This window comes from Streptomyces umbrinus, from assembly GCF_030817415.1.
Classification (GTDB): domain Bacteria; phylum Actinomycetota; class Actinomycetes; order Streptomycetales; family Streptomycetaceae; genus Streptomyces; species Streptomyces umbrinus_A.
This window is the reverse complement of record NZ_JAUSZI010000002.1, coordinates 11,312,836-11,370,506: the sequence shown is the minus strand read 5'-3', so window position 1 is coordinate 11,370,506 and position 57,671 is coordinate 11,312,836. Positions and strand designations below refer to the sequence as shown.

Here is a 57,671-nt window from a genome sequence, read left to right as displayed (position 1 = left end):
GCATCACGACCCCGCTGCGCGACCAGGGCCGCCCCACCGACCTCACCCTCGGCACCCGCCGAACCCGAGCAGCGGCCCTGATGATGCCGGCGCTGGAGGTCCGTCACGAGAATGCTTTCCCCGTAGCGGACCATCGCCTCGTAGTACCTCGCGGCCACGACTCGCAGCCTCGTGATGCGACTCCTTGAGAGGTTCGGCCGTCTTCAGTACGGGCCGTTAGGCCGTCGCTCCGGCCGGCCTCGGCAGCGGCTCGGTGATCAGCGGAGCCGAGGCCCAACCTCGCGCCACCCCACCACTCGGATGCCCCTGCCCAGCCTTGGCGGGCATCGACGGCACGGCATCGGAACGGACACTTCCGTTTCCCTGTGTCCTGCCAGCGTCCCGAATTCGACGTCCAGCCGCTCACACCGGCCATATTCAGCAACGTCCCCGACCGCGACGGCAGCACATCTGTGCACCCATGAGGGCCGGGGTTTGTCAAGGCGCATGAGCTCCCGTCCCGGTGAGGTTGTGGCCCTGTTCGCCGGGCTGTTGTGACTGGTGGGCGGGGATGCCCAGGCCGTGGTCCCCCGGCATGCGGTCCTGCGGAGGGAAGCCTCCACGCACCCATTCGATCCCGGCCGACCGGGCGGGATCATGACCTTGCTTCGGGGGCCGGGCTGCTCATTCAGGTCATCGAGCGCGGCGTGGCCGGCTCATGCAGCGATGCGAGCTCGCCCGGGGCTTGGTGTCCCACTCCTTGGAGGTGGTCGTCACGCTGAGGTGCAGGGCTCCTTCGGCCGGCGTGCCGCCTCGACGTCGCGCAGCAGGTGGTAGGCGTGGGTGAGGAGTTTGCGGGCGATCGCGATGGTGGCGATCTTCTTGCCGCGGCGGTGCGCGATCTGCTCGTAGTGGGCCGCGAACTGCGGGGAGCGTTTGGCGGTCTGTGCCGCCTCGTTCATGATCCAGCGGAGCCAGGGGTCGCCCTGTTTGGAGATGTGCCCGTAGCGCACGGTGCGGTCCGAGCCGCGGACGGTGGGGGTGAGGCCGGCCCAGGAGGCGAGTTTGCGGGCGGAGGGGAAGCGTGAGATGTCGCCGACCTCGGCCACGATGATCTGGGCGGTGAGCCGGCCGACGCCGGGCAGCGCGGTGAGCGCCTTCACCCGCGGGTCCGTCCTGGCCGTCGCGGCCAAGCCCGCGTCGGTCCGGTCGATGACCTGCTGGAGTGCATCGATCATCTCCAGCAGGTCGGCCACCACGTGCCGGGAGGTTTCCGGCAGCGGCAGCTCGTCCAGCCAGGCCCGGCCCGGTGCGCTCCAGCAGCTGGACGCACGGTCGCAGCCGTGGTGGGCCAGGACCGCGTGGATCCGGTTGCGCAGCAGCGTGCGCAGCCGCACGAGTTGGGCGCGGTGGCGCAGCACGGCCCCCTGCTCACGCAGCAGCAGCGGGGCGATCCACGCCTCCGGCAGCAGGTCCGCGCGCAGCAGATGGGCCAGGGTCGCGGCGTCGACCTTGTCGTTCTTCAGCCGCGCCAAGGCGATCGCCTTGCACTGCAAGGGGTGCGCCATGTGTGCCTCGAAGCCGTAATCCTGGAGCAGCTCGATCAGCCGGCCCCAGCCGAACGCCGCCTCGAACGCCACCGGCGTGCCCACCGGCAGATCTCCGATCACCCCCAGCACCGTCTCCCGGCCGTTGGGCACGTTCCGGTTCACCGCGATCTTCCCGCCCTCATCCGTGACGGCGATCTGCGACCGGCGGCGGTGCACATCGATCCCGACGTAAGCCTGCATCCCGGGCCTCCTCCCCGAGTTCCGAACCCTCCACAACCGATGGTCCTCCGGGCCCGCCCGATTGGGGCCCCGGCCCTCATAGGGTCAGGTCAGACCAGTTCGAAGAGCCACCGCCAGCCACAACACCAAACCCGCGAGCAACGGATTCAGTCCGTTCAGGCAAAGTTGACGATCCGACACCCAAAAAAGAACGTATCCGCAGGTAAGAAGCCTACGCAGGTGGGGCGGGTGGGACTCGAACCCACAGCCGACGGATTATGAGTCCTTTGAGGATCTTGGCGACCCTTGCCGATCAATGCCCATCCATGACGTTTTTGCAGGTCAGAGCATGTATGCCATGCCGGCATCCCTTCACCTTTGCCGGTCTGTTCCTGTCCTTGCGCCCCGAACGCGTCCCGAATCCGCCTTTGGACAGCGGCAGTCCGGCGGCGCCGGACGGTCGCCCCAGCCCGGAGAGGGGTCTCGAACTCGCGCGCAGCGGATTGACCTTCCGACGCCCAGCGCCACGAAGGCAACGGCACCTCCCCGGGAGCCGAAGTGCCCCATGGTCGGTGTAGAGCGCCTCGGCGCCGGCCACCGCGAGACGATGGCGGCCAGGGGCGAAGAAGGCAGTGCCCCAGCGGCCCACCAGTAGGCCCAGGGCGTAGGGCGGCTGAAGGGTGGGGTCGCCTCTGCGTGAGCGGCTGGATGAAGGTGACGTGCCGCGTCAGGCCGCTTCGCCGACGAGGAGACCAGGCAGGATGATGTCGAGCGCCCCCGTGAGTCGCTCGTGGAGGTCGAAGGGGGCTGGCTCTTCTCGGATCCAGCGCAGGATTGTCGTGAAGTAGCAGGCGGCCAGCAGTTGTCCGGCCTGGTCGCAGCCGACGTCCGCCCTGATCTCCCTGCGCTGCTGACCCTGTTCGACGATCCTGGCGAGTTCGATCTCCAGAGACGGATCCTGAAGGAGACTGCCATACCGCGCGGAGGCGTCCATCAGGACGGTGGTCTCGGCGCGGGAGGCGACGTTGAGGTCGGCCATCTCCTTCAGGTAACGGCGCAGCCGGTCTCCGACCGGCAGGTCCTCGGCGCGCTGGGAGCCGAGGATCTCGTTGACGCGGGCGCGGCGGCGGGCTCCCCATTCCTCGAGGAACCCGACCTTCTGTGAGAAGTAGTTGAAGACGGTGGCCCGGGCGACGTCGGCGGTTTCGGCGATCTGGTCCATGGTCGTCGCCTCGTACCCCTGGGTGACGAACAAGTGCAGCGCCGCGGCGTAGAGCTGGTCGCGCGCCTGCTGTCGCTTGCGTTCCCGGCGTCCGACGGGCGGCGCTGCGGGCACGACTTCGACTCCTGCCTCCGGGATCTTCATGGCCTCCAGTACAGCACAGGGCTGCACGGGTATTGACGCCGCCATACCGCCTTCTTAGATTGTCTTCCATTGATGGACTCCAGTCCAAAAATACACTGAGGTCTCGCTATCTGATGCGGGACGAGACAGGAGGCAACGTGGCTTCCGTGGCATCCCGAACAGGCTGTGTCGAGCTCGGACGCGGCTGTTACGCCTGGATCGCGGGCGATGCCGGATGGGGCATGAGCAACGCCGGGCTGATCACCGGCCGGGGCGAGTCGCTGCTCGTCGACACCCTCTACGACCTGCAGCTGACCAAGACCATGCTCGACGCGCTGACGCCGCTGACCGCCACCGCGCCGATCGCCACCGTGGTCAACACCCATGGCAACGGCGACCACTGGTTCGGCAACCAGCTCGTGGCCCACGCCGAGATCATCGTGGCCCGCGGGTCCGTGGCGGACATGCGCCAGGTGGGTCCGGCCGAGATGCTGGCGCTGACCAGCATGGACAGTCCCGCCGGACACTTCGCGCGACGGATCTTCGGCCGCTTCGACTACGCGGGCATCGAACCCGCACTGCCGAACCGGATCTTCGACGGCGAGAGCGTCCTGGACATCGGCGGCACCGAGGTCCGCCTCATCGACGTGGGCCCCGCGCACAGCGCCGGGGACACGATCGTGCACGTGCCGCAGGCCCGGACGGTCTACACCGGCGACATCGTCTTCGCCGGGGCGGCGCCGGTCGTCTGGCACGGCCCCTTCACCCGCTGGCTCGCCGCCTGCGACCTGTTGCTCGGCCTCGACGCGGACATCGTCGTACCCGGCCACGGCCCTGTCACCACCAAACAGACGGTCCGTGAGATCCGCGACTATCTCGAATACGTCCATGAGCAGGCCACCGCCCGGTTCACCACCGGCATGCCGGTCATGGACGCGGCACGCGACATCCGCCTCGGCCGCTTCGCCGACCTGCACGAGAGCGAACGCCTCGCCGTCAACGTGCACACCGTCTACCGGGAGCTCGACCCCGCGCTGCCCCCACTCGACGGCCCCGGGCTGTTCGGCTGCATGGCCGAGCTCTGCCCCCGCGTCTGACGACGCTCCCCCCGCTCGCCCTGCCGAGGCCCCGCCCTCCGCGACCGGCGCACCGCCCCCTCCGGTGCACCCAACTCCCCGCATTCCCCCATCGGGCCGAACGTCCCGCCAACCCTGCCAAGGAGGAGACATGGTCTCCGTCCCCGCCTACGACCCATCCGCCGCCCCGTCGTCGTCCGACACCCCACCGGCCGCCACGGCACGCCACACCCGCACGATCATCGCCGGCTGTCTGGCCGTCTGCCTGGCCCAGATCGGACTGGTCCTGCCCGCCGCGATCAACGGCGTCATGCAGCGCACCCTCCATGCGTCCGGCGGAGAACTGACCTGGATCAGTGACGCCTTCCTGGTGCCCGCCGCCGTCCTCGCGCTGACCTTCGGCGTCGTGGGCGACCTGTACGGCCGTAAGAAACTGGTGGTGGGCGCGGCACTGGTGTCCGCCGTCGGCTACCTGGTGTCCACCACCTCGGACTCGGCAGCCCAGCTGATCACCGGGCAGGCGATCTCCGGCATCGGAGCCGCCGCGCTCTTCCCCGCCTCCTTGTCCATGATCACCGCGGTCACGACCACCCCGGCCGCACGGGCCAAGGGGCTGGCCTCCTGGACCACGGCCCTGTCGCTCGGCGCCTTCCTCGCCCCGCTGATGTCCGGCGGGATCGTCGAACACGCCTCCTTCCAGTGGGCGTTCGGCGTGACCGGCGTGCTCGCCGTGATCACCGCGTTGGGTGCCTGGCTGCTGGCCACCGAGTCCAGCGCCCCCGAGGGCCGCTCGCTCGACTGGCCGGGCCAGATCGCCATCGCCGTGGCCATGCTCGCCCTGCTGTACGGCATCATCCAGGGCCCCTCCGACGGCTGGAGCTCGACTCCCGTCGTCGCGTCCTTCGTCGCCTTCGCCGTGTTCATCGTCGCGTTCGTGCTGGTGGAGAGCCGCAGCACGGCCCCGATGCTGCGCCTGGAGCTGTTCCGTATCCCGGCCTTCGCCGCGTCGGCCGCGATGGCGGTGATCGGCATGTTCGGCTTCCTCGGCGGCGCGTACGACCTGAGCATCCGCCTCGGCGTCATCCAGCACCAGAGCCCCTTCCAGGCCGCAGTGCCCTTCCTGGTCATCCAGGGCGTCACCCCGCTCATCTGGCCGCTGCTGGTCCGGATGCTGCACCGGGTGGGCCCCGGCCCCATGCTCGTCACCGGGTTCGTCTCACTGGCCAGCGCCCAACTGTGGCTGCGGGCGGTGCCGATCCACGAAAGCGGCCTGATCCCCCTGCTCGGGCCGCTGGTGCTCAACGGTGTCGGCTTCGGTCTGGTCGTCGCCGCCCTCACCGCCGCCGCCGTGAACGTCGTACCGCCCAAGCTGACCGGCATGGCGGGTGCCACCACCAGCCTGGTCCGCGACCTCGGCCAGACCCTCGGCCCCGCCGTCGTCGGCGCCGTCGCCCTCGGCATGGCCGCACGTCAAATCACCGGCAGCCTCGCCGACGCGGGCCTGACCCCCAAGGAGCACGGCATCGCCTCCGCCGTCCTGCACGAGGGCGGCCCGCTCGCGCTGCACACCGCCGACCTCGGTCCGCTCAGCGCCAAGCTCGCCCCGTACACCACGGAGGCACTTGCCCGCGGCTACAACAACGGACTGATCCTCACCGCCGTCGCCTGTCTGGCCGCCGCTGTGATCGCCGCCGTCTTCGTCGGCTTCGGGCGCAGTGGCACGATGTCGGCCGAGACTGAGGGGATTGTGGCATGAGGTTCGCGACCTTCGTGCACGACGGGAAACGGCAGCCGGGAGTTGTCGCCGGCGACCAGGTCCACCCGTTCGAACACCCCGTCGAACTACTGGATCTGGTCATGGAGGGCGAGCAGTCCCTGCGCTGGGCGGGCGAACGCGCCCTGACCGGCTCCCTGCCGCTGCCCCTGGCCGACGTACGACTGCTGCCACCGCTGCGACCGCCGACCGTACGTGACTACATGACCTTCGAGGGCCATGTCGCGGGCATCGCCCAGGGATACGGCGACACCGTGCCCGACGAGTGGTACGAAGCCCCCGCGTTCTACTTCACCAACCCGTACTCGGTGATCGGCGCCCACGACGACGTGCCGGTGCCGCCGGGTTGCGCACGCTTCGACTTCGAACTCGAAGTGGCCGCCGTCATCGGCAAGCCCGGCCGGGACCTGACCCCCGACCAGGCGCGCGAGCACATCCTCGGCTACATGATCCTCAACGACTGGTCCGCTCGCGACCTGCAAGGCCGCGAGATGAGGGTCAAACTCGGCCCGGCCAAGGCCAAGGACACGGCAACCACCCTCGGCCCCTGGCTCGTCACCGCCGACGAACTCGAACCCCACCGCAACCCGGAGGGGTTCCTCGACCTCGCCCTGACCGTCCAGGTCAACGGCGAGACCGTCGGCCAGGACCGACTGGCCAACATGGCCTGGACGTTCGAGGAGATGGCGGCGTACGCCTCCCGAGGCACCTGGATCCGCCCCGGCGACGTCCTGGGCTCCGGCACCTGCGGCAACGGCGGCTGCCTGGCCGAACTCTGGGGCCGCAACGGCACCTTCGAACCCCTGCCGCTCGTCCCCGGCGACATCGTCACCATGACGGTCGAGGGCATCGGCACCATCAGCAACACCGTCATCGAGGGCGTCGCCCCGGTGCCCGTGCCATCCGCCCGCCGCAGGCAGTGACCCCGCACCGGCTGGAATCGACCCCGAGCGACGGCTCTCCCCAGCCCGAAGCCTCCGCCCCCTGAACAACCTGCCTCTGGCAGACCCCGGTGCCCGATACAGCGTCCGGCACCGGGAGACATGAAACAACGTGGACAAGGTCATGGCCTCGGCCGCCGATGCGGTCGCCGACATACCGGAAGGGGCCTCGCTGGCGGTGGGCGGCTTCGGGCTGTGCGGTATCCCCGTTATGTTCTTCGCGGTCCTGCAAGAGGACCGCTGGCCTCCGGGCCCGGCATGACTGTGTCCCCCTGTCGAACGGATGACCTGGGGGGTGGTGTCACCGGGCCCGGGAGGTGCCGTCGGAGACGCTGATGAGAGGTCCGGCCACCGCCCGGTCCGGCGCAATGCCGGACAATCCGCGGGCGGCAGGTCTGCATAACGTGGATGCGCGCGTACGACACCACTGCCGAGGCCGGCACCGTTCAACTCCTTTGGAAGGGTGCGATGTTCGATACCAGCAGTGTGGGCGTCTTCCTCGGCATGGACGTCGGCAAGAGCGCCCATCACGGGCACGGACTGACCCCAGCCGGCAAGAAGGTCTTCGACAAGGCCATGCCCAACAGCGAGCCGAAACTGCGGGCGGTGTTCGACAGGCTGATCGCGAAGTTCGGCACCGTGCTGGTGATCGTGGACCAGCCCGCCTCCATCGGTGCTCTCCCCCTGACCGTGGCCCGGGACTCGGGCTGCCAGGTCGCCTACCTGCCCGGCCTGGCCATGCGCCGGATCGCCGACCTCTACCCGGGTGAGGCCAAGACCGACGCCAAGGATGCCGCGGTGATCGCGGACGCGGCCCGCACCATGCCGCACACCCTGCGATCGCTGGAACTGACCGACGAGATCACCGCCGAGCTGACCGTGCTCGTCGGCTTCGACCAGGACCTCGCCGCCGAGGCCACCCGCACCAGCAACCGGATACGCGGCCTGCTCACCCAGTTCCACCCCAGCCTCGAACGCGTCCTCGGCCCCCGCCTCGACCACCAGGCCGTCACCTGGCTCCTGGAGCGTTACGGATCCCCGGCCGCCCTGCGAAAAGCCGGCCGCCGCAGACTCGTCGAGCTCATCCGGCCCAAGGCCCCACGCATGGCCCAGCGGCTGATCGACGACGTCTTCGACGCGCTCGACGAACAGACCGTCGTCGTGCCCGGCACCGGCACCCTCGACATCGTCGTGCCCTCCCTGGCCGCCTCGCTCGCCGCCGTCCACACCCAGCGCCGGGCTCTGGAAGCCCAGATCAACGCTCTGCTGGAGGCGCACCCTCTTTCCCCGGTCCTGACGTCGATGCCCGGCGTCGGCGTCAGGACCGCCGCCGTCCTGCTGGTCACCGTCGGCGACGGCACCAGCTTTCCCACCGCCGCCCACCTCGCCTCCTACGCCGGCCTGGCCCCGACCACGAAGTCGTCGGGCACCTCGATCCACGGCGACCACGCCCCACGGGGCGGAAACCGGCAGCTCAAACGCGCCATGTTCCTCTCCGCCTTCGCCTGCATGAACGCCGACCCCGCCTCCCGCACCTACTACGACCGCCAGCGAGGCCGCGGAAAGACCCACACCCAAGCCCTCCTCCGCCTCGCGCGCCAACGCATCAGCGTCCTGTTCGCCATGCTCCGCGACGGCACCTTCTACGAACCCCGCGAGCCCGACACCGCCACCCCCGCCGCCGCATGAACCCCATACCAACGAATCACCCCAAACCCGGCACGACAGGGTTGACGAAAGACATAGAGGCACCCCCCCCGTGCTCGTCGGCGCCCTGCTCGCGCAGGGCGCCGGCGGCCTGAGCGTGGTCTCCAACAACTGCGGCGTGGACGGCCAGGGGCTCGGCATCCTGCTGGCGGCCGGCCGCATCGCCCGGGTGACCGGCTCCTACGTGGGCGAGAACAAGGAGTTCGCCCGCCAGTACCTCGCCGGTGAACTGGAAGTGGAACTCACCCCGCAGGGCACCCTCGCCGAACGGCTGCGCGCGGGCGGCACCGGCATCCCCGCCTTCTACACTCCGGCCGGGGTCGGCACCCAGGTCGCCGACGGCGGACTGCCCTGGCGCTACGGCCCCGACGGCAGCGTCTCCGTGGCCTCCCCGCCGAAGGAGACGCGGGAGTTCCGCGGCCGGACGTACCTCCTGGAAGAAGCCGTCACCACCGACTTCTCCCTCGTACGGGCCGCCCGCGGCGACCGGCACGGCAACCTCGTCTTCCACCGCAGCGCCGCCAACTTCAACCCCCTGGCGGCCATGGCGGGCCGGATCACGATCGCCGAGGTCGAGGAGTTCGTCGAACCCGGCGCCATCGACCCCGACGCCGTCCATCTGCCCGGCATCTACGTCGACCGGGTCGTGGGCCCCGTCCCCGCCGACGACAAGGGCATCGAGAAGCGCACCGTCCGCAAGCGTGAGGAGCGACACTGATGGCCTGGACCCGCGACCAGATGGCCGCCCGCGCCGCACACGAACTGCCCGACGGCTCCTACGCCAACCTGGGCATCGGACTGCCCACCCTCATCCCGGGCCACCTCCCGCCCGGCGTGCACGTGGTGCTGCACTCGGAGAACGGCATCCTGGGCACCGGCCCCTACCCCTACGACGACGAGATCGACCCCGACCTGATCAACGCGGGCAAGGAGACCGTCACCGTGCTGCCCGGCGCCGCGTTCTTCGACTCCGCACAGTCCTTCGGGATGATCCGCGGCGGCCGTATCGACGTCGCCGTGCTGGGCGGCATGCAGGTCTCCGCAGTCGGTGACCTCGCCAACTGGACCGTACCCGGCAAGATGATCAAAGGTATGGGCGGTGCCATGGACCTGGTGCACGGCGCCCGCAAGGTCGTCGTCCTCATGGAGCACACCGCCAAGGACGGCTCGCCGAAGATCGTCGACAGGTGCACCCTCCCGCTGACCGGGCAGGCATGCGTCCACCGCATCATCACCGACCTGGCCGTCCTCGACATCATGGCCGACGGCCTGTCCCTGGTGGAACTCGCCCCCGGAGTGACCCTCTCGGACGTCCGCGAGCGTACGGGACCACCGATCCTGGTGCCCGCCTGGCCCTGACCTCCTCGACCGCGTAAGCGGAGGCCGATCCCCGCCCCGTCAGGGGTCGGCTCCCAGGCAGCTGCGGGCGCCTCCCCATACGGCACCGGAAACCACAGGTCGAAATGAAGGCTGCCGTGGGGATCGTTCCGCGCGTCCACAGCCGCGGGGGCAACCACGAGACCCGAGGTCAGGCGACGCCCTGGTCGCCTGCAGTCACACCGCGCCGCCTGCACCAGAAAGCACTTCCACAGCGCCGACAGGACGGCCCAACGCAGCCACTTCCAATTCCCTGCGTCCTGAGAGCGTCCCGAATTCGGGGCCCAGCCATGCACACACGCCACCCTTGGCTGCCTCACCACCTTCAACCGAGCGCATACCTGCAGATCAGCCACGTTCTAACTACCATCGAGGGCAACACCACAGAACTCACGAGCAACGGATTCAGTCCGTTCAGGCAAAGTTGACGATCCGACACCCAAAAGAGAACGTTTCCGCAGGTCAGAGGCCTACGCAGGTGGGGCGGGTGGGACTCGAACCCACGGCCGACGGATTAGGGTGTAGCTCTTCTGCAGGGACGGGCTGATCTGGGAGAACGACCATGGCATGATGCGGCCCATGGCAGGAAGAGACCGCGAGGCCGGGCGTCGCGCCGGCGACGGGCTGGTAGTACGCACCGGACGCAAAGATGATCTTCCTGAGCTGGTACGGATCTACAACCACTACGTCACCCACTCGATCATCACTTTCGATACCCAACCGGTCACGGTAGAGAGCCGCTTGCAGTGGTTCGAGAGATTCTCCGAAACGGGTCCGCACCAGCTGTTTGTGGCCACTACCGGTGATCGGGTACTCGGGTGCGCCTCAAGCAGTCCCTACCGGACGCATCCGGCCTTCGATCAAACGGTTGAACTGGGCGTCTACGTGGATCCCGATGCGCGGGCCGCTGGGATTGGTTCGGCGCTGTACCGCACCCTCATCGAAACGCTGCGCTCGCAGCCGGTCCATGTCGCGCTGGCTGGGATCGCACTTCCCAATGATGCTTCGGTGGCTCTGCACCGTAAGTTCGGCTTCACCGACGTGGGCACCTTCGACGAGTACGCCACGAAGAACGGCGGTTACATCAGCTCGGTCTGGATGCAACTGCGCCTGCCCCCTTCGGGCTGACCCTGGAGGGATACTCCAGATCGTGCGGCGGTGCGGCTTTTGGCCTCAGGGCCGGTCGCACCAGGAGACCGCAGCGATCCGCCAGCCATCCGAGGTGAGTACGAACTGCATCGTCTTCGTCCCGCCGCCCTCGAAGGGCTCGCCGTCGAGGATCCCGGATTTCCGGTACTCGCTGAACCGCGATGCGATGGCGCCGACGGTCTCGGTGCGCTCCGCAGTCTCCCACTCGTTGAAGTTCACCAGTCGGCCCTGGACCAGCAGTTGTTGGCGTGGCTCGATGAATTCCTCCACGGTGTACACCGTGAACTCCGGCCCTGCCTTGATGAGGACGCCCCCAGGCACTATCAGTCGGCGGACCCGATCCACATCTGCGGCCTTGCCGCCCCTGTTGTCGAACGCACTGAAGAACTCGGCGGCGACGCCGTCGATCTTGGTCTTGGACATACTGGGACCGTAGCACCGGCACCGGTTCGCCCTTGCGTGATGTGTGCGGCTTTCCTGAGTGACGGTCGTATTCAGGCGGTCAGGTCGTATTCGGCCTGGTCGGGGGCGGGGTATAGGCGTTCGCGTTCTCTGTGGGTGTGGAAGGTCCAGTACTGCGGGAAGTCACCGTTGCTGATGACGGCGCGGAGGGTAAGGACGGCTTCGGCTCCGCAGACGCTCCATCGGCTGCCAGTGATGTCGAGTCGGTCGGCGATCAGATGGCGGGCTGCTCCTTCGACGGTGCCGCTGGCGATCGGCCAGCCGGCCTCGAGGGCCTTGTCGTAGTGGAGATAGGCGGCGTTGTTCTCCAGGTAGCGGCAGGCCCTGTCCGCCGCGGCCCGCTGATCTGGGGACAGGCCCGTGCGGTCGGCTTCGGCGTGGATGTCGCCGACGGCTCCGGGGGCGTCACCGGCCAGGATCCGGGCGGCCTTGGCCCCGGCCCAGTCTTCGGCTGCGGGATCGGTGGCGGTGTGGAAACACCGCGCAGCCGCCCATAACTTCTCGAGCACATGCACGAAGTCGAGGACGATATGGATCTCGACCTTGCGGCGGGCGGCCTCGGCCCGGATCAACTCGAGCTGGTGGGCGGCGCCGTCGACCAGGACCACCCAGGACCTGCGGTGCTGGGGGTCGCGGGCCTCTGCCTGGTCGAAGGCAGCGGCGATGACCTTGTCGGCGTCGTTTCTGACCGAGGCGGTGAGCCATTTCGCCCGGGCTTTGGGGCCCTTGCGCGGGGTGCGCCGGCCGGTGCGGCCTCCGGGTGGAGCGATGATGTCGTGCGGGCGGCGCGGAGCCGGATCCGCGTCGTGGACGACGGCCAGCGTGGCCATTCGCTTGCGGCAGGTCTTCTCCCCGGCGGACAGCCGGGTGCGGAACGTGCGCGTCGCACGCTCGGCTGCCCTCCGCGTCGCTTCCCGCAGGTGCCCCGGGCGCATCACGATCCCCTTGCCGTCGACGCTGAGCACCAGCAGCGTCGTGCCGGCCGCCGGAGCCGGGGTGCGGGCGGCATCGAAGGCGGCGATGTCCACCGCGGCCGTCCGCACGAGCTGTTCGGCCTGGCGTTTGCCGACCGCCCGCGTCCCGCAGCGGCGTCCGATCGCCTCCACGGCGTGGTCGTAGGAGCCGCGGGCGGCTTCCAGCACCACCAGCCGGCGCAGCCCCAGGCTGTGTCGCTCGCGTGGCAGTCCCAGCACCTGGTCGGCCGGATAGCAGTTGGGCAGGCCCGGGGCGCGCAGTGCGCACCGGGTGATGGTCACCGGCCCGACCACGGTTGCCAGTTGGCGCCGGTGGCCCTTCTCCAGCCGGGTGCGACCCGCGGCGAGCGCGGCCCGGCCGTCCGTGTCCAGGGCCGACAGCTCGGCTTCCTCCTGGCGGGCGCGCAGGTCCAGGTGGCCTTGCAGGAGGAGGCGGGCCAGCTCCCTCGCCCCCTGTTCGGCGTTTCCTCCACCCGCTCGTGGGACAGGAGCAGTGCTTCGGGACGGGAGAGGGAATCAATGAGCGAAGTGAGGAAAGAAGCGGCTCGGTCAAAGGGGTCAGCCGCCGCGGCGGCCGCATACGCTCCAGGCATCGGGCTCTCGCTTTTCGAGCGTGGAATCGGTTGGCACCTTCGACGCTAGGGACGAGAGCCCGACCCCACACCGGCGCGACCACGCACGGCGGAGGACCCAGCCCGCTCCGGCGCATCCCCGTCCGCTGCCAGGGCCTCGCACGGCGTGAACAGTCCCGGCCCCTCCTCCGCCAGCCAGCCCCGCTCGACCAGCCGCTTCAGCTTCGCCCGAAAACCTTCCACCTTGCTTTTGTCCGTCGACAAGCCCAGCGCGGCACACAGGTGGTGCGCCCGCATCGGATGCACCGCGTCCTGGAGAACCTCGACAATGTCCCGGTACGAACCCGGCAGCACCTCCATCCCCAGCCCGGGCATCCACTGCGGCACCAGCCGCACCCCGACCGGCGAGCCCGCCGCGGACCGGTACTCCTCCAGCCCCGCCCCGCCGGCGTCCGCCTCCGCCCCGGCCACCGTGACCGTGTCCTCGCCGGACAGGATCTCGGTCATCGTCTCCCGCGTGATCTCCAGCCGGGACAACACCTCCTCCCGCTCAGCAAGACGCCTGCTCAACTCCTCGGTCCTGTCCCGGAGTTCAGCGATCTCCTCCCGCGCGACGGCCTCCCGCCGATCGAGCTCCTCCAGCCACGACACCATCGCCGCCTCCAAGACCGCGTCCTGGTACACGACGATCCGCCGTCCGACCACGAACGGCAACGGCGCACGGCATCACCAGCTCACTGCAGAAGAGCCACACCCGACGGATTATGAGTCCTTTGAGGATCTTGGCGACCCTCGTCAATCAATGCCCATCCATGACGTTTTTGCAGGTCAGAGCAGGTATGCCATATCGACATCCCTTCACCTTTGACGGTCTGTTCCTATCCTTGCGTCCCGAACGCGTCCCGAATCGGCCGTTGGACAACAACAACCCGGCTGTGCCGAGCAGTCGACTCAGCTCGGGTAGGGGTATCGAACTCGCGCGCAGCGGATTCCCCTACCACCGCGCAAAGGCTCTACCCCGCGGCGGAACCATCCATGTGGACAAATACGATCAGGCCCTGAAGGCCGCGCATCAGGCCGGCTTCCCCCCGTTCTGCAAACCGGCCTCACTGCCTGGACCTGGTCCGTACCGGACAGCGCCGCCCTCGACTCGCCCGCCGAGGGCGGCTTCCCGTTACTGGGGCAACGGTGCGACGGCCGGTGCCCCGCGCCGGGCGGCCAGGAAGAGGCCTGCCGCGACGACGGCCGAGGCCAGGCCGAGCAGGCCGACGGCGGCGGCCAGGGTGCCGAGGGCGGACTCGGCCGCGATCAGCATCAGCGGGCAGATGAACTGGCCGATGAAGAAGGACGCGGTCCACAGGCCGGTGCCACGGCCGCGGTCGGCGAAGTCCAGCTTGGACATGGCGATGGTGAGCAGGGAAGGCAGCAGGAGGCCGGTGCCGAGGCAGTTGAGTACGGCGCCGGCGATCAGCAGCGGGGCGCTGTTCGCGAGCCACATCACCGCGAACCCGGCCGCGCACAGGGCGAAGACGAGTGGCAGCCGGGGCGCCGGGGCCCCGCTCAGCTTGGCGAAGGTGATCGCGCCGGCCACGGTGGCGGCGCTGGCGATGGCTGTGGCCGGCCCGATCACACTGGTCGCCGTCACGCCGAGGTCGTCCAGCAGGTAGGCCATCTCCACCGGGACGGCGTAGAAGACGAGGGCCCCGAACACGGTGAGTCCGCAGATCCCGGCCAACTGCCGGAAGGGGAACGGGTGCTTCGAAGCGACCGCGGTGGCCGTGATGCCCGTGGCGTCCGTGCTCACCCCGTCCTCGGCAGCGGCGGCGGCGGACGTCGTCGGCTTCGGCAGCCCGATGGCCATCAGGGGGGCGATGAGCAGACTGACCGCGTAGATCCAGAACGGGGTCCGCCAGCCGGCCGACCCCGCGGCACCGCCGATGACGAAGAAGGCGGTCGCGGAGGCGGAGGCGCACATGGTCTGGAGGGCAAGATAGCGGTCCCGCATCCGGCCGCTGTAGTAGTCGCCGATCAGCGTGGTGCAGCAGGTCATGATGGCGGCCTCGGCGATACCGACCAGAGCGCGGCTGGCCACGATGGCGCCCAGCGACTCCAGCCACAGCGGGGCGGTGCCGAAGACCGCGTACAGAACGGTCGCGACGATCAGCAGACGCTTACGGCCGAGCCGGTCGACGATGACGCCCGCGAAGGGTGCCAGCAGGCCCAGCGCCAGGGCCGGGACGGTGAGGGCCATCGGGACCAGGGCGGCCGCGCCGGGCACGTCGGCGAAGTGGTCCTGCATCTTGGGCAGCACGGGCGCGATCAGGACGGCCCCGAGGATCGGCAGACAGCTGCCGGCCATGAGGAGAGCGACCCGCAGCCGGTGCGCGGCACCGGACGTCGGAAGGGTCGCGCCCGGCGGCGGCGCTGATTCGCCGGGAGCGGGCGGGGACAACGGCGATGGCACCGGCTCCGCGTGAGCGGGCGGGGACGATGGAGGTGGCACGGAAGGGGGCATGCGGGAACTCCATGTGGCGAGACGAGGGGAGGGCGGGCACGCCACCGGGGAACAGACACCCCGAGAAGGGGGGCGTGCGGAGGAACTGGGGTCGACTATGAGTGAGCGGCCCGGCCCTGCCTAGCCTCTGTCCGATCGATCTGCCGGATCGCGATCATTCTTGCCGTGGATGGTCTCCGCGACCCGCGCCGCCGTCTCCCGCAGCCAGATGTGCGCCGCGTCGTGCGTGTGGACCGGGTGCCACCACAGAGCTTCCCGGAGCGGCACGGCGTCGTAGGGCGGTTCCATGACCCGTACGGGGACGAGTCCGTCCAGCCGGTCGGCGAGATGCCCCTGGATGAGAGCCACCCGGCGCGTCCCGGCGACCAGGAGGGGGATCAACTGGAAGCTGTCGACCGAGACTTCGACGTGCGGCTCGATACCGAGCATGCCGATCTGGCGGGCGGCGGGCGCGTCGTACGTGCGCTGGTACGTCACCCACGGCAGCCGGGCCAGATCGTCGAGGGCGAGCCGCTCGCCGACCTCGGGGTTGTCGTCGGCGACGAGATAGACCCAGCGGTCCCGGTAGAGCTCCACGGCGGGAAAGTCGCCGATGATGCCGTGCGGCAGCAGCAGCCCGTCGGCGGTGCTCAGCAGCGCCCCCGTGTTCTCGGTGATGTCCGTCGGGGACTGTCTGAAGCGCAGCCGGATCCCCGGCGCCTCGGTGTGGACGACGCGGGCGAGGTCGGCGCCGAAGACGGCCACCGCGTAGTCGGAGGCGAGCAGGGTGAACTCGTGCTCCTCATGCGCGGGGTCGAACACCGCCTGGCTGGTGAAGACGCGTTCGAGCAGGTCGCAGGCGGTGACGGTGCGGTCTAGGAGCGCCAGGCCGAGGGCGGTCAGTTCGTAGCCTCCGCCGACCCGGGAAAGCAGGTCGTCGTCGAAGTGACGGCGCAGCCGGGCCAGCGCGGCACTCATGGCGGGCTGGCTGAGCCCGATGCGTCGGCCGGCTCTGGTGACGTTGCGCTCCTCAAGGAGAGCGCGCAGGGCGACGACGAGGTTGAGGTCCAGGCTGGCCAGGTTCACGCGGATCCCCGTACGGAGTAGGAGAGCAGGAGAGAGTCAGGGCCTGGGCCCGGGTATTCACCGCCTGGATGTCGATCATCCAGAGAATCGATTTCCTCAATCACAATTTACGGGTCAGATTGGTGTCACCGCAATCGGGAGGACATCTCCGTGAAATCCGCAGCCTCGTCGGCGCCCCTCTTCGCAGGCCCGTTCGCTATCGGCACTCTCTCCGCTCCGGGCGGCGCCCCGTTCCCCGGCCTCGTGGTGCCGGACGGCCGTGTGCTCGACCTGCGTACGGCGCTGGCCGAACCCGCGCTGACCGCCCTCGCGCTCCTGGAGCGCTGGGACGCGGAACTGCCGCGCCTGCACCGCCTCGCGGGCGATCCGGCCGGTGACTGGCTGCCGCTGGACGACCTGTCCGTGCACGCGCCCGTCGAGCCCCGGCAGATCTTCCAGTCCGGCGCCAACTACCGGCAGCACGTGATCGACCTGGAGGTCGCTCACCGCGCCCCGGACGACCCGCGCACCGTCGAGGAGGCCCGCGCCGAGATCGCGGCGATCATGGACAAACGGGCCGCCGAGGACCTCCCGTACGTCTTCATCGGCCTGCCGACCACGATCGCAGGCCCCTACGACGACGTAGTACTGCCCTCCTGGGCCAAGAAGCCCGACTGGGAGCTGGAGCTGGCCGCGGTGATCTCCCGCCCCGCCTACCGGGTCACGGTGGAAGACGCCCTCGACCACGTCGCGGGCTACACCATCGCCAACGACCTCACCGACCGTGCCACCGTCTTCCGCCGGGACATGCCCGTCATCGGCACCGACTGGCTGCGCTGCAAGAACGCGCCCGGCTTCACCCCGCTCGGCCCCTGGATCGTCCCGGCCGGGTCCATCGCCGACCCGTCCGACCTGCGGGTCACCCTGAAGCTCAACGGCGAGACCATGCAGGACGAGTCCACCAAGGACATGATCTTCGGCGTGGCGCGGTTGGTCTCGTACATTTCCCAGACCGCCCGACTCCTGCCCGGCGACCTGGTGTTGACCGGCAGCCCGGCCGGGAACGGCATGCACTGGGGTCGGCTGCTGCGCGACGGCGACGTGATGGACGGCTCCGTCACGGGGCTCGGCGCCCAGCGCACCCACTGCGTCGCGGAGGAGGCCCCGTGATCGGCCGCCCCACTGTGCCTGATGCGAAAGACGCCGAGGGTGCGATCGCCGAGGCCGCCAAGGCGTACTCCAACTGGGGCCGTTGGGGCGAGGACGACGTCCTCGGCACGCTCAACTTCCTGGACGCCGAAAAGCGCCGCGAGGGCGCGGCCCTCGTCCGCGACGGCGTCAGCTTCTCGCTCTCCCAGCGCTTCGACATGAACGGCCCGCAGAAGGGCTGGCGGCGGCGTACGAATCCGGTGCACACCATGCTCGACACCGGCACCGACGCCGCCCTGGGCAACCAGGGCTTCCCGCACGGCATCGGCGGTGCCGACGACGTGATCGCGATGCCGCTGCAGTGCTCCACCCAGTGGGACGGCCTCGGCCACATCTTCGACCACGGCAAGGCATGGAACGGGCGGGCCGCCGAGAAGGTCGTCACCTCCAGCGGCGACCTCGTCACCGGCATCGAGCACATGGCCCCGTACGTGGCCGGGCGAGGCGTCCTCCTCGACGTGGGCCTGGTCGTCGGCCAGAACGGCGAACTGCCCGACGGCTTCGCCATCACCGAGGAGCACCTGACCGCCAGCGCCGAGGCGCACGGCGTCACCGTCGGCCGCGGCGACCTCGTCCTCGTCCGCACCGGACGGCTGGCCCGCGCCAGGCGCGACGGCTGGGGCGAGTACGCGGGCGGTCCCTCGCCCGGGCTGAGTTTCACCACCGCCGGCTGGCTGCACCGCAGCGAGATCGCCGGGATCGCCACCGACACCTGGGGTTTCGAGGTCCGGCCCAACGAGTTCGACCACGCCTTCCAGCCGCTGCACCAGGTGGCCATCCCCAACATCGGTCTGCTCATAGGCGAGATGTGGGACCTCGACGCCCTGGCCGAGCACTGCGCGGCCGACGGGCGGTACGAGTTCTGGCTAACCGCCGCCCCGCTGCCCATCACCGGAGCCGTCGGCTCCCCGGTGAACCCGATCGCCGTCAAGTAACGCTCCGTACGGGCGGGGTGCACCGCGCCCCGGCAACCCCGACAGCCCGGCCCATCCGGCCCGCACCACCACCCCTGCGGCTCGATGTCGCGCGGCCCACCACAGGGAGACCCCATGACCGACCCCCGCCCCCACACCGTCCTCGTCATCGGCGGCGGCGCCTCCGGCAACGCCGTGACCGTGCTGCTGCGGCGAGCGGGCATCACCGTGGACCTGATCGAGGCCAAGCCCGACTGGAACGTCCTCGGCTCCGGCATCACCCTCCAGGGCAACGCGCTGCGCGTGCTGCGCGAGCTGGGCGTGTGGGACAAGGTCCGGGAGAGCGGCTACGCCTTCGACTCGGTGGGCCTGGCCACGCCCGACGGTCACGTGTTCCACGTCCAGCAGGACATCCGTTCCGGCGGCGTGGACCTGCCCGCGACCATCGGCATGCAGCGGCCCCGGCTCCAGGAGATCCTGTGCGAGGCGGTCCTGGCCAGTGGTGCGACGGTCCGCCTCGGCACCACCGCCGACGAACTGGTCCAGGACGAGACGGGCGTCACCGTCCGCTTCAGCGACGGCACCGAGGGCCGCTACGACCTCGTCATCGCGGCAGACGGTCTCAATTCCCTGACCCGCGCGGTGATCGGCATCAGTGAGAAGCCCGAGCCGACCGGCATGGCCATCTGGCGCGTCGCCGCACCCCGCCCGGCGAGCGTGGAGCGCACGGACCTGGCCTACGGCGGGCCCTGTTACATCGCCGGCTACTGCCCCACCAGTGAGAACACCATCTACGCCTATCTCGTCGAGGCCAACCGCGACCGCGCCTCCATCGACCCGGCCTCGTACGCGGACGAGATGCGGCGCCTGGCAGCCCCGTACGGCGGCGCCTGGCCCGAGATCGCCGCGAGCATCACCGACCCCGCCAAGGTCAACTACACCTGGTTCGACCGGCTGCTCGTCGAGGGTTCCTGGCACCGCGGCCGGGTCGTGCTGATCGGCGACGCCGCCCACGCCTGCCCGCCCACCCTCGCGCAGGGCGCGGCCATGTCGCTTGAGGACGCCTCCGTACTGGCCGAGCTGCTGAGCGCCCCGGAGTCGTGGGACTCCGCCGGCTCCCTCGACGAGCTCCTGACCCGCTATTACGAGCGCCGCATCGACCGTGTCCGCATGGTCGTCGAGGCCTCGGTGCAGCTCGGCCAGTGGCAGCTGGACGGCGTCCGCGACGCCGATGTCCCCGGCCTGATCGGCCGCACGATGTCCGTCCTGAAGGAGACCCCGTGACGACCCCGGACACCCCGGACACCCCGGACGCCCTGGCCACCTCGGCCCTCCCCACCATCGACGTCCACGCGCACGTCCTGCTTCCGCAGGTCGAGCAGGCCGTCGCCGGACACCCCGGGCTGGACGCCGCCCGCGCTCTCGACGCCCGCCGCAACGGCCCCGAGGCGCTCGCCGTCAGCGGCCCGATGGTCCGCGACCGCATCCCCCGGCTGACCGACGTCAAGGCCCGGCTCACCGCGATGGACGCCTCCGGCGTCGACATCCAACTGGTCTCGCCGTCCCCGTCGCACTACCACTACTGGGCCGACGAGGACCTCGCCCGCACGGTGTGGGAACTGGCCAACGCCGGCACCGCGGCCCATGTCGCCCAGGCCCCCGACCGGCTGCACGGACTGGGCCTCGTCCCGCTCCAGCACCCGGACCTCGCCGTCAAGGCCCTCGACCACGCCCTCGGCCTGGGCCTGCGCGGAGTGGAGATCTCCAGCCACGCGCCCGGGCGCGAGCTTTCGGACCCGGCGTACGACCCGTTCTGGGCGCTCGCAGAGACGACCGGGGCGGTGCTCTTCCTGCACCCCTTCGGCTGCACGCTCGACGAGCGCCTGGACCGCTGGTACCTGTCCAACACGGTCGGCCAGCCCACCGAGAACGCCGTCGCGCTCTCCCACCTCATCTTCTCCGGGGTGCTGGACCGCCACCCCGGCCTGAAGGTGATCGCCGCGCACGGTGGCGGCTACCTGCCCACCCACATCGGCCGCTCCGACCACGCCTGGCGGGCCAGACCGGACACGCGGGGCTGCGCGTCCGAGCCGAGCAGCTACCTCAAGCGGCTGTCCTTCGACTCGCTCGTCCACGACCCGCACGTCCTGCGCGAACTGATCCGGGTGGCCGGCCCCGACCGGGTCCTGCTCGGCTCGGACTTCCCCTTCGACATGGGCACCGAGGACCCGGTCGGCGCGCTGCGCGCCGCCACCGACCTGCCCGACCACCACTTCCACGCCGTACGCGGCGGCAACGCGGCAGCGCTGCTGCGCCTCTCCTGAGGAGCCCCGACATGACCAACGACCTGCCCAACCGTCTGCTCACCCATCTGCGGCACGTCGACCTCGCCGTGCCCGACTACGACAAGCAGCTGGACTTCTACGCCGGAGTCTGGGGCCTGACCAAGGTCGCCGAGGACGAGGGCATCTCCTTCCTGGCCGCCGAGGGCAGCCCCGAGCAGTACGTCATACGGCTCCGCAAGGCCGACGAGAAGCGGCTCGACCTCGTGTCCTACGGCGCCGCGTCGGACGCCGACGTGGACACGCTCGCCGAGCAACTCCTCGCGGACGGCGTGCGGTTGATCTCGCAGCCGGGCAAGGTCGACACCCCCGGCGGCGGCTACGGCTTCCGCTTCTTCGACGGCGACGGCCGCACCATCGAGGTCTCGGCGGAGGTCGAGGCCCGGCAGCACCGGCGTATCGAGGAGAAGGAGGCCATCCCGGTCCGCCTCTCGCACGTCGTCCTCAACTCCCCCGACCTGGACGCCACCCGTGCCTGGTACGAGCGCCACCTCGGCTTCCGGCTGTCCGACACGCTCAGCTCCCCGCACATGGGCGAGGTCATGCACTTCATGCGGATCAGCAACCAGCACCACTCGATGGCCCTCGCCAAGGGCCCGCACACCTCCCTGCACCACGTCTCGTTCGAGATGCGCGGTCTGGACGAGTACATGCGCGGCTCGGGACGCGTGATGCGCTCCGGCGCCCGCAAGCTCTGGGGCCCGGGCCGCCACATGGCCGGCGACAACACCTTCACGTACTTCCTCGACCCGCACGGCAACACCGTCGAGTACACGACGGAGTTGGAGGAGCTCGACGAGGACACCTGGCATCCGCACGTCTACGACTTCTCCCAGCCCGAGGTCACCGATCAGTGGGGCACGGCGAACGCGATGAACGAGCTGATCGTCAAGGAATCCTTCAACGACGTCGACCGCGGCGTCTTCGTCGCCCCGCCGGTCTGATCCCCCTCGGCTCCGGGGGCGCGGAACGGTCCATGCCCTGACTCCCCCCGCGTCCCTGGTCCACTCCTACGCCACACCCCAGGATTGCCATGCGCTTCGCCACGTACGAACACCACGGCCGCCGCAGCGTCGCCACCGTGGATGACGACGGCACCCTTTACCCCTTTCCCGGCCGCGCCTCGCTGCTCGACCTGCTCCGGGCGGGCCCCGCGGCCCTGCGTGAGGCGAGCAACGCCACGCCGGCCGTGCCGGGCGGCCCGCATGTCTCGCAGGTGCGGCTGCTGCCGCCTCTCCAGCCGCCGTCCGTGCGGGACTTCGTCACCTTCGAGGAGCACGTCGAGGGCGTACGGCGCAGCATCGACAACGCGGCCGGGGTCCCGGACGCCTGGTACGACGCGCCGACCTTCTACTTCACCAATCCGTACGCCGTCATCGGCGCCCACGACGACATTCCCGTGCCACCCGGCTCCTCGGTCCTGGACTTCGAACTCGAAGTCGCCGCCGTCATCGGCGTCGAGGGCCGCGACCTCACACCAGAGCAGGCCCGCGACCACATCATCGGCTACACGATCTTCAACGACTGGTCCGCCCGCGACCTGCAGTCCGCCGAGATGAAGGTCGGGCTCGGCCCCTGCAAGGGCAAGGACACCGCCACCACCCTCGGCCCGTACCTGGTCACCGCCGACGAGCTGGAGCCGTACCGGGACACCGACGGTTTCCTGCGGCTGGCGCTGACCGCCTCGGTGAACGGCGAGGTGGTCGGCGAGGACCTGCTGTCCAACATGAGCTGGACCTTCGAGGAGATGGTCGCCTACGCCTCCCGCGGCACATACGTCCGTCCCGGCGATGTGCTCGGCTCCGGCACCTGTGGCAACGGCGGCTGCCTGGCCGAGCTGTGGGGCATACGCGGCCGCCAGGACCCGCCACCGCTGAAGCCCGGCGACACCGTCACCCTCACCGTCGAGGGCATCGGCACCGTCTCCAACACCGTCGTGCCCGGCGCCGGACCGCTACCGATCCCCCGGGCCCGCAAGCGCCTGCGGCTGCGCCCGTGAACCGCGGGGCCGCGAACAGGCTGGACGGCAAGGTCGTCGTCGTCACCGGAGCCGCGCGCGGGCAGGGCGCGGCCGAGGCCGAGGCGCTGACCCGGGCGGGGGCGGTGGTCGTCGCCACCGATGTGACCGAGGCTCCGGGTTGTCTGCGCCTGGACGTCACCGAGCCGAAGGAATGGGCGGCGCTCGCCGAAGGGCTGCGTCGCCAGTACGGAGAGGTCCACGGCCTGGTCAACAACGCCGGCATCACCTGGCGCGCGCGGTTGCACGAGGTCACGCCCGAGGACTTCGCCCGCGTCCACGCGGTCAACGTCACAGGCCCGCTCCTTGCCATCCAGCACCTGGCTCCGCTGATGCCGCCGGGCTCTTCGATCGTCAACGTCGGCTCGGCCGCCGGGCTCACCGGGCACTACCCGGTCGCGTACACGGCCAGTAAATGGGCGCTGCGCGGCCTGTCGAAGACGACCTGTGTCGAGCTGGGCCCGCGGGGCATCCGTGTGAACACCGTCCATCCCGGCTTCATCGAGACCGAGATGACCGCCTCCGCCGCGCCCGCCTTCCGCGAGGCGAACATCCGCGAGACACCGCTGGCCCGCACCGGCACCGTCGACGAGATCACCCCGCTGGTGGTCTTCCTCCTCTCCGACGACGCGTCCTTCATCACCGGCGCCGAGATCCCCGTCGACGGCGGCTTCACCGCACACGGCGGCGCCAAGTCCATCTCCGACGCCCTGCGACGGCCTCCGACCGAACCTCCGACTGACCTCTGACTGAAAGGACCCATACGTGAACAAGGTCAGTGCGAGCGCCGCCGCGGCGGTCGCCGACATCCCCGACGGGGCCTCGCTGGCAGTCGGCGGCTTCGGCCTGTCCGGCATACCGGCCACCCTCATCGACGCCCTGCACGTCCAGGGCGCCACCGGTCTGGAGGTCGTCTCCAACAACTGCGGGGTCGACGGCCAGGGGCTGGGCGTTCTCCTCGCCGAGGGCCGCGTCAGCCGCGTGACGGGCAGCTACGTAGGGGAGAACAAGGAGTTCGCCCGCCAGTACCTCAGCGGTGAACTGGAGGTCGAACTAGTCCCGCAGGGCACCCTCGCCGAGCGGCTGCGAGCCGGCGGCGCCGGCATTCCGGCCTTCTACACCCCGGCGGGCGTGGGCACACAGGTTGCCGACGGAGGTCTGCCCTGGCGCTACGCGCCCGACGGCAGCATCGCCGTCGCCTCCCCGGCGAAGGAGTCCCGCACATTCGGCGGTCGCGACCACGTCCTCGAACATGGCATCACCACCGACTACGCCTTCGTCCGGGCCTGGCGCGGCGACACCCACGGCAACCTGGTCTTCAACAAGGCCGCCGCCAACTTCAACCCGCTCGCCGCCATGGCGGGCCGGATCACCATCGCCGAGGTCGAGGAACTCGTCGAGCCCGGAGCCCTCGGCCCCGACACGATCCATGTCCCCGGCATCTTTATCCAGCGGGTCGTGGCCCTCACCCCCGCCCAGGCCACCGACAAACGCATAGAACATCTCCGATTTTCCGCGTCTTCGACGCCTACGACACGAGGGACCGTACGCGCATGAGCTGGACCCGCGACCAGATGGCCGCCCGCGCCGCCGCCGAGCTGACCGACGGCAGTTACGTCAACCTCGGCATCGGCCTGCCCACCCTCATCCCCGGCCACCTCCCACCCGGGGTGCATGTCGTCCTGCACTCCGAGAACGGCATCCTGGGCACCGGTCCGTACCCCCGCGAGCACGAGGTCGACCCCGACCTCATCAACGCGGGCAAGGAGACCGTCACCGTCCAGCCCGGCGCGAGCTTCTTCGACTCCGCGCTCTCCTTCGGCATGATCCGCGGCGGCCACATCGACACCGCCGTCCTCGGCGCCATGCAGGTCTCCGCCACCGGCGACCTCGCCAACTGGATGATCCCCGGCAAGATGGTCAAGGGCATGGGCGGCGCCATGGACCTCGTCCACGGCGCCCGCCGCGTCATCGTCCTCATGGACCACACCGCCAAGGACGGCAGCCCGAAAATCCTCAAGAACTGCACGCTCCCACTCACGGGCGAAGGCTGCGTGCACCGGGTGATCACCGACCTGGGCGTTCTCGACATCACCGAGGACGGCCTCGCCCTGGTCGAGACCGCTCCAGGGGTCGGCGTCGAGACCATCACGGCACGCACCGACGCGCCCCTACAACACGACGGCACCACGACCGCCCGCTGACTCAAGTGGAACCCAACGTTTCCGACCTGCACGGCACCTACACCAACTCGATCACCCCAGCCCGGGCTTGACCGACCCAATCGCCTGACGGCTGCCATGGCCCATCATGTTCCGGCTGTCCGTCGCCATTGACGCACCTCGCGTGTCCGCCACGAACACATCGCTCGGTCCAGCACCACGAGCGGGTCAACGCGCAGGTTCGTCAGCAACTCGGTCCGAGAATCTTCGAACCCGCGCGCTTCCAACTTCGACGGATGCGGCTCTTGAGCCACACCCAACTTCGACTTCCTCAAGTGTGCCTGGGAGGCGGACAAGCTGAGGGAGGTCATCGCCCGCACGATCACCGATCTGGCGACGGTCGGCGCCCCCGCCACCTGGGTCCTCTCCAACCACGACGAGACCCGCCACGTCACCCGCTACGGCCGCGCCCACACCGGCATCACGACCCCGCTGCGCGACCAGGGCCACCCCACCGACCTCACCCTCGGCACCCGCCGAACCCGAGCAGCGGCCCTGATGATGCCGGCGCTGGAGGTCCGTCACGAGAATGCTTTCCCCGTAGCGGACCATCGCCTCGTAGTATCTCGCGGCCACGACTCGCAGCCTCGTGATGCGACTCCTTGAGAGGTTCGGCCGTCTTCAGTACGGGCCGTTAGGCCGTCGCTCCGGCCGGCCTCGGCAGCGGCTCGGTGATCAGCGGAGCCGAGGCCCAACCTCGCGCCACCCCACCACTCGGATGCCCCTGCCCAGCCTTGGCGGGCATCGACGGCACGGCATCGGAACGGACACTTCCGTTTCCCTGTGTCCTGCCAGCGTCCCGAATTCGACGTCCAGCCGCTCACACCGGCCATATTCAGCAACGTCCCCGACCGCGGCGGCAGCACATCTGTGCAGGTCAGACCAGTTCGAAGAGCCACCGACAGCCACAACACCAACCCGCGAGCAACGGATTCAGTCCGTTCAGGCAAAGTTGACGATCCGACACCCAAAAAAGAACGTATCCGCAGGTCAGAAGCCTACGCAGGTGGGGCGGGTGGGACTCGAACCCACGGCCGACGGATCATGAGTCCGTTCTGCGGTTCTGGTTCGAGCGCGGCGTGGACGGCTTCCGTATGGACGTGGCGCACGACCTCGTCAAGGATCCCGAACTGCCGGACCTGGCCGGCCACGACGGCAGCGTGCACCCTTTCTGGGACCGCGACGAGGTCCACGACATCTATCGGGCCTGGCGGAAGGTGGCCGACGAGCACCCCGGCGACCGCGCCTTCGTCGCCGAGGCATGGACGGACACCCCGGAGCGGCTCGCCGCCCACCTCCGTCCGGACGGTCTGCACATCGCCTTCAACTTCGGGTATCTCATGGCCAGTTGGGACGCGAAGGACCTGCGCGCCGTCATCGACGACACCTTCGCGATGCCCGGCACGGTCGGCGCCCCGGCCACCTGGGTCATGTCCAACCACGACGTCATGCGCCACGCCGGCCGCTGCGGCCGCAAAGCCGCGAGGAAGGGGGTGGCCAACGAGTCCTACGTCCCTGCCGGCCCCGCGGATCTCGAACTGGGTACCCGGCGTGCCCGTGCCGCCGCCCTGCTCACACTGGCCTTCCCCGGCGGCACCTACATCTACCAGGGCGAGGAACCTCGGCCTGGCCGAGGTCGAGGACCTGTCCGAGGGGGGTCCTCCAGGATCCCGTCTGGGAGCGTTCGGGCCATACCGAGCGGGGCCGCGACGGCTGCCGTGTCCCGATCCCCTGGTCCGGGCGGACGGCGCCGTACGGCTTCAGCCCCGAGGACGCCCTCGCCGCGCCCTGGCTGCCCCAGCCCGCCGGCTGGGTGCCGTGCACGGTGGAGGCCCTGACCGGCGACGGGACCTCGATGCTGGAGCTCTGCCGCGGCGCCCTTCTACTGCGCCGCGAGTACCCCGCCCTCGGTGACGGCAGCCTGACCTGGCTGGACGCCCCCGCCGGTGTCCTCGCCTTCCGTCGCGAACCCGGCTTCGTCTGCGTGGTCAACCTCTCGGCCGAGCCGTACCAGTTGCCCGACCACACCTCGGTCCTGCTGACCAGCGGCCCCGTCGCGAACAACCGCCTGGCCCCGGACCAGGCAGCCTGGCTCGCCGTGCAGTGAGCCGCCCCCCGAATCCCCAGTGCTTGTCCCGTCCCACTCCCCGCCGACCGGACAGGCCCTGCCACTGACACACGAGATGCGAACCTGTACGGGACCAGCGGCTCTCCGGGGTGCCCACGCCAGCGGGGAGGGGTCGGCGTCGGCCTCAGCACTGCCGCGGGCCCGCCAGTGGTCAGGATCAGGACGGTGGTCGGATCAGGACGGTGACGGAAGGCCGTAAGGCATCGGGGCGTGGTGGACATTGCTGGGCATGAACGCGGATGAGCGGAGTGAACGGCTGGAGCAGTTGTTCCGGCAGACCTTCCGCCGGGTGATGGCGTACTGCCTGCGCCGGGCGAGTGAGGCGGCGGCGCACGACGCGGTGGCCGAGGTGTACGCGGTGGCCTGGCGCAAGAGGCGGCAACTGCCCGCCGATGACGAGGAAGCCGTGCTGTGGCTGCTCGGCATCGCACGCCGGGTGCTGGCCAACCAGGCCCGCAGTCAACGGCGTTGGGCACGGCTGTTGATGCGGGTGGCCGAACGGGCGGAGCCTGATCCACCGCCCGCCGCCGACCCGTACGGCGCGGAGGATGCGGGCGACGGCCTCGCGGCGGCCCTCGCACAGGCCTCGGACGCCGACCGGGAGCTGTTGCGCCTCGCGTACTGGGACGACCTGTCCCGCAGCGACATCGCGACCGTGCTGGGCATCTCCGTCGGCGCCGTCGACACCCGCCTCCACCGGGCCAGACAGCGGCTGCGTCAACGCCTCGCCACGGCGAACCCGCACCAGGATCCGTCAAAGGAGAAGGACCATGCTGAGCGATGACGTGCTCGATCGAATGCTCCGTGACAGCGATCCGGATCCCGGCGACTCGGCCACGGACCCCAACTCGCCTGCCGCGGAACGGATCCTGGCCCAAGTGCGCCGACGCACCCGGCAGCGGCGCAGGCGCACCCTGATCATGGCTCCGGTGGTGGCGCTGGTCGTGGCGGGCGCGACCGCGGGGACGTACGCCTGGGTGGCCGGCGACGGCAAGGGACACACTCTGGACTCGACGGGGCTGGTCTGCGTAGGACCCGCCCAGGGGGATGCCGTCGTCGGCTTCGACCCCGGGGCGGACGATCCGGTGGCCGTATGCCGGCAGCGGTGGCCCGAGTTGTTCGGCCAACCGGTGCCCGACGCGCTCACCGCATGCGTCGACAGCTCTCTGCAGGGTTCCATCAAGGTCTACCCCGGTGGCAAGGACCAGTGCGCACGCCACCGTGCCGACCCCTACCTCGGACCGACCCGGGAACAGCTCGGCCTCTCCCGCCTCCGTGCCGACCTCAAGGAACGCTTCGCCGATCGCACCTGCATCCCCCACCCCGAGCTCAGGAAGGTGATGAGCGAGCTCTTCACCCGGTACGGCCTCGACGGCTGGGAGGCACGCCACTTCCAGACGGCCGACAAGGAACCGGAAGGCCCCTGCGCGGACATCGGCCTCATCGACGAGCCGGAACGCGTCATCTTGCTCGGGGATCACAAGGACGGCACCCCCGTCCACTGGCCGTAGACCGACCCATCCCCGTCAGCCGTCCGATACGGCGTCCGGCCCGGAGTCCTGGGCCGGACGCCGTACAGACGCTGAACGCCGTACGGACCAGCGGGCCGAATCCCGGGACTCCGTGATCAAGGAGCGGCACAATGACGGGCGACGCAACGGTCCGATGTCGCTGCGGCGGCCGCACACACCCAGGACGCCCGACGTGTTGTCCGGGGAAGGGAAAGACATGAGTGAAGCCAAGATCCAGTCCAGCGGTTCGGCGAGTCTGAACACCGCGGTGGCGCACAACGCCCGGGTCTGGAACTACTGGATCGGCGGGAAGGACAACTTCGAAGTCGACCAGGCAGTGGGTGACCAGGTCGCCGGTATGTTCCCCGTGATCCGGGACGTGGCCCGCGCGGACCGTGAGTTCCTGGGCCGCGCGGTCCGGCATCTGGCCGCCGACCTCGGGACGCGGCAGTTCCTGGACATCGGAACCGGACTGCCCACCCTGGACAACACCCACGAGATCGCCCAGCGGATCGCCCCCGAGTCGCGGATCGTCTACGTCGACAACGACCCCGTCGTGCTCGCCCACGCCCGGAAGCTCCTGACCAGCACGCCCGAGGGTGCCACGGACTACGTGGACGCCGATGCCCACCACCCGGAGACCATCATCGAGCGCGCCGGAGCGACGCTCGACCTCGACCGTCCCGTCGCGGTCATGATGCTGGGCGTCCTCAACTTCGTCCTCGACACCGACCGGGCGCAGGACATCGTGCGGCGGGTCATGGCGGCGGTTCCGTCCGGCAGTTGGCTGGTCCTGACCCATCCCACCACCGACGCCGACCTCGGCGGCGAGGGCAACATCCCGGCCATGAAGTTCTGGAACGAGAACGCCACCCCGCCGATCACCGCCCGCAGCCGCGCACAGGTCACGGCCTTCTTCGAGGGGCTGGACCTCCTCGACCCGGGTCTCGTCTCGTGCGCGGAGTGGCGTGCCGAGTCCGACAGCCCTGCCCTGGTCCCCCAGTTCGGCGCGGTGGCCGTGAAACCCTGACCGGTGCGCTGTGCCCCCGACGGCGTCAGTTCCTCAGGTTCGCCCCGACCGCCGCCGCGACGACACGGTCCCGCTCGGCGCGCGTGAACAACCCGTCGGACAGCCAGGTGTCGGCGAGGGCGCGCACCGCGCCGACGAAGCGGGCGGAGGTCTCGAAGGGGGCCTGTGCCCAGAGCACGTCGAGGAAGGTCAGACCGTCGGCGCGGGTTCGGTTGGGTACGCCCGAGTTCGCCGCCCCGAACACGACCACGGGCTCGGAACGCCTGAAGTAGGCGTGGTAACGGATGTCGTCCCCGACGAAGAACGGCGCCAGGGTCATGCCGTGCGTGGTGAAGTGCATCGGCCGGCCCTCGGGGCGGATCGCGTCGGCGAGGTCGCCCCGCAGCCTGAAGTCCTTGTAGAAGGAGAACATTCGGAACCCCTGTTCCTGGCTCTGGGCGACGAGCAGCACCGGCCCGTGGAACACCGACTGGACAGTTGGATCGTCCAGCGCCCTCTCGATGCGCAGACGGTACGGGGCAGAGATGCTGACCCGGTCACCGCGCTGCCAGTTTCTGCTCAGCGCGAGGTAACTGCCGGACTCGGCGACGACCCGTTGCCTCACCCCGTTGACCGTGACGGTGAAGCCTCCCGTGGCCCAGAACGGCACCCGCAGTTTCAGATCGAGCACGCCGCTGCCCTCACGGAACGTCAGGGTGCGTACGCCCTCTGCCGGGTAGTCACTCGTCTGCTCGATGACGAAGCCCCGTTCCGGCCACCGCAAGGTGGAGGCCAGATACAGGTTGACGTACAGCGTGCTGCCGTCCGCGGAGCGGAAGTACACCGAGTCCTGGTACTTGGTGTGGTTCTCCATGCCGGTGCCGCCGCAGCAGGTGCCGGTGTTGTCGTACTCGCGCACGACACCCGGCCCCATTCCCACGAAGTAGGTGACGAGAGGGCTGGTCGTGCTGCGGGTGTCCCGGCGGGAGGCGAGGATGTGGTTGGTCAGGCCCCGCTCGTAGTGGTCCATGTAGGCGGGGTCCGGCTCGTGGAAGAACAACTGCCGGCTCAGTTTCAGCGTGTTGTACGTCGCGCAGGTCTCGGCGTTCTTGTCGTCCAGGGTGGCCGCGATGGCGTTCCGGGCCCGGAACATCTCGCCCTGGCCGGTGCCGCCCAGGCTGTACGTCCGGGGGCCCGCGACCATGCCCCAGAAGTTGCGGGCAGCGGCGGCGTACTCCTCCTCCCCCGTGTGGTCGAAGAGCCGCAGATAGCCGGTGAACTGCGGGATGTGCTGGTTGGCGTGCCGGCCGTCGAGGATGTCGCGGTCCTCGGCGCAGGCGTCCAGAAGAGCGGTGTTGTCGAAGCAGCGGGCGGCTGCCAGGTGTTCCGCCCGGCCGGTGAGGGCGTACAGGTCCGTCATCACCTCGTTCATGCCGCCGTACTCGCCCGCGATGTAGATCGACCACATGCGCTCCAACTGGGCCTTCGGCAGTCGGCCGAGTCGGCTGTGCACCCAGTCGCCCATCTTCGAGACGATCTCCAGGGCCTCGCCATTGCCGGCCAGGGTGTGCGCGTCGAGGAGACCGCGCATGATCTTGTGACAGGTGTAGTACGGCGCCCAGATGGTGGGGTACGTCGTGTAGCTCTCCAACAGGATGAACTGCGTCTCCGGGTACGCCGCCAGATAGCCGGGGTGGCTCGGTCTCGGCGAGCCGCTCTGCGCCAGGGCCTTCTGGCATTCGCCGAGCGCGCCGACCAGGTGGTCGAGCTTGGTCTTGAGGGCGGACTCCCGTGTGTCGGCGTACGCCTGGGCGATGAGGGTGAGGAAGTGGCCTCCGTAGTGGCCGCGCAGGTTGCCGTCGGAGGTCTCCCAGCCGCCGGGCGGCCGGGCCCCGCGGGTGTCGAGTCCGGCGTTGGCCCGGAAGACGGCCAGGATGCGGTCGGCCGGGTAGGTCCTCGCGTATTCGAGCATCAGATCGCGCTTCTGGCGGAACACCCCGTTGCCGAGGGTGACTTGATCCAGCGCGAAGGGGACTACGAACCAGGTCGGCGGTGCGGACACCGAAGCAACGGTAGTGGCTCGGGCGGCGATCGCGGTCGGGGCCACGTCGGTGGCGGCATGCGCCGATGCGGCCCCGTGCGCGAGCGGGGCGGCGGCTGTCCCGGCTGCGAGTGTCAACAGACGGCGGCGGGTGGGGGGTTGGGAGGACATGCTCGGACTCCGATCGTCGGTCGTCGGTGCGTGTGGGGCCACGGCGGGGAACGGCGGCCGTTCTGTCACAGCGGGGCGGCCAGGGTTCTTCGCCGGTGGCGTCTTCGTGGTCCGGGCACGACTACCTCCCTGTGGCGTTGCTGTCCGGCTCTGCGGAATGGTCCCGCTCCTCGGGGTTCTCCGGCCCCGAGGCTCGGTCCGGTTCCGCGGTGGGCAGCCAGACGCGCATCGTCGAGGGGCCTCGGCCGGCCCAGGAGTGATAGGGAACCAGGACGATCCCCGTAGGGTCGGCGTTCGCCGCCAGGGGACGGTCGAGCGGCTGGTACGGCCAGGCCGCGTCGGTCGCTTCGGAGTGTGCGACGAGTTCCCCGGCGACGACGACGGTACCGCCCACGCCGTCCGGCCCGTCCGGTTCCTCGGGTCCGTCCGTCGGCTCGGCGGACGAGTCCACCCGTATCGCGTCGACTTCGAGGCCGCCCGGCAGGTCCACTGACTCGGCGCAGTACACCAGCGGCCCGCGCTCCACGGCCGCCGTGCCGCGTATCGCGTCCATGCGCGGGTCGGCGCGGGTCCAGCGCGGGACCACGGGCAGTTCGAGCCGGATCTCGTCACCCGCCCGGAAGACCCGGGTGACCTCGGCCGTGCCCGGGGCGACGACCCGGCGTGCCCCGTCCGGGTCGACCAGCCACGTGGTTGCGCCCGCCGCCCATGCGGGGACGCGCAGCGACACGGTCCAGGCCCGGTCCGGGGACCTGCCGATCCGTACGACCACGTGCCCGCCGGACGGGTAGTCGGTACGGACCCGCAGCGCGACGCAGTGGCCACCCGCGAGGGAGGTGGTGATCTCCGAGTCGGCGTACTGGTGCAGCTGCACGCCGTGGTCGTCCGCCGTGGCCAGATACCCGGGCAGTTGGGCCAGGGTCCGTGCCACATTGGTGGGGCAGCAGGACACCGCGAACCAGGGTGCGCGCAGGCTCGACTCGGCGCGCGGGCTGTCGGTATCCGTGGAGGGTGTGGTGCCGCGGCGGCGCCGGTGCAGGGTGTTGGCGTAGAAGAAGGCCCTGCCGTCGTCGGACGGGGAGGTCGCGATCACGTTGAACAGGGCCCGCTCGGCCAGGTCCGCGAAGCGCGGCTCGCCGGTGGCCAGCAGAAGCCGCCAGCTGAGCATCACGGAAGCGACACCGGCGCAGGTCTCCGAGTAGGCGCGGTCGGGCGGCAGTACGAAGTCGTCGCCGAAGGCCTCGTCCCGGTGGTGCGAGCCCATGCCGCCGGTCAGATAGGTCCGCCGGGCGACCGTGGCCTCCCACTGCCGTTGGACGGCGGCGAGCAGGGCTTCGTCCCCGGTCTCCACGGCCACGTCGACGGCGCCCGCCGCGAGGTAGAGGGCGCGGACGGCGTGTCCGCGGAGCACTGTGGCGTCCGTGACGGGCATGTCGTCCTGGTAGTAGGCGCGGCCGAACTCGGGATCGGCGAGGGTGCCGTGTCCGCGGCGGTCGACGAAGAGCGCGGCCTGGTCGAGGTAGCGCTGCTCCCCTGTCAGCCTGGCCAGCTCCACCAGGGCCATCTCGATCTCCGGGTGACCGCAGACGCGCTCGATGCCACCCCGGCCGAAGGTCGCGCACACGTGGTCGGCCGCCCGCCGGGCGATCTTCGCCAGCTCGCCCTCGCCCCGGGCGCGGGTCTGGGCCACGCCCGCCTGCACGAGATAGCCGTAGCAGTACAGCTCGTGGCCCCATTCGAGGTCGCTGTAGCGCGGCTCCTGACCCGGGCCGCCGAAGGCGGTGTTGAGGTAGCCGTCCGGTTGCTGAGCCGGTGCGATTGCTTCGGTGAGCGCGGCGACCTCGGCGTCCAGCGAGGCGCCCGCGCCCTGCCCGGCGGCCTCCCAGGCCATGGCTTCGAGCAGCTTGTAGACATCGGCGTCGGTGAACTCGCGGCCCCGCCGGTCCTGTTGGATCCGGCCCTCGGCGGCGGCCCGGAAGTTGCCGGTCCAGCCGACGCGTTCCATCCAGTCGCGGCAGTGTCCGAGTGTGGCGGTCGCGTTGATGTGGCGGCGTCGGGCCCAGAAACCTCCGGTGATCCTTACCTCGTCGAGACCGAGTGGCCGCAGCCTGCCCCGGGTCGGCGCCACCGGCAGGACGGATGACCGCGCCATGTTCTCCCTCACCAGTTCATGCCTTCGGTTCGTCCTTCCGGTTGTCCGCTCAGGTCAGGTCAGGTCTCTTCGGATCAGGTCTGTTCGGTTCAGGTCTGTTCGGTTCAGGGTTTTCGGTTCATGTCTCTGTGGATCCGGTCTCTTCGGGTCGGCCGTACGTCGCTTCGGGGCGCCCGACGGCACTCAGCCCTTGAGCGCGCCGGACATGAAGCCGCGTATGTAGTGCCGTTGCAGCAGCAGGAAGAGGAGCAGGCAGGGCACGGCAAGTACCACCACACCGGCCTCGGTGGCGCCGTAGTCGACGGCGCCCATGCTCTGCTGCCGCAGGTTCGCGACCGCCAGTGGCAGCGGCGCCTTCTCGCTGTCGGAGATGAGGATCAGCGGTGCGATGAAGTCGTTCCAGGCCGCGAGGAACGCGAAGAGCCCCACGGTGATCAGCCCCGGACGCACCGCCGGCAGGAGGACGCGGCGCAGCGCGCCCGCCGTGCCGCAGCCGTCGACGAGCGCTGACTCCTCCAGTTCGCGCGGCACCGCCTCGAACGAGATCCGCATCATGAAGGTGGCGAACGGCAGTTGGAACATGGCCAGTACGAGGCTCAGCCCGACCAGCGAGTTCTGCAGGTGGAGCCTGCCGAGCAGCACGTAGAGCGGGATGAGGAGGGTGGCGTACGGAACCATGAGGATCGCCAGGGTGAGCAGGAACAGCAGGTTCTTGCCCGGGAAGTCGAAGCGGGCGAAGGCGTAGCCGCCCAGCAGCGACACCCCGAGGGTCAGGGCGACGGTGAGCGCCGACACGACGGTGCTGTTGAGGAGATAGCGCCACAGGCCCGCGTCGTAGTCGAGGAGCGTCCGGTAGTTGCCGAGGCCGTGGCCGGACTCCTGCGCGGTGCCCGGCTGTCCGCTGACCGAGGCCCAGGCGTTCCACACCAGCGGGAACAGGAAGATGACGGCCAGACCACCTGCGACGACGTAGTAGGGCGTCCGGCCGAGGGCGCGGGTGAGCACGGTGGTGCCCCCTCTCATGAGGCTCATGAGGCGGTGGTCATGACTCGTCGGCGCGGCGCAGACCGCGGAACTGGAGGACGTTGAGCAGGAGCAGCACGACCAGCACGATGATCGAAAGAGCGGCGGCCGTACCGAGATTCAACCGCTGGAAGGCCTCGCGGTAGATCAACTGGACGACGGTGACAGTGCTGTTGTCCGGTCCACCCTTCGTGAGGATGAAGAACTGGTCGAAGGCGAGCAGCGATCCGGTCACGCAGAGCAGCAGACACAGGGCGAGGGACGGACGCAGCAGCGGCAGCGTGATGGAGCGGAAGATCTGCCCGCGGCTCGCGCCGTCCATCCGGGCCGCCTCGAACACCTCGTGGGGAATGCGCTGGAGTCCCACAAGGAGGATCAGCATGTAGAAGCCCGCGAACTTCCAGACGATGAGGAAGACCGTGGAGAGCAGGGCGGAGGTCGATGTCCCCAGGAAGGACACCGGGTCGTCGACCAGGCCGAGGCTCTCCAGGATGCCGCTGAGCGGGCCGGTGGTCGGGCTGTACAGGCCCCAGAACAGCAGGGACGCGGAGGCCAGTCCCAGGGCACTGGGCAGGAAGTAGACCGTGCGGAAGAAGCCCGCGCCTGGGCGGAACTCCTGCACCAGCAGGGCGAGAAGGAGTGCCAGGGCGAGGAGTACGGCCGTGACGAGCAGGGTGTAGAGAAGGGTGAAGCGGACCGCCGGCCAGAACAGCGTGCTGTCGGCGGCGTCGGCGTAGTTCTCGGGCGCGTTGACGCCCCGGTCTCCCGTGAGCAGCGGCCAGTCGCTGAGTGACATCTGTCCGACGAGCAGCAGCGGCAGTACGAAGAAGACCGTGACGAACACGGCCGTCGGGGCCGCGTAGGCGAGGCCCTGGGCCTTGCGGGACGTCCACGTCCACCGGCGCGCGGGCGTGCGTCGGGGGCGGATCCGGCGCTCCGGCGGGCTCCGGTGCGGGGGCGCCGTTCTGGCGGCCGCCTTCACCTGCATGGCTCTCCTCTGCCGTGCGATGTGGTTGGAGTGGGTGGGATCAGGCCTGTGGCCCGGAGCGATGACCGTGAGCTGCGGGTGGGTGGGGGCTTGTCGCGCAGTTCCCCGCGCCCCTGAGTGGCAGGGCTGCGCCCCTGCCCCTCAGGTTCAGTCGGCCAGTGAGGCTGTGACCGCCTCGTTGCCCTTCTCGATCTTCGACCCGTCGCCGAAGACCGCGTTGCGCATCAGGGTCAGCCAGGGGCCGTTGGGGTCGTTGAAGGTCTGGCCGAACCTCAGGGCGTACGGGGTGTGGCCGTCGGTCACGAGTTCGTTGATCGTCACGAGGCGCGGGTCCGCGTCGGAGTACTTGTTGGACGCGAGATCGGTGCGGGCCACCACGTCCTTGTTCGCGGCGACGACGTCGACCTGTGCCTTGTCGCCCAGGGACCAGGCGAGGAAGTTCCAGGCCTGGTCGGCCGACTTGCTGGTGGCGGAGATGCCGATGGCGTCACCGCCGACGAAGGTGGACTTGCCGCCGTCGGGCCCGGGGATGGGCGCGACACCGAGGTCGAGGTCCTTGGGCATCAGTCCGAGGGTGGTCGACGGCATCGGCATGACGCCGACCTTGCCCTTCGGGAAGACCCCGGTCCACGTCGTGCCCGTCTCGTCGCGTGCGCCGGGGGCGACGATGTCGTCGTCCACCCAGCCGCGGTAGGTGTCGTAGACCTTTTTCGCGGTGTCGGAGGACAGCTCGGCCTCGGTTCCTTCCTTGTTGAGCACCTCGTCGCCCGCGGCCCAGATGGACGGCCACCAGGTGAAGACGCCGCAGCCGCCGCAGTTGCCGCCGAAGAAGGTGCCGTTGACGCCCTTGCCCAGCGCGTCGACGGCCCGTGCCTGCTGGTCCCACTCGCTCAGGCTGATGGGCGGCTTCTCGGGGTCGAGCCTCGCCTGCTTGTAGAGCTCCTTGTTGTAGAAGAGCACCGACAGGTCGAGGGTGTGCGGCACGACGTACTTCTTGTCCTCGTACGTACCGGCCTTGATGTGCGACTGGGCCAGCTTGTCGGCGAAGGGCAGGGCGTCGACGCGTCCGGTGATGTCGGCGAAGAGGCCGCTTGACGTGTAGTTCGGGACGAACACCACGTCCGAGGCGAAGAGGTCGGGCAGGTCCTTGGACCCGGCGGCCGCGCCTACCTTGGCCTGGTAGTCGTCGGTGGGGACGACGGTCAGCTCGATCTCGTTGTTGTGGCTCGCGTTGTACGCCTTGACCAGGGCCTCGCTCTGCGGCCGGGTCGCGGCTCGCGTCCACATCGTCAGCTTGGCGCCGTCGTCGGTGCCCGTGGCGTTCGCTGCTCCGCCCCCTCCCTCGCCGCCGCCCGAGTCGTCCTCCCCCGATCCGCATGCGGTGACCAGGCTCGCGGCGGCGAGCAGTGCGACGGCACCGGTGACGAGGCGGCGTGTGTGTCCAAGCGGTCCGGCCGTGCTCCCCATGGTCGATCCCCCTCGTGTGCGGCGGGCCCAGGGCGGGCCGGCCGGTCAGGACGATGGATGTGGTGGCACTGAACGCTGCGAAGAACCCTGCGAAGGAAACAAAACCGAAAAGGTTTTCTGCGACGCTAGGACTCGACTCACCACCCGTCAATCCCCCTGCGCGTAACGGCTGATGAGGGTTCTTCAAGTCGAGGGAGACATCGGGACCGAAACGGTTTCGCGTACTGTTTTCCGGGCGGCGTGCATCCTCGACGGCGTCCGCACGTGACGCGAGACAGGAGTAACCCCCCATGGCACAGGCCACCGGCCCCTCTCGTTCGCAGCCCGCCACGCTCAGCGACGTCGCCCGGCTGGCGGGGGTGTCCATCGCCACTGCTTCCAAGGCCCTCAACGGCCGCAGCCAGGTGCGGGCGGAGACGAGACAGCGGGTGATCGAGGCCGCCGAGCGGTTGTCGTTCCGTCCCAATCAGGTGGCGCGTGGCCTGCTGGCCGGGCGGACGGGCACGGTCGGGCTGCTCACCAGCGACCTGGAGGGCCGGTTCAGTATCCCGATCCTCATGGGCGCGGAGGACGCGTTCGGCGCGGGTGAGGTCGCCGTGTTCCTCTGCGACGCCCGGGGGGACGCGATCCGCGAGCAGCACCATGTCCGCGCGCTGCTCAGCCGCCGGGTCGACGGTCTCATCGTGGTGGGCAGCCGGACCGACCCACGTCCGTCACTGGGCCGCGAACTGCCCGTCCCCGTCGTCTACGCGTACGCGCCGTCCGAGGATTCCGCGGATCTGTCGATCGTCCCGGACAGTGTGGGCGCCGGACGGCTCGCGGTGGAGCATCTGATCGCCTGCGGTCGTACGCGGATCGCGCACATCACCGGTGACCCCGGGTACCTCGCCTCGCAGGAGCGGTCCGAGGGTGCCCTGGCCGCACTCGCCGACGCCGGCCTCACCCTCGTCGGCGAGCCTCGGTTCGGGGTGTGGTCGGAGGGCTGGGGCCGGGCGGCCACCGCGATGCTGCTCGACCAGCACCCTGACGTGGACGCCGTCCTGTGCGGAAGCGATCAGATCGCGCGCGGTGTCATGGACGTACTGCGCGAGCGCGGCCACCGTGTGCCGGAGGACGTGGCGGTCATGGGCTTCGACAACTGGCAGGTCCTGACCTCCGCCTCCCGGCCGCCCCTGACGAGCGTCGACATGAACCTGGAACAGGTGGGCCGCGCCGCCGCGCACGCGCTGTTCACCGCGATCGCCGGGGCACGGCGCTCGGGGGTCGAGACCCTGCCCTGCCGGGTGGTGATCAGGGGGTCGACGGCGCCCCTGTCCTGAGCGGGAAGTGTCCGCCCGCGGCGAGCGCGGGCGGACGCGTCGGCGCATCGGCGGGTCAGCGGTCAGCCCTGCACCGGCAGGAAGTAGCGGAGTTTCTCCTTGGCGCGTGCACCGAGGCGGTCGTAGAAGCGGATCGCGCCCTCGTTCCACGCGGGGGTCTGCCACTGGACCTCGGCCAGACCCAGGTCCCGCGCCTCGGCCACCACGGCCTCCATCAGCGCCGCGCCGAGGCCCAGGCCCCGGTTGCCGTCGCGAAGGAAGAGACAGTCCATGATGAGGTACTCGCGGCCCTCCCAGGTGGAGAGTTCGGGCGCGCAGGTGGCGTATCCGACGACCTCTCCGTCGGGCAACTCCGCCACGAGGCAGCGCAACCGAGGTGCCGGCGTGTCGAAGAGAAGGGCCCCGAGCCGTTCGGCGAGGTCGGGGACGGGCGGTGCGGACTTCTCGTACGAGGCGTGCTCCGCGGCCAGTTCGGCGACGCGCGGCAGGTCGGCGGGGCGTGCGTGCCTCACACGTGGAGCGCCCGTCATCGGACGTCCCCCGCCGTGGTGTCCCCACCCCACGCAGCCAGCCGGTCGGCGACCGGGCCGCTGCCGTCGAGGACATGCCGGGTGAACGCGTCGCGCTCATGGGCCAGAACTGCGGCTTCCCAGACGCAGGGTGCGAGCCCCACCCGTCCGGGCCGCAGCAGTTCGGGCCGCCCGGCCGGACCGGAGAAGACCGCCAGGTTGGACATGTATCCCTCGATCCAGTTGCAGAGGAGGACATAGTCGCCGTCGCCTCCCGCGTGCACGAGCAGAACGGCGAGCCCCAGTGAGCCCCGGGCACGTCCGAGCGCCAGATGCGCCCCGGCGATCCGCAGCGCCACCGCCTCGTCCCGCTCCGTCACGTCGCGCCCCGGCGCCTCGATCGCGTACACCTTCACGAGATGGCCACTGGCCTCGCGGGTACCCAACGCCCGTGTCCCGCGCGCGTGGTAACCCTCGGCCAGCGCGAGCAGCGCCTCCGCGTCCACCGCCGCCGGCAGTTCCTCACGATCACTCATCCGGCCATGATGCAGGGGGCGGGCCTCGTCCGTCTGCATCACCCGGACACCAGGTCCGCCAACGCCGTGAGTGTCCGCTCCCCCGCCGGGTCGCCCGCCGTGGCGGGGACCACGGCGATCTCGTCGAGGCCCGCCTCGGCGTACGCGTCAATGCGGGCGCGGACGGTCCGGGCGTCTCCCAGCAGGGCGAGTGTGTGGGCGGCCTCGGGTGGGAGTGCTGTGAGGAGAGTGCCCGGAGTGGCGTCGGAGCGGGCGAGGTCGACCGCCTCGCCGAAGCCGGCCGCGGTGAACACGTCGCTGTATCCCGGGACGGTCAGGTAGCCGACGATGCTCCGCATGATCTGCCGGACGGACTCGGGCTCGGGGTCGACGGCCGCGGGAAGCCAGGCGGCCAGCCGCGGCGGCGTCCGGCCCGCGAGCTCGGCGGCGGCGGTCAACTTGGCACGCAGGGCGCGGACTTGTTCTGGGGAGACAACGTCGAGGAGCATGCGGTCGGCGTGCGCGGCGGCCACGGCGATCGCGCGGTCTCCGAACGCCGCCACGGTGAGCGGGCCTCCGGGCGGCCGCTGACGGCGGCGGAAGGTGCTTCCGGGCACGATCGCCTCGCCTGATTCGCCGTGCATGAGACCGCGTACCGCCTCGGCGGACTCTGCCAGTGCGGCGGCGGGTCGGGTGCGGGGCCGGCCGTGGACGCCTTCGACCACCCGCTTGCTGGACGTCCCCAGTGCCACCCCGACCGGGCGGCCGATCACCGCGGCGGCGGACGCCGCGCCTCTGGCGATGGTCAGCGGGTCTCGTACGGAGACGGGGACGGGTCCGGCGGTCAGCGTGACGCGCTCGGTGGCGAGCCCGATCGCCGTGGCGAGTACGAACGCGTCCCAGGTGGGCCCCTCACCGGCCCACACCTCGCGGTATCCGAGCCGGTCGGCCACCGCGGCCACCCGCAACGGCTCGTCGACCGGGCTGTCGTCCTCTCGTGCCGCGGCAACCACGCTGATGTCCATACACATCACGGTAGTTGGTGCCCGCCCTCCTCGACGGCCCCACTTGGATCATCGGACGAGGGCGTTGTTACCGTGCACCGATGTCACACTCTTCACGCGACACCGCCGAGGGCGCCGGCTGGGGCACCGCGGAACGCGGCGACTACAAGCACCTGATGCCGCACCGGGTCGAAAAGCTCTCCTGGCTCAACCCGAAGACGCTCTGGCCCGCCCGCAACGGCGTACTGGCCTCCTGGTTCGGCGACCCCACCGGCCGAACCCGCAGCCGCTGGGTGGAGCAGCGGACAGTCGCCGGGGCACCCGCCGACAAGGTGGTCCGGCGCGACGATCCGGACCGCTTCTCCTTCATGGTCATCGGGGACACGGGAGAGGGCGACGACCCGCAATATGCCGTCGTGCCAGGCTTTCTGAAGGTCAGTCAGGACACGCGGTTCGCGGTTCTCGCCAGTGATGTGGTCTATCCGGTCGGCACCGCCGACGACTACGGCACGAAGTTCCATCGTCCGTACAAGGACTACCAGGCGCCCATCTACGCGATACCCGGCAACCACGACTGGTACGAGGACCTGCAGGGCTTCATGCGGGTCTTCTGCGAGGCCCCGCCTCTCACACCGGAAGCCTCGCACCGCCCGCTGACGCCCGCCTGGCTGCGGGCGCTGCTGTGGCACAAGCCGCGCGCCGCCGACGAGCAACGCCTCGCCGAGGCACGGCAGTTGCGCTCGTCCCCCGCCCAACAGGCCGTCCAGCCCGGCCCGTACTGGGCCGTCGACGCCGGGCCGGTGCGCATCATAGGCATCGACACCGGCCTGCTGGGGACCGTCGACGCAGAGCAGGGCCGCTGGCTCCGGGAGGTGTCCAAGGGAGACATCCCGAAGATCCTCATCACCGGCTCCCCCTTGTACGTGGACGCCGAGCACCACCCCTGCCCGATCGACGGCGGCGGAACCGTCGCCGACATCGTGCGCGACCCGGACCACCACTACGTGGCCGCGATAGGCGGTGACATCCACAACTACCAGCGCTATCCGGTGACGGTGGACGGCCGCACCATCCAGTACGTGGTCGCCGGTGGCGGCGGAGCCTTCATGCACGCCACCCACACAGTGCCGCGCGTCTCCGTCGCCGGTGTCGCCGAGGACGACTTCCGCTGCTACCCGCTGCGCGGCGACTCGCTCGCCTTCTACAGCAGGCTCTACGGACGCCGGCTGCGCATGCGGCGCTTCTTCACCCTCACCGAGGCCGAGGCCACCGCCGTCATCGCGAAACGGCTCGGTGTCCGCCCGACCCGCGCTCAGGCCTCGCCCGCTCGCGTCACCCTGCGTACCCGCCTGGTCGCGAGCCTGCTGGGCGCCGGCGGCCGCCCGGACCGCACCTCCCGCTTCCGCCTCCCCGTGCGCAAGGCGTACACGCAACTGCTGTCCCCGGGCTCGGCCACGTACAGCCCGCCGTTCTTCAAGTGCTTCCTGCGCCTGGACGTCACTCCCGACTCGGTCCGGTTGCGCTGCTTCTCGGCGACGGGCAACCGGCAGCAGGAAATCGACCCGCCGGTCGAGGACGAGGTGACCATCTCCCTGTAGGGGCTTCCGTCCCCCGAATGGCGGAGCCGGGCGGACGGGCAGACGATGGAGACGAGGGGTTCGGCCGGGTCGTCGCGAGACGGTGACCGACCGCCCGCCAATGCTGGGCAAGGCCAGATGGGAAGGAGCCGTCATGATCGAGGTCAAGGCGGTCGAAAAGCCGGACGAGCGGCGCGATTTCCCTCGTGGCCACCTCGAAGCGGTCCACCTCACCGGGCTCGACTTCGCCGTGGCGACGTTCGAACCGGGCTGGCGATGGTCCGAGTCCGTGGCTCCGATCGCGGGCACCGAGAGCTGCCAGGTCCATCACAACGGTTACGTCGTCGAGGGCCGGATGCGGATCCGTATGGACGACGGCGCCGAGAGCGAGGTCGGCCCCGGCGACGTCTTCGTTTGCCCTCCCGGTCACGACGCCTGGGTCGTGGGGGACGAAGCCGCCGTGGTGTACGACTTCGCCGGAGGCATGGCAACGGAGTACGCGAAGGCCAAGGAGGGCTGACCCAACGGGTCGGCGTGTGCCCCGGTGGACTCTTGAGTTCTAGTGGTCGTCGCAACACCCCCAGTCAGGGGATGCGATGGACTTCGAAGTACGCAAGGAACGCCAGCGGCAGGGGCCGAAGAAGCTGGACCGGGAACGGGCCGCATACTTCCAGCTCATGCAGCAAGGCGTGAGCAGTCAGGAAGCCTGCCGAATCGTCGGCATCAACCTGCGGACCGGCAAAAGATGGCGTAACGGTTCACACGCGAACGTCGGCCGGAAGAAGGCGGCGCCTCCGATCTACCAGGAGGCGCCGCCTCCTTCTGGCCCTTCCCGCTACCTGCGCGAGGCTGACCGCATCCACATAGCCGACCGGCTCCGCGAGAGAACCACCATCCGCGCGATCGCCGCCGAGCTGGGCCGCAGCCCCTCGACCATCAGCAGGGAGATCCGCCGCAACCGGCATCCCACCAACGGCCAGTACCGGCCCCACGCCGCCCAGGCCCGCGCCGACGCCCGCCGGCCCCGCCCCAAGCCGGGGAAGATCGGCCAGAGCGCCGAACTGCGGGACTTCGTCCAGGACCACCTGACCCTGCGGTGGAGCCCGGAACAGATCTGCCACGCTCTGCGCATACGGTTCCCCAGCCGGCCGGAGATGCACGTGACCCACGAGACGATCTACCAGGCCCTCTACGTCCAGGGACGGGGCGAACTGCGCCGGGAACTGGCCCGCGCCCTGCGCAGCGGACGCGCCCGCCGACGTCCTCACCGGCAGGCATACAAGCGCCAGCCCCGATCGATCCCGAACATGGTCATGGTCAGCGACCGCCCGGCAGAAGCCGACGACCGGGCCGTCCCAGGACACTGGGAAGGCGACCTCATCATCGGCAAGGACCACAAATCGGCGATCGGCACACTCGTCGAACGCACCACCCGTTACGTGATGCTGGTCCACCTGCCCATCGACCACAGCGCGGCCAGCACCCGCGACGCTCTCGTGGAAACCGTCCAAACCCTGCCGCCCCACCTGCGGCGTTCCCTCACCTGGGACCAGGGCTCGGAGATGGCCGCCCACCAGGCATTCACCATCGCCACCGACATCCCGGTCTACTTCTGCAACCCGGCCAGTCCCTGGCAGCGCGGCTCGAACGAGAACACCAACGGCCTGCTGCGGCAGTACTTCCCCAAGGGCACCGACCTGTCCGTCCACACCCGCAAGCACCTGGACGCAGCCGCCGCCGAACTCAACAGCCGCCCACGCAAAACGCTCGGCTGGGAAACCCCAGCCGAGCGCCTGTCTAAACTACTCGCGGCCTGAACAACCGACCACGTGTTGCAACGACCCCTCGAATTCGCCACTCATACGGGGCACACGGCCCGAGACCGCACGCGGTATTTGCGACCCGAGAAGGCGGGACGCCTCCTCGGGTCACTTCCGCACATCATCTTCGCCTCGGCCCGGGGCCATTCAGGGCCCCCGCGTCTATTCTGAGGACGCATGGACGGGGCTGCGGGCAGAGGTGCGACCGGTGAACTGCCGGAATCCAGCGAGCCGTTCTTCATCGCGCCACAGCAACCGGTGATTCTGCGGGCCGCGCGCGTCGAGTTGCCCGAGGAGAGTCCCGACCCCGTCCTGCTGCCCTCGATCACGCTGCTGGAGCGTGCCGCTTCCCGCGGGAGCGACCCGGAGGGACTGCCACTGCCGCCGCCGCACATGCTCGCGGGGCAGTACCGGATGATCCGCCCCCTCGGCTACGGCGGTATGGGCGAGGTGTACCTCGCGCTCGACACCAAGGTCGACAATCGCGAGGTGGCCATCAAGGTGCTGCGGGGCGAGCAGGCGGCTGCCGCGGCGGAGGCCCTGGCCCAGGAACGGCGGGCGCTGGTCGACCTCAGCCACGACGACATCATCCGCGTCTTCAACTACGGGCACCATCCCGAGATCGGTGACTTCCTCGTCCTCCAGTACGTGGACGGGCTCACCCTGGAGGAGGTGCGGGCGCGGGCGCAGGTGAATCCGGGGGAATTCGGCGGGGGCCGCTTCCACGAGTTCGTACTCGCCTACGGGATACGGCTCCTGGCCGCGCTCGGGTATCTGCACGGCGACTGGCCCGGCAAGGTCTACGGCGACCTCAAACCGGACAACGTCATGCACGACGGCACCACCACGAAGATCATCGATGTGGGAAGCGTCCGTATGGCCGGTCTGCCCGGCCACACCACGGAGGGGTACCGCGCCCCGACCGTCGGCCGCAGCGGTGAATCCGCCGGCCAGGACGACCTGTTCAGCCTGGGCGAGACGCTGCGGCGGCTGAGCGGACTGGGCGGATCGCCCGACGATCTGGCGGACCTCGGCCACCTGGACGTGATCGGCGGTCTCGGCGCACCGGGCGGCGAGCCCGAGACCGCGCAGACGTATCCGATGACGGCACCCCCTCCCGTGGGGCTCGGTCTGGTGTCGCTCGCACGGGTGCTGCACCGCGCGACCCGGAGCGAGCGGGCCGAGCGGTTCGCCACCGCACGGGAGATGGAGGAGCAACTGCGCGGAGTCTTCCGTGAGTTACGGTCGCTGCGGACCGGCCTGGAGACCTTCGAGCCGTCGCCGCTCTTCCTCCAGTCGTCGTACGCGCTGGACGCGGCGCTCGGGTCCGCGCCGCCACTGGCCCGGTGGGCCACGCCGAACGCTTCCGCCCCGTACGCGCCGCCGTCGCCCTCCGAGGCCGCGCAGCGGCTGCCCGTACCGCGGCCCGACCGGCACGACTACCACCACGCGCAGTTGAGCAGGCTGGCCGACGCCGCGCCGGAGGCGCTGCTGCAGCACACCGGGGACTGGCGCGACTCGCCGGAGGTGCATCTGCTGCGCTGCCGGCTGCGGTTGCGCGGTGCCGGGGGCGGGACGGCGGCCGCCGAGAGCGAACTGCGGTCCGCGGAGACGCTGATCGGGGCCGAGCGCGCTCCTCACGACTGGCGGCTCGGCTGGCACCGTGGGCTGCTCGCGCTCGGCCGGGACCAAGTGGACGCGGCGCGGCGGCACTTCGACGAGGTGTTCGCGGCGATCCCGGGCGAGTACGCGCCGAAACTCGCCCTCGGCTACTGCGCCGAGCAGCTCGGCCGGTGGCAGGAGGCGCTGACGTTCTACGAGGCCGTACGACTGCGCAATCCGTCGCTGGGCAGTGCGGCGTTCGGCGCGGTACGGGCACGCCTGGCGCTGGGCGGTGAGCGGGCGTGGGACGACGCGGTGCGTGCCCTGGACGTGGTGCCGCAGCACTCGCGGCACCGAACCGCCGCGCGTACGGCGGCCGTTCGCGTCGGCGTCGAGCATGTGCGGACCGCCGAGCGCACCGACGAGGTGACCGAGCGGCTGCGTGAGGTGCTGGAGCGGCTGGCCCGGCTCTTCCACGCGCACGGGCTGACGGACGAGCAGGCCCGGGTCCGTATGACGGCGGAGGTGTGGGAGGCCGTGCAGGGCGCGCTCGCGCGGGGTGCCGTCGACGCGGCGGGCCTGGCCGCGCTGGCCGCGGGCGCCGACGAACGGCTCGGCCTCCCGTCCGACGGGCCCGGTCTGCGCAAGGCCCTCTCCCGCCTCTATCTCACCCTCGCCCACCAGGCCGCCCGTTCCGCCTCGCCCGAGGACGCGGCCGTCGCCGAAACACTGCTGGACCGCGCCTACGAGGTCCGTCCGCTCGCCTTCCGACACCACAGGGACAGCCCATGGCTCGGAAAGAGAGTCACGACCTGGCTCCGGACGATCGCCCGTACGCCGACACCGCCACCGGGACCGCCTTCGGCGCCGGCGTCGGGGAAGAACGTCCGGACGGCCCGCGAGTGAGTGCAGCCGCGCGCCCGCAGCCCGCGGAGGACGATGCCGCGCCGCCCCCACGGGTCCTGCGTGCCGCGCGGGCGGCACGCCTCGTCGCGGCCGAACTCGCCCGCCGGGTCTGGCTCTACGTGTGGCCGTCGGCGGCCGGCCGTCGCAACCGCGCGTATCTGCGGGAGCGGCTCGTCGCGCTGCCGCTGCTCGCCGTGGTGGCGTTCGGGACGCTCGGATGGGCGTACTCGGGTGTGCGGGACGACTCCGCGTATGTGCGGGACCGGCTGGCGCCCGCGCTGGTCGGTCTCGCGAACGCCAGGGCATCCCTGTTCATCGCGCAGGGCGAGGCCGAGGAGAACCTCGCCGAAGGACGGGCCGCCGAGCTGAGCGGGCTCAGCGAGCGGTACCGGACGCGGGTGGCGCGGGCCACGCAGAGCCTGAACCAGGTCACGCGCAGCGGAGCCCTGACCGTGGCCGAGGAACAGGAACTGCGCGTGGTGTCCGCGCTGGTGGTGGACTACACGGGCTGGATCGGCCGGGCCCAGAACCACGTGGCCGACCCCGTGCTGCGGGACGCGGAGCTGACGTACGCGCGCAGCATGCTCTGTTCGACGCCGGTCGCCGTCGCGGACCGTCAGGACCGCTATCCGCCGTGCAGTCCCACGGTCGGCTCCGCCGCGACCTCCATCGTGGACCGGGTCGCCGGGCTCGAACGCCAGTTGCGCGAGCGGCTCGCGGACCGGGCCGCCTGGAGCGGGCCCGTGCTCGTCGCCACCGTGGTCTGCGGACTCGCCCTGCTGCTGCTCGCTGCCGGGCTCTGGCGCACGGTGTCGTTCCTGCGGCGCCGTTTCCGGATCCGGCTCAGTGTTCCGCTGGCGGTCGCCGCTCTGCCACTGCTCGCCGTACCACTCCTGACGACCGACGCGCTGCTCGCGCGGCACGCGCAGAAGGAGGCCGTCCCCGTGGCGGACGCGCTCGCGAAACGGACCTCGCCCCAGACTGAGACGATCGCGGAGGAGCGCCCGTTCGACGGTCCGGACCCGCGGGCCATCGAGGTGCTGGAGGCGCGGATCGACGACGGGCTGTCCGACGGGCGGCTCGCATTCCTGGACGGGGTCGCGCCCTTCGTGTTCCCCGCGGGCCTGGTCGGCGCGGTCGTCGCCGGCGCTGCCCTGCACGCGTACCGGCGCGAGTACCTGGTGGTCGCCCGCCCGGGAGCCGTGTCGTGAGCCGACCCGTGAACCGAGTCGTGAACCGAGTCGTGAACCGCGCCGTCGGCCGTGCCCTGCGCGTCCTCCTCGCGGGCTGTCTGCTCGCCCTAGTCCCCGGCTGTACCTCGGACCCCCCCGACCCGCTCGTCGTGCTGGGCCCGTGGACCGGCGAGGAGGGCAAGGCCTTCGAGGCGGCTCTGAACCGGCTCGACGACGGGACCGGCAGGACGTACACGTACGAAGGCACCCGCTCGCTGCGCGAGACGCTCGTCTCGCAGCTGGAGGCGGACGCCCCGCCGGACGTGGCGATCCTCAACAGCATCGGCGAACTCACCGAGTACGCACGCCGCGACAAGCTGAAGCCCCTCGCCGCAGCGGCCGCCGAGCGCGCGTACCCGCCGTGGGCACCGACGCTCCTCGTGGACGGCAAGAGCCGCACGTACTGGGTGCCGCTGAAGGTCGACCTGAAGAGCCTGGTGTGGAGCAAGGAGGGCACGTCCAGCGACGATCCGACATGGTGCGTGGGGCTCGCCTCGCAGGCCACCTCGGGCTGGCCGGGTACCGACTGGATCGAGGACATCCTGCTCCACCAGGCGGGCCGCTCCGTCTACGAGGCGTGGGCCACCAGCAGGCTCAGCTGGCTCGATCCGGCGGTCCGGCGGGCCTGGACGACCTGGGCGGAGCTGCTCGGCGACCGCTCGCCGAAGATCGATCGAGCGGTCCCTGACCACGTCGTACGAGGGAGTGCCCGGGCCGGGCGGGCCCCGCGGACTGCTGGACTCCCCCGGCTTCGACTGCACGTACGAGCACCAGAGCGCCTTCATCCGGTACCTGTACGCGAGCGAGGACGTCCGTGTGGAGCCGTCGGCCCGGTTCCTGGGCGGGCCGACCGAGTACCGCGACGCGTACGAGGTCGCGGGCGACATGGCTGCGGTCTTCAGCGACGACCCGGCGGCCCAGGAGCTGGTGGAGCGGCTGTCGAGCCCGGCCGGGCGCAAGCGCTGGCAGGCGGAGGCGGACCCGGGGGTGCGTCCGCTGTTCCCGAACACGGCCGGTCTGCCGCCCGCGGTGCCCGCGAACCCGATCGAGCAGGAGATCGACGACCTGCTCAACTCACGTGCACGTACGCTCTGTTTCGACGCGTCGGACGTCATGCCGCCGGAGCTCAGGGACGCCTTCCACCGCGCGGTCCTGGAGTTCTTCCGGGATCCCTCGAAGCGGCATCTCGACTCACTGCTGGGGCAGTTGGAGACCGTACGCGTCCAGGTGGACGAGGAGCCCGGCGACGGCCCCTCGTTCCGGCCGCCCGAAGTCATCTGTGCGAGCTCCGGCGGGTGAGCCGACCGGGTCCGTCCGGGCGGGCGGGCTCGCCCGCCGGAGCTCGCACGGGGCACGGTGACGCGACGGCCCCGTGGATCGTGTCCCGTGGTTCAGGCCCTGGCACCTGCCGCGATGTCCCGTGCCGCGATGTAGCCGAAGGTCATCGCCGGTCCGATCGTCGAGCCCGCGCCGGCATAGCTGTGGCCCATGACCGCCGCGCTGGCGTTGCCGGCGGCGTACAGGCCGGGGATGACGGATCCGTCCGGGCGCAGCACGCGTGCCCGGGCGTCGGTGCGCAGACCGCCCTTGGTGCCCAGGTCGCCCGGGACGATCTTGAAGGCGTAGTAGGGGGCCAGCCACAGTGGTGCCAGGCAGGAGTTGGGGAGGATCGCGGGGTCGGTGTAGTAGTGGTCGTAGGCGCTGTCGCCGCGGTGGAAGTCGGTGTCCGTGCCGTTTCGGGCCAGGCCGTTGAAACGGTTGACCGTGGCCCGCAGGGCGGCCGCGGGCACGCCGATCCGTGCGGCGAGGGCGTCGAGGGTCCAGGCCTTGTGGGCGGCGCCGGACGTGTACCAGGCGTCGGGGAACGTGAACGTCGGTGCGATGTCCCTGAAGAGGTAGCGGTTGCGGTAGTTCTGGTCGACGATCAGCCAGGCCGGGATGTCCGGGTCGGTCTCGTTGCGTTCGTACATGGTGTGTACGACATCGCTGTAGGGGGCCGCCTCGTTGACGAAGCGGGCTCCGGCGGCGTTGACGAGGAGCCCGCCGGGCAGGGTGCGTTCGGCGAGGCAGAAGTAGGGCTCGTCGGGCAGGGGGATCGCCGGGCCCCACCAGGCGTCGTCCATCAGGTCGAGCGCGGCACCGGCCCGGCGGCCCGCCTGGATTCCGTCGCCGGTGTTCTCCTTGGCTCCTACGGTCCACTCGGTGCCGATGGGCTGTTGCTGGTACTGGGCGCGCATGGCCGCGTTGTGCTCGAAGCCGCCGGAGCCGACGATCACTCCGTGCCGGGCCCTGATCAGACCCGGTGTGCCGTTCTTCGTGACGACCGCTCCCGCGGTGGTCCCGTTCTCCGTGTACAGGTCGGTGAGCGGGGTGTTCAGCCAGACCGGCACCTGGGCCGCGAGCAGTCCCGCGCGCAGGCCGGCCGCCAGTGACTGGCCCATGGTGAGGGGCTTCTGGCCGAGGAGGGCCGCCCTGGTTCCGCGGGCCAGGCATTCCGTGGCGACGGCGGCGCCCTTCACGCTGACCGCGGAGAGCGCGAGCCACTTGTAGTCGGCGCTGAAGACGACCATGCCGCTGGGCACCGTCAGGTACGGCGGGTTCAGCCGGGCGAGTTCGGCGCCGAGGATGTTCCCGTCGAGCTGGGCGGGTTCGATGGAACGGCCGCCCGGCAGTCCGCCGGGCAGCTCCGGGTAGTAGTCGCTGTACCCCTCCATCCAGCGGAAGCGCAGCGGGCTGTTGGCCAGTACGAAGGAGATCATGGCGGGGCCCTGTCCGAGGAAGGCCTGCCGGCGTTCCGCGGAGACGTCCGGGCCGACCACCGCGGCCAGGTAGGCGGCGGCCTTCGCCGGGGTGTCGGGCACGCCGGCGGCGAGGATCACCGGGTTGTTGGGGATCCAGATTCCCGCGCCGGAGCGGGCGGCCGAACCGCCGAAGGTGGGCGCCTTCTCCACGACGACGCAGCTCAGTCCTTGTTTCGCGGCCGTCAGCGCGGCGGTCATCCCGGCGGCTCCGGACCCGATCACGACGACGTCGTACGTGCCGAGCAGGGGCAGTTCGGCCGCGTCGGCGGCGCTCGGGAGGCCGGCCGCGAGGGCGAGCCCGCCCGCCGTCGCGGCGCCGAGCACCCGGCGCCGCGACGGGCCGGACTGTGAAGGGCCGGACTGTGAAGGGCCGGACCGTGAGGGGGCTTGGGTACGTCTCGCGGGATCCGCGGTTGTCGACATGGCAGCACTCCAACAGGGCGAAGGAAGACGACGACGTGCTGTGCCCCGGGAGGCAACTGGCCTGTGGGGTCCCGGTTCTGATGCGGAGTCAGGAATCTGGCGCGGGGGTCTTGTGAAGTCAAGAGGCACGCCGGTCCCGCTGCCGGGGAGCGCGGGCAGGCGGGTCGCACCCTGACAGATGACAGGGACCGGCAGGCGGGTGGAGTCCGTACGTTCGCGGGACGCCTACGAGACCAGGGGGAGTGCGTGCCGTGATCAACAGAGTTCGCAGAATCCGAGGAACCGGAAGAGCAGGATCCGCAAGAACGGGGTGGATAGCGCGGTCATGGGGTCGCCGGGTGCGGCTCCTCGTGGCCGCGCTCGTGACGGTGGTGAGCCTCGGCCTGCCGGCCGTCTCGGCCACTCCGGCGGCCGCCGCCACGGGGTGCGCGCCGCTCCAGTCCGGTGCGAGCGCGGCGGCGGAGGCGGCCGTCGAGGTCGCGTGCCGGTACGTCGGCAAGCAGTACGCCTGGGGTGGCGGCCACGCGCAGGGCATGCCCGGTCCGAGTCAGGGCCAGATCGACCGCACGGACCCCGCCTCGTACGCGGACCCGGAGCTGTGGAGCTTCGACTGCATCGGTCTGGTGCGCTGGGCCTGGTACAAGGCGACCGGCCGGGACCTCATCACCGAGCGCACGACGCAGGCGACCTTCGCAGCGCCCGGGTACGCGCACACCAAGTTCCTGAAGTCGCAGGGGTCGGGCGTCCTGCTGCCCGGCGACATCATGTACTTCGGTCCGGCGGGCTTCGGCCCGACGCACGTCGCGATCTATCTCGGCAACGGCAAGATGGTCGAGGCGCCGCAGTCGGGCGCGCAGATCCAGGTCAACAACATCAGCGCCCGCTGGGAGCGCTACCAGGGCGCGTTCCGGCCGCACGCCGACGTCACGCCGATGGTCTGGTCCTGGGACGGCCGCGGCTCGTACCACAAGACCTGGGGCCAGCCCAACCTGCGGCAGGACTCGAACACGAGCAGCCGCATCAACTTCACCAACGGCAACGGCATCTCCGTACAGACGCGGGTGCTGTGCCAGCGGGTGGGCGAGCGGGCCACGGTCGACGGCATGGTGAACAACGTCTGGTCGTTCCTGCCGGACTACCACAGTTGGATCAGCAACCTGTTCGTACAAGGTCCGGCCGTGCTCAAGGATGTGCCGTCCTGCGGTGACTTCCCGGAGATCGGCGGCACACTGGCCGGCGCGGAGAACAACACATCCTGCGGCGACGGTACGGAGCCCAACTCCACGGGCGCCTGGACGGCCAGGTCGACCACCGTCTTCGGCCGCACCGTGGAACTGCGCTACAACGGCACCACCGAGTGCGCCTGGGGTCGCATCACCGGCGGCGCGCCCGGCGACGAGATCTGGGTCGACCGCAGCGCCGACGGGGGCACGACCTGGTCCCCCATGCTCGGCTTCACCACCATCACCTCGGGCAACGACGCGTACACCACCCAATGAGGCTGCGCCAAGCTCGTTTCCGCAGTTCAGTGGGGCTGGTGTGATGCGCCGGTGAGGTACTCACGCTGACAGGTGGCGTGATCGTTAGCACGAGATCGTCTGGCGTGGGCGTTCTCGCGGGTTCTGGCGTGAGGTTCGGGGGCTGCTGCGTAGGTTCCGCGTCGGGAGGAATGTTCATGACGGACGTACTGACGTGGACGATCGAGCGGCGGCTTGAGCTGGCGAAACGCGCCGAACTGCTGCGCAAGGAGCTGGGTGAACTCGAGCTGGAGATGGCCCGGTTGGAGGCCGCCGAGGTGGTGTTCGGGCAATGGTCCGAGGCCACCGTCGGTGGACGGCGACCGCCGGGCATCGTGTCGCCGGAGCCGGAGCCGGAGCCGGTTGCTGTGACGGTGGGCCCGGGTGCGGGCGGGATGCGGGTGGTGCCCGATCGCGTCGAGGGGATGGGGCTTCAGGCCCTGACCTCGGAGTACCGCCGGATCATGGAGATCGTGGCCGGGGCGGACGGTCCGGTGATGGCCAGGAATGTCGCCCTCGCGCTGGGCCGGGAGACGACCCCGGCGAAGATCGAGCCGGTCCGGGGCCAGCTGCGCAAACTTTCCGACCGTGGCTGGCTCGTCCGCACCGCATCGGGCCGCTACCGACCACGCTGACCAGCGGTGTTGACGGCCGGACGGGCCGATTCCTGCCGTAACGCGAGGGCCCCCGGCGGGAGTTGGTAGATGTGTGAGCAAAAACCAGCCCGCCGAGGACACTCAGGAAGTTGTCTACCAGGTCCGCCTCCCGCTGTCGAAGCGGACCATCAGCCTCGTCGCCGACCTGATACGCCGGCGCCGGAACCAGATGCGCTCGCCCTGGCGCAAGGCCGAACCCGGCCGGCAGGCCGTCATCGTGCTCGCCGTCCTGCGCCACGACCAGCGTCTGGCCGACATGGCCGGCGGCAACAGTGTCGGGGAGTCCACCGTTCGCCGCTGGGTGAAGGAAGTCGTGAAGCTGCTGGCCGCCCGGTCCCCGCGCCTGGACCGGGCGTTGAAGAAGATCGCCCGCAGCGGCGGGGTCGTGGTCCTCCTCGACGGCACCCTGATCCGCACCCACCGCCGCACCGGGAAGGACGACCGGAAGAACTACTCAGGCAAGCACAAGACCCATGGCCTGCTGTTTCTCGCGCTGACCGACGAGAAGGGCAACCTGATCTGGATCTCCGCGGCCAAGCCCGGCCGGTCCAGCGAGATCACCACCGCCCGCCACAACAAGATCACCGGACACCTGCGGGAAGCCGGCCTCGGCGCCCTGGCCGACCTCGGCTTCGTCGGCCTCGACGACAAACCCGACGACGACCCGGTGATCATCACCGGCCGCAAGGCCACCCGCAACCACCAGCTGACCGCTGCCGAGAAGGAGACGAACCGCCTGGTCAGCCGCGAACGCGCCGCCAACGAACACGGCTTCGCGAACCTCAAGTCATGGCGGACCCTGACCAAGCTCCGCACCGACACCCGGCAGGCCACCACGCTCCTGCGAGCCCTGCTCGTCCTGGCGAACAGCGAAGTACAGCGGTGACGAGACGGGCGGACGATCTCGCCCCGACGATCACGCCGCCTACCAGCGTGAGGACTTCACCGGCGCATCACACCAGCCTCACTGAACTGCGGAAACGAGCTTGGCGCAGCCTCAATGGAACGACGCCGGCCTCGTCATGCGGGCCTGCGGCACCAACGGCCCGGGCGGCGCCATCGAGTGCACCGGCTGGTTCTGACCCACCGGCAGCCGGGCCGGCCGGCTCCGGGGCGTCCCCTCCCACCCCTGGAACCGGCCGGCCGCTCCGCGCGGGGCAGGCGATATGACGCGTACCACTCCCCGGGTGCTTCGGGTCGGCCATGCGCGATCATGATCCGGATGGACACTCGCTTCCTCGGCATCGCCGATCTGGCCGAAACCCCGTCCGTGGCGGTCGTGGTCGACGTCATGCGTGCGTTCACCGTGGCCGCCTGGGCCTTTGCCCGGGGCGCGGAAAAGATCGTCCTTGCCGAGTCGCTGGACGACGCCCTGGCGCTCAAGGCCCGCCACCCGGATTGGGTGGCGCTCAAGGACGGTCCGCCCGCGCCCGGGTTCGACACCGTCAACTCCCCCGGCCTGCTGCGGTCGATCGACCTCGGCGGACGGACCGTTGTGCAGAAGACCACGGCAGGGACGGTCGGCGCCCTGGCGGTCAAGGAAGCGTCGCTGGTGCTGTGCGCAGGCTTCGTCGTGGCGGAAGCGACGGCCCGGCTCTTGCGGGCGCGCGGTAGTGACAGTGTCACGTTCGTGGTCACCGGCGAGGACGGGCAGGCCGACGAAGACCTGGCGTGCGCTCAGTACATCGCCCGGAGGGTCACCGAGCCCGGGACGGATGCCGCTGAATTCCTCCGCCGTGGCGCCGAGTCACGCGCCGCCTCCGAACTGGCCGAGGGGGTGCGCCAAGGAGTCCATCCCGATGACGTCGAGCTCTGTCTTGAACTCGACCGGTTCCCCTTCGCCATGGTGGCGACCTTGGAGGGCTCACTCATGGTCCTGCGTGAGCAGGCGGTCCCGGCCGTGGGGTCGCACATCCGTCAGCCGTCGTAGTCATCCGCGTCGACCGGATCCAGGAACTCCCCGGCGCCGTAGTTCAGGCTGCGCGCGGTTCTCACCAGCGGCGCCACCGGGTCTCTGCGAGGAAGCCCGAAGCGAGGAAACCGGAAGCGTCGAAGGAGACTTCGACGGCAGGTTCGCACCACCAGGGCCAGCAAGGAGACTCCGGCCAGCGCGACGACGCTCCCGCCCACACATAAGGACCGAACTCTCGTCCGAAGTTCGGGTGTTCTACGGACAAACGCCACGGCGCGCCACCCCTTCCACTGGATAGATATATCTACGAATATGACTCTGGGCTCCTCGGGAATTACACACGGAGCCGCGCCCGCGGAGGGGGTATCACTGTCCGCTCACACGGACCAGCGGTCGAAGAGGAGAGACATGAGAAGCGCTCCCCACCAACAAGCCGTGGAGTGGCTCGCAGCAGCCGCGGTGGACCCCCGGGCCTGCAAGCGCGAATGGGAGCACGGGGCCAGCGGCGCCGCGCTGCTGCCGGCCGGCCGGTTCTGGGACGTCCTCAGCGTGCCGGAGGAGATCGGCCTGTTCGCCCTGGACGCCCTGCTGCGCCTCCCGCTGCCGATGCCCGGCCCCACGCTCGCCGATTTCGGCGCCCACCGGGTCGGGTTCTTCCTTCCGCCGGACCCGGAGAGCTACTGGGTGGGCCAGGACATCCGCTACTCCGGGAAGGGCTCCTGGATCGCGGTGCCCTCGCCCCGCCGGACGACCGGCACGTTGCGCTGGCTGGTTCCGCCCGACGGTCAGGGCGCCCTGCATCTCCCGACCGCCCTGGAAGTGGCGCTCCATCAGGCCGCCGAGATGCTCTCCGACCTGGTGAACGGGGAACGGGGGCGCCCCGTCGGCAACGCGGTGCGTCCCGGGGCGGGTCGTGATCACCTCGGCTGAGCGAGCCGGACCGGCCGGCCAACCGGCCGAGCCGGGGCCCGGGCAGAGCCCCTCAGGACCCGCTCGACCCCTGACCGTCGCTTCGACGCCGGCCGGGACCGGGGAGGCGAACGTCGGTGACGCGCAGGGCGGTGAAGGCCGGCCGACGCGCCTCGTGCCGCCGCGGGACCACGCGTCCGCGGGCCTGCCAGTCGGCGACCAGCGCCGCGTAGATCGGCGGGTCCGTCCAGTGGGCGCCGACGGGTTCGACGGACGGCCGGTCCTGACCCTCGCGGCCCAGGAAGGGCCCCGTTGTGGCGAATGTGCTGTCCATGTCCGTGCAACGGGACTCGTGCGCCGGTGGTACGCCCTCGCACGCCAGGACACCGGATCGAGCGAGCGCACACCCCTCGTTCGGGGCCATGTTTTCATCGGACCAGACGATGTATCCGGTCGGCGGTCACGAAGGCCGACAGGGCCGTAGCCACGAACGCCGACAGGGTCGTACACACGCATGCCGCGCCTTGGCCGACTCCGGTGCGGTGGAGCCGGCCAAGGCGGTCGGGTCAGGAGCTGGGGCACTCCTTCCAGGCCAGGTGGTAGATGGTGCTGATGTCACCGTCGGTCGAGTCCATGGTCATGAAGCTGGTGCTGCCGGGAGCGGATGTGCCCGCGTTCACGCGGAGTTCGGTGTTGATGTTGAAGTTCCGCTGCACACCGCAGGGCGCCCAGACGAGCTGCGCCCACTCCGTCGTGTCCGTGGCCTGCCAGTTGTCGTCGTAGGGGCCCCTGAAGGGGTGCGTGATGGAGGCCGTGTTCGGCGAGCCCTGGAAGTAGTACGAGGCCTTCTCGGTGCTGGTCGCCCCCGCCTTGAGCGAGGCGAAGCCGCGGTAGTCCGCGCTGGCGATGGCGTACGTGAAGCCGCCCGGCACGGCCACGGTCAGGTTGAGCTGGCAGTTCTTGCGGAACGCGGTGGGATCCGAGTTGCCTCCCACCTGGGCGAGGTAGTCGCTGTAGGTCACCGTGAACGCGGTGTTGTCCGGGGACACGGCGATGGCGGCGGTGCCCTGGGGACAGCCGGAGCCGTTCAC

At 70.3% G+C, this 57,671-nt stretch carries 50 protein-coding genes and 4 pseudogenes (2 of these 54 only partly in view); 36 read left to right on the top strand and 18 right to left on the bottom strand.

Annotated elements, in window-relative coordinates; translation table 11 throughout:
• Nucleotides 1-188 carry the 3' portion of a hypothetical protein gene (locus tag QF035_RS50405; RefSeq protein WP_307529375.1) on the top strand. The gene continues 184 nt to the left of window position 1, outside the view, so the window shows 188 of its 372 coding nt (coding positions 185-372); its start codon lies off the left edge, out of view; the stop codon is at nt 186-188.
• Nucleotides 189-752: 564 nt separating this feature from the next.
• On the opposite strand, the gene QF035_RS50400 is transcribed toward QF035_RS50405, so the two are convergent.
• Both QF035_RS50400 and QF035_RS50395 read right to left on the bottom strand, forming a co-directional pair.
• Nucleotides 753-1,769, bottom strand: coding sequence for an IS110 family transposase (locus QF035_RS50400; protein ID WP_307529373.1), 1,017 nt, complete (start codon nt 1,767-1,769; stop codon nt 753-755).
• Nucleotides 1,770-2,475: 706 nt separating this feature from the next.
• Nucleotides 2,476-3,114 (bottom strand): TetR/AcrR family transcriptional regulator, encoded by a 639-nt coding sequence (locus QF035_RS50395; protein WP_307529371.1) that lies wholly within the window; start codon nt 3,112-3,114, stop codon nt 2,476-2,478.
• A gap of 146 nt (nt 3,115-3,260) precedes the next feature.
• Between QF035_RS50395 and QF035_RS50390 the strand changes: the two genes are divergently transcribed.
• From QF035_RS50390 to QF035_RS50355, 8 genes and pseudogenes are all read left to right on the top strand, one after another.
• The gene (locus tag QF035_RS50390) at nt 3,261-4,190 is read left to right on the top strand and encodes an MBL fold metallo-hydrolase (RefSeq protein ID WP_307529369.1); all 930 of its coding nucleotides are present in this window, start codon (nt 3,261-3,263) and stop codon (nt 4,188-4,190) included.
• 130 nt (nt 4,191-4,320) lie between these two features.
• Complete coding sequence (locus QF035_RS50385; RefSeq protein ID WP_307529367.1) at nt 4,321-5,925, top strand: MFS transporter; 1,605 nt, start codon at nt 4,321-4,323, stop codon at nt 5,923-5,925.
• On the top strand, nt 5,922-6,866 hold the full coding sequence (locus QF035_RS50380; protein ID WP_307529365.1) for a fumarylacetoacetate hydrolase family protein: 945 nt from the start codon (nt 5,922-5,924) through the stop codon (nt 6,864-6,866). The genes QF035_RS50385 and QF035_RS50380 overlap by 4 nt, the downstream gene beginning before the upstream one ends.
• Before the next feature lie 130 nt (nt 6,867-6,996).
• Nucleotides 6,997-7,119: pseudogene (locus tag QF035_RS50375) on the top strand (CoA-transferase); the annotation flags it as partial.
• A gap of 233 nt (nt 7,120-7,352) precedes the next feature.
• Nucleotides 7,353-8,573, top strand: a complete 1,221-nt coding sequence (locus QF035_RS50370) for an IS110 family transposase (RefSeq protein ID WP_307531963.1) — start codon at nt 7,353-7,355, stop codon at nt 8,571-8,573.
• A gap of 58 nt (nt 8,574-8,631) precedes the next feature.
• Nucleotides 8,632-9,309, top strand: a pseudogene (locus tag QF035_RS50365) (CoA transferase subunit A); the annotation flags it as partial.
• A complete protein-coding gene (locus tag QF035_RS50360) occupies nt 9,309-9,950 on the top strand; it encodes a CoA transferase subunit B (RefSeq protein ID WP_307529361.1) in 642 nt (213 codons plus the stop codon). The pseudogene QF035_RS50365 and the gene QF035_RS50360, both read left to right, overlap by 1 nt.
• Nucleotides 9,951-10,547: 597 nt before the next feature.
• On the top strand, nt 10,548-11,096 hold the full coding sequence (locus QF035_RS50355; RefSeq protein ID WP_307529359.1) for a GNAT family N-acetyltransferase: 549 nt from the start codon (nt 10,548-10,550) through the stop codon (nt 11,094-11,096).
• A gap of 45 nt (nt 11,097-11,141) precedes the next feature.
• Here the strand turns inward: QF035_RS50355 and QF035_RS50350 are convergent, their stop codons facing one another.
• From QF035_RS50350 to QF035_RS50330, 5 genes and pseudogenes are all read right to left on the bottom strand, one after another.
• Nucleotides 11,142-11,540: a DUF4440 domain-containing protein gene (locus QF035_RS50350; protein WP_307529357.1), complete on the bottom strand. Its 399-nt coding sequence runs from the start codon at nt 11,538-11,540 to the stop codon at nt 11,142-11,144.
• Between the two features lie 71 nt (nt 11,541-11,611).
• Nucleotides 11,612-13,146: pseudogene (locus tag QF035_RS50345) on the bottom strand (ISKra4 family transposase).
• A 45-nt stretch (nt 13,147-13,191) separates the two neighbouring features.
• The gene (locus QF035_RS50340; protein WP_373466869.1) at nt 13,192-13,839 is read right to left on the bottom strand and encodes a hypothetical protein; all 648 of its coding nucleotides are present in this window, start codon (nt 13,837-13,839) and stop codon (nt 13,192-13,194) included.
• 460 nt (nt 13,840-14,299) lie between these two features.
• Entirely contained in the window at nt 14,300-15,640 is a 1,341-nt protein-coding gene (locus QF035_RS50335) for an MFS transporter (RefSeq protein ID WP_307529355.1), read from the bottom strand.
• 120 nt (nt 15,641-15,760) lie between these two features.
• The gene (locus tag QF035_RS50330; RefSeq protein ID WP_307529353.1) at nt 15,761-16,705 is read right to left on the bottom strand and encodes a LysR family transcriptional regulator; all 945 of its coding nucleotides are present in this window, start codon (nt 16,703-16,705) and stop codon (nt 15,761-15,763) included.
• A 150-nt stretch (nt 16,706-16,855) separates the two neighbouring features.
• Between QF035_RS50330 and QF035_RS50325 the strand changes: the two genes are divergently transcribed.
• The 15 genes and pseudogenes from QF035_RS50325 (at nt 16,856) to QF035_RS50255 (ending at nt 30,057) form a co-directional block, all read left to right on the top strand.
• Complete coding sequence (locus QF035_RS50325; protein ID WP_373466868.1) at nt 16,856-17,854, top strand: fumarylacetoacetate hydrolase family protein; 999 nt, start codon at nt 16,856-16,858, stop codon at nt 17,852-17,854.
• Nucleotides 17,851-18,828, top strand: a complete 978-nt coding sequence (locus QF035_RS50320; protein ID WP_307529351.1) for a cyclase family protein — start codon at nt 17,851-17,853, stop codon at nt 18,826-18,828. The genes QF035_RS50325 and QF035_RS50320 overlap by 4 nt, the downstream gene beginning before the upstream one ends.
• A 114-nt stretch (nt 18,829-18,942) precedes the next feature.
• Nucleotides 18,943-20,091: an FAD-dependent oxidoreductase gene (locus QF035_RS50315; protein WP_307529349.1), complete on the top strand. Its 1,149-nt coding sequence runs from the start codon at nt 18,943-18,945 to the stop codon at nt 20,089-20,091.
• Nucleotides 20,088-21,131, top strand: a complete 1,044-nt coding sequence (locus QF035_RS50310; protein WP_307529347.1) for an amidohydrolase family protein — start codon at nt 20,088-20,090, stop codon at nt 21,129-21,131. The genes QF035_RS50315 and QF035_RS50310 overlap by 4 nt, the downstream gene beginning before the upstream one ends.
• 11 nt (nt 21,132-21,142) lie before the next feature.
• Nucleotides 21,143-22,093 carry a VOC family protein gene (locus QF035_RS50305; RefSeq protein ID WP_307529345.1) on the top strand — a complete coding sequence of 317 codons (951 nt, stop codon included), beginning with the start codon at nt 21,143-21,145 and terminating at the stop codon, nt 22,091-22,093.
• A gap of 89 nt (nt 22,094-22,182) precedes the next feature.
• Nucleotides 22,183-23,148 carry a fumarylacetoacetate hydrolase family protein gene (locus tag QF035_RS50300; protein ID WP_307529343.1) on the top strand — a complete coding sequence of 322 codons (966 nt, stop codon included), beginning with the start codon at nt 22,183-22,185 and terminating at the stop codon, nt 23,146-23,148.
• Complete coding sequence (locus QF035_RS50295) at nt 23,145-23,915, top strand: SDR family NAD(P)-dependent oxidoreductase (RefSeq protein ID WP_307529341.1); 771 nt, start codon at nt 23,145-23,147, stop codon at nt 23,913-23,915. The genes QF035_RS50300 and QF035_RS50295 overlap by 4 nt, the downstream gene beginning before the upstream one ends.
• A 16-nt stretch (nt 23,916-23,931) precedes the next feature.
• Nucleotides 23,932-24,723, top strand: coding sequence for a CoA transferase subunit A (locus tag QF035_RS50290; RefSeq protein ID WP_307529339.1), 792 nt, complete (start codon nt 23,932-23,934; stop codon nt 24,721-24,723).
• On the top strand, nt 24,720-25,370 hold the full coding sequence (locus tag QF035_RS50285) for a CoA transferase subunit B (RefSeq protein WP_307529337.1): 651 nt from the start codon (nt 24,720-24,722) through the stop codon (nt 25,368-25,370). The genes QF035_RS50290 and QF035_RS50285 overlap by 4 nt, the downstream gene beginning before the upstream one ends.
• 276 nt (nt 25,371-25,646) lie before the next feature.
• Nucleotides 25,647-25,901, top strand: a pseudogene (locus QF035_RS50280) (alpha-glucosidase); the annotation flags it as partial.
• Nucleotides 25,902-26,467: 566 nt separating this feature from the next.
• The gene (locus QF035_RS50275) at nt 26,468-27,226 is read left to right on the top strand and encodes an alpha-amylase family glycosyl hydrolase (protein WP_307529335.1); all 759 of its coding nucleotides are present in this window, start codon (nt 26,468-26,470) and stop codon (nt 27,224-27,226) included.
• Nucleotides 27,214-27,495, top strand: coding sequence for a DUF3459 domain-containing protein (locus QF035_RS50270; RefSeq protein WP_307529333.1), 282 nt, complete (start codon nt 27,214-27,216; stop codon nt 27,493-27,495). Before QF035_RS50275 ends, QF035_RS50270 begins: the two co-directional genes overlap by 13 nt.
• A gap of 250 nt (nt 27,496-27,745) precedes the next feature.
• Nucleotides 27,746-28,300 (top strand): RNA polymerase sigma factor, encoded by a 555-nt coding sequence (locus QF035_RS50265; RefSeq protein ID WP_307529331.1) that lies wholly within the window; start codon nt 27,746-27,748, stop codon nt 28,298-28,300.
• Nucleotides 28,287-29,027, top strand: coding sequence for a hypothetical protein (locus QF035_RS50260; protein ID WP_307529329.1), 741 nt, complete (start codon nt 28,287-28,289; stop codon nt 29,025-29,027). Before QF035_RS50265 ends, QF035_RS50260 begins: the two co-directional genes overlap by 14 nt.
• A gap of 217 nt (nt 29,028-29,244) precedes the next feature.
• A complete protein-coding gene (locus QF035_RS50255) occupies nt 29,245-30,057 on the top strand; it encodes an SAM-dependent methyltransferase (RefSeq protein ID WP_307529327.1) in 813 nt (270 codons plus the stop codon).
• Nucleotides 30,058-30,082: 25 nt separating this feature from the next.
• Here the strand turns inward: QF035_RS50255 and QF035_RS50250 are convergent, their stop codons facing one another.
• The 5 genes from QF035_RS50250 to QF035_RS50230 form a co-directional block, all read right to left on the bottom strand.
• On the bottom strand, nt 30,083-32,248 hold the full coding sequence (locus tag QF035_RS50250) for a beta-L-arabinofuranosidase domain-containing protein (RefSeq protein WP_307529325.1): 2,166 nt from the start codon (nt 32,246-32,248) through the stop codon (nt 30,083-30,085).
• Between the two features lie 121 nt (nt 32,249-32,369).
• Nucleotides 32,370-34,400: a glycoside hydrolase family 127 protein gene (locus QF035_RS50245; protein ID WP_307529323.1), complete on the bottom strand. Its 2,031-nt coding sequence runs from the start codon at nt 34,398-34,400 to the stop codon at nt 32,370-32,372.
• 183 nt (nt 34,401-34,583) lie between these two features.
• Nucleotides 34,584-35,405, bottom strand: coding sequence for a carbohydrate ABC transporter permease (locus tag QF035_RS50240; protein WP_307531956.1), 822 nt, complete (start codon nt 35,403-35,405; stop codon nt 34,584-34,586).
• A gap of 37 nt (nt 35,406-35,442) precedes the next feature.
• The gene (locus QF035_RS50235; RefSeq protein ID WP_307529321.1) at nt 35,443-36,411 is read right to left on the bottom strand and encodes a carbohydrate ABC transporter permease; all 969 of its coding nucleotides are present in this window, start codon (nt 36,409-36,411) and stop codon (nt 35,443-35,445) included.
• Nucleotides 36,412-36,558: 147 nt separating this feature from the next.
• Entirely contained in the window at nt 36,559-37,878 is a 1,320-nt protein-coding gene (locus tag QF035_RS50230; RefSeq protein ID WP_307529319.1) for an ABC transporter substrate-binding protein, read from the bottom strand.
• 290 nt (nt 37,879-38,168) lie between these two features.
• Between QF035_RS50230 and QF035_RS50225 the strand changes: the two genes are divergently transcribed.
• Nucleotides 38,169-39,197, top strand: coding sequence for a LacI family DNA-binding transcriptional regulator (locus tag QF035_RS50225; protein ID WP_307529317.1), 1,029 nt, complete (start codon nt 38,169-38,171; stop codon nt 39,195-39,197).
• A gap of 62 nt (nt 39,198-39,259) precedes the next feature.
• Here the strand turns inward: QF035_RS50225 and QF035_RS50220 are convergent, their stop codons facing one another.
• The 3 genes from QF035_RS50220 to QF035_RS50210 are packed head-to-tail and all read right to left on the bottom strand — an operon-like array spanning nt 39,260 to nt 41,246.
• Entirely contained in the window at nt 39,260-39,727 is a 468-nt protein-coding gene (locus QF035_RS50220; RefSeq protein WP_307529315.1) for a GNAT family N-acetyltransferase, read from the bottom strand.
• The gene (locus QF035_RS50215; RefSeq protein ID WP_307529314.1) at nt 39,724-40,242 is read right to left on the bottom strand and encodes a hypothetical protein; all 519 of its coding nucleotides are present in this window, start codon (nt 40,240-40,242) and stop codon (nt 39,724-39,726) included. The genes QF035_RS50220 and QF035_RS50215 overlap by 4 nt, the downstream gene beginning before the upstream one ends.
• A gap of 38 nt (nt 40,243-40,280) precedes the next feature.
• Nucleotides 40,281-41,246 carry an LLM class F420-dependent oxidoreductase gene (locus tag QF035_RS50210; RefSeq protein WP_307529312.1) on the bottom strand — a complete coding sequence of 322 codons (966 nt, stop codon included), beginning with the start codon at nt 41,244-41,246 and terminating at the stop codon, nt 40,281-40,283.
• Between the two features lie 80 nt (nt 41,247-41,326).
• Here QF035_RS50210 and QF035_RS50205 point away from each other — a divergent pair, with 80 nt between their 5' ends.
• From QF035_RS50205 to QF035_RS50180, 6 genes are all read left to right on the top strand, one after another.
• Nucleotides 41,327-42,823, top strand: coding sequence for a metallophosphoesterase family protein (locus QF035_RS50205; RefSeq protein WP_307529309.1), 1,497 nt, complete (start codon nt 41,327-41,329; stop codon nt 42,821-42,823).
• Between the two features lie 133 nt (nt 42,824-42,956).
• Complete coding sequence (locus tag QF035_RS50200) at nt 42,957-43,322, top strand: cupin domain-containing protein (protein WP_307529307.1); 366 nt, start codon at nt 42,957-42,959, stop codon at nt 43,320-43,322.
• Nucleotides 43,323-43,491: 169 nt separating this feature from the next.
• Nucleotides 43,492-44,619 carry an IS30 family transposase gene (locus QF035_RS50195; RefSeq protein WP_373466926.1) on the top strand — a complete coding sequence of 376 codons (1,128 nt, stop codon included), beginning with the start codon at nt 43,492-43,494 and terminating at the stop codon, nt 44,617-44,619.
• Between the two features lie 180 nt (nt 44,620-44,799).
• A complete protein-coding gene (locus tag QF035_RS50190) occupies nt 44,800-47,130 on the top strand; it encodes a tetratricopeptide repeat protein (RefSeq protein WP_307529305.1) in 2,331 nt (776 codons plus the stop codon).
• Entirely contained in the window at nt 47,127-48,341 is a 1,215-nt protein-coding gene (locus QF035_RS50185; protein ID WP_307529303.1) for a hypothetical protein, read from the top strand. The genes QF035_RS50190 and QF035_RS50185 overlap by 4 nt, the downstream gene beginning before the upstream one ends.
• Before the next feature lie 726 nt (nt 48,342-49,067).
• Nucleotides 49,068-49,661 (top strand): hypothetical protein, encoded by a 594-nt coding sequence (locus QF035_RS50180; protein ID WP_307529301.1) that lies wholly within the window; start codon nt 49,068-49,070, stop codon nt 49,659-49,661.
• A gap of 92 nt (nt 49,662-49,753) precedes the next feature.
• Here the strand turns inward: QF035_RS50180 and kstD are convergent, their stop codons facing one another.
• Entirely contained in the window at nt 49,754-51,586 is a 1,833-nt protein-coding gene (kstD, locus tag QF035_RS50175) for a 3-oxosteroid 1-dehydrogenase (RefSeq protein WP_307529299.1), read from the bottom strand.
• A gap of 338 nt (nt 51,587-51,924) precedes the next feature.
• On the opposite strand from kstD, the gene QF035_RS50170 reads away from it, so the two are divergent.
• The 5 genes from QF035_RS50170 to QF035_RS50150 all read left to right on the top strand — a co-directional run bounded on the left by QF035_RS50170 (nt 51,925) and on the right by QF035_RS50150 (nt 56,601).
• Nucleotides 51,925-53,085, top strand: a complete 1,161-nt coding sequence (locus tag QF035_RS50170; RefSeq protein ID WP_307529297.1) for an NlpC/P60 family protein — start codon at nt 51,925-51,927, stop codon at nt 53,083-53,085.
• Between the two features lie 176 nt (nt 53,086-53,261).
• The gene (locus tag QF035_RS50165) at nt 53,262-53,738 is read left to right on the top strand and encodes a hypothetical protein (RefSeq protein ID WP_307517917.1); all 477 of its coding nucleotides are present in this window, start codon (nt 53,262-53,264) and stop codon (nt 53,736-53,738) included.
• 73 nt (nt 53,739-53,811) lie between these two features.
• On the top strand, nt 53,812-54,645 hold the full coding sequence (locus QF035_RS50160; RefSeq protein WP_307517916.1) for a transposase family protein: 834 nt from the start codon (nt 53,812-53,814) through the stop codon (nt 54,643-54,645).
• 336 nt (nt 54,646-54,981) lie between these two features.
• Nucleotides 54,982-55,689, top strand: coding sequence for a 2-phosphosulfolactate phosphatase (locus QF035_RS50155; protein ID WP_307529295.1), 708 nt, complete (start codon nt 54,982-54,984; stop codon nt 55,687-55,689).
• 390 nt (nt 55,690-56,079) lie between these two features.
• Nucleotides 56,080-56,601: a hypothetical protein gene (locus QF035_RS50150; RefSeq protein WP_307529293.1), complete on the top strand. Its 522-nt coding sequence runs from the start codon at nt 56,080-56,082 to the stop codon at nt 56,599-56,601.
• Between the two features lie 52 nt (nt 56,602-56,653).
• On the opposite strand, the gene QF035_RS50145 is transcribed toward QF035_RS50150, so the two are convergent.
• Both QF035_RS50145 and QF035_RS50140 read right to left on the bottom strand, forming a co-directional pair.
• Complete coding sequence (locus tag QF035_RS50145; protein ID WP_307529291.1) at nt 56,654-56,914, bottom strand: hypothetical protein; 261 nt, start codon at nt 56,912-56,914, stop codon at nt 56,654-56,656.
• Between the two features lie 232 nt (nt 56,915-57,146).
• Nucleotides 57,147-57,671 carry the 3' portion of a DUF4360 domain-containing protein gene (locus QF035_RS50140; RefSeq protein WP_189841800.1) on the bottom strand. It continues 126 nt past the right edge of the window, so the window shows 525 of its 651 coding nt (coding positions 127-651); the start codon falls outside the window, past its right edge; it ends in the stop codon at nt 57,147-57,149.

Coding starts and splice junctions, on each gene's coding strand:
- QF035_RS50400 (WP_307529373.1), bottom strand. CDS start 1,769: ATGCAGGCTTACGTCGGGATCGATGTGCACCGCCGCCGGTCGCAGATC.
- QF035_RS50395 (WP_307529371.1), bottom strand. CDS start 3,114: ATGAAGATCCCGGAGGCAGGAGTCGAAGTCGTGCCCGCAGCGCCGCCC.
- QF035_RS50385 (WP_307529367.1), top strand. CDS start 4,321: ATGGTCTCCGTCCCCGCCTACGACCCATCCGCCGCCCCGTCGTCGTCC.
- QF035_RS50380 (WP_307529365.1), top strand. CDS start 5,922: ATGAGGTTCGCGACCTTCGTGCACGACGGGAAACGGCAGCCGGGAGTT.
- QF035_RS50370 (WP_307531963.1), top strand. CDS start 7,353: ATGTTCGATACCAGCAGTGTGGGCGTCTTCCTCGGCATGGACGTCGGC.
- QF035_RS50360 (WP_307529361.1), top strand. CDS start 9,309: ATGGCCTGGACCCGCGACCAGATGGCCGCCCGCGCCGCACACGAACTG.
- QF035_RS50355 (WP_307529359.1), top strand. CDS start 10,548: ATGGCAGGAAGAGACCGCGAGGCCGGGCGTCGCGCCGGCGACGGGCTG.
- QF035_RS50350 (WP_307529357.1), bottom strand. CDS start 11,540: ATGTCCAAGACCAAGATCGACGGCGTCGCCGCCGAGTTCTTCAGTGCG.
- QF035_RS50335 (WP_307529355.1), bottom strand. CDS start 15,640: ATGCCCCCTTCCGTGCCACCTCCATCGTCCCCGCCCGCTCACGCGGAG.
- QF035_RS50315 (WP_307529349.1), top strand. CDS start 18,943: ATGACCGACCCCCGCCCCCACACCGTCCTCGTCATCGGCGGCGGCGCC.
- QF035_RS50305 (WP_307529345.1), top strand. CDS start 21,143: ATGACCAACGACCTGCCCAACCGTCTGCTCACCCATCTGCGGCACGTC.
- QF035_RS50300 (WP_307529343.1), top strand. CDS start 22,183: ATGCGCTTCGCCACGTACGAACACCACGGCCGCCGCAGCGTCGCCACC.
- QF035_RS50285 (WP_307529337.1), top strand. CDS start 24,720: ATGAGCTGGACCCGCGACCAGATGGCCGCCCGCGCCGCCGCCGAGCTG.
- QF035_RS50265 (WP_307529331.1), top strand. CDS start 27,746: ATGAACGCGGATGAGCGGAGTGAACGGCTGGAGCAGTTGTTCCGGCAG.
- QF035_RS50260 (WP_307529329.1), top strand. CDS start 28,287: ATGCTGAGCGATGACGTGCTCGATCGAATGCTCCGTGACAGCGATCCG.
- QF035_RS50255 (WP_307529327.1), top strand. CDS start 29,245: ATGAGTGAAGCCAAGATCCAGTCCAGCGGTTCGGCGAGTCTGAACACC.
- QF035_RS50250 (WP_307529325.1), bottom strand. CDS start 32,248: ATGTCCTCCCAACCCCCCACCCGCCGCCGTCTGTTGACACTCGCAGCC.
- QF035_RS50245 (WP_307529323.1), bottom strand. CDS start 34,400: ATGGCGCGGTCATCCGTCCTGCCGGTGGCGCCGACCCGGGGCAGGCTG.
- QF035_RS50235 (WP_307529321.1), bottom strand. CDS start 36,411: ATGCAGGTGAAGGCGGCCGCCAGAACGGCGCCCCCGCACCGGAGCCCG.
- QF035_RS50230 (WP_307529319.1), bottom strand. CDS start 37,878: ATGGGGAGCACGGCCGGACCGCTTGGACACACACGCCGCCTCGTCACC.
- QF035_RS50225 (WP_307529317.1), top strand. CDS start 38,169: ATGGCACAGGCCACCGGCCCCTCTCGTTCGCAGCCCGCCACGCTCAGC.
- QF035_RS50220 (WP_307529315.1), bottom strand. CDS start 39,727: ATGACGGGCGCTCCACGTGTGAGGCACGCACGCCCCGCCGACCTGCCG.
- QF035_RS50215 (WP_307529314.1), bottom strand. CDS start 40,242: ATGAGTGATCGTGAGGAACTGCCGGCGGCGGTGGACGCGGAGGCGCTG.
- QF035_RS50210 (WP_307529312.1), bottom strand. CDS start 41,246: ATGGACATCAGCGTGGTTGCCGCGGCACGAGAGGACGACAGCCCGGTC.
- QF035_RS50205 (WP_307529309.1), top strand. CDS start 41,327: ATGTCACACTCTTCACGCGACACCGCCGAGGGCGCCGGCTGGGGCACC.
- QF035_RS50200 (WP_307529307.1), top strand. CDS start 42,957: ATGATCGAGGTCAAGGCGGTCGAAAAGCCGGACGAGCGGCGCGATTTC.
- QF035_RS50190 (WP_307529305.1), top strand. CDS start 44,800: ATGGACGGGGCTGCGGGCAGAGGTGCGACCGGTGAACTGCCGGAATCC.
- kstD (WP_307529299.1), bottom strand. CDS start 51,586: ATGTCGACAACCGCGGATCCCGCGAGACGTACCCAAGCCCCCTCACGG.
- QF035_RS50165 (WP_307517917.1), top strand. CDS start 53,262: ATGACGGACGTACTGACGTGGACGATCGAGCGGCGGCTTGAGCTGGCG.
- QF035_RS50155 (WP_307529295.1), top strand. CDS start 54,982: ATGGACACTCGCTTCCTCGGCATCGCCGATCTGGCCGAAACCCCGTCC.
- QF035_RS50150 (WP_307529293.1), top strand. CDS start 56,080: ATGAGAAGCGCTCCCCACCAACAAGCCGTGGAGTGGCTCGCAGCAGCC.
- QF035_RS50145 (WP_307529291.1), bottom strand. CDS start 56,914: ATGGACAGCACATTCGCCACAACGGGGCCCTTCCTGGGCCGCGAGGGT.